The organism is Phenylobacterium sp. NIBR 498073 (genome assembly GCF_027286305.1).
Classification (GTDB): domain Bacteria; phylum Pseudomonadota; class Alphaproteobacteria; order Caulobacterales; family Caulobacteraceae; genus Phenylobacterium.
The window spans coordinates 54,598-108,517 of sequence record NZ_CP114599.1; the positions used below are offsets into that span (position 1 = coordinate 54,598).

Here is a 53,920-nt window from a genome sequence, read left to right on the forward strand (position 1 = left end):
AGGGCGGCAAGACCGTGATCGCCGGCGACGGCCAGGTTTCGATGGGCCAGACCGTGGTCAAGGGCAACGCCCGCAAGGTGCGCACCCTGGCCGGCGGCAAGGTGCTGGCCGGGTTCGCCGGCGCCACCGCCGACGCCTTCACCCTGATCGAGCGGCTCGAGGCCAAGCTCGAGCAATATCCGGACCAGCTGGCCCGCGCCTGCGTCGACCTTGCTAAGGACTGGCGCACAGACCGCTACCTGCGCCGGCTGGAGGCGATGCTGCTGGTCGCCGACAAGGACTCGATCTTCACCGTCACCGGGGTCGGCGACGTGCTGGAGCCGGAGACCGGCGTCGCCGCCATCGGCTCGGGCGGCAACTACGCCCTGGCCGCGGCGCTGGCCCTGGCCGACAGCGAGCTCTCGGCCGAAGAAGTCGCCCGCAAGGCGATGGGCATCGCCGCCAAGATCTGCGTCTACACCAACGGAGAGCTGACGGTTGAAAGCCTGTAGCCTGATCCTGGCTGCGCTTCTCCTCTCGTCCCCCGCCTTGGCGCAACCTGATCCCTCCGCGGTCGTCGCCGCGGAGCGGGCGTTCGCGGCCGACGGCCTGGCGCACGGGATCAAGCGCTCGTTCCTGACCCATTCGGCCCCGGACGCGATCCTGTTCGCCCCCGACCCGGTCAAGGCCCACGAGCTCTACGGCCCGCGGCCGGACACGCCGCACCCGCCGCTGGTCTGGTGGCCGCTGTGGGCCGGCATCGCCAGGTCCGGCGACCTCGGCTTCACCACCGGCCCGAGCACCTTCGACGGCAAGCCGAACGGCTGGTACTTCACCGTCTGGGCCCGGCAGGGCGACGGCGGCTGGAAGTGGATCTACGACGGCGGCTCGCCCAGCGCCCATGGGCAGGCGCCGCCCCAGGACTCGCCCCCGGCCTATCTGGCCCCCGCCACCGGCCCGTCCGCCGACGCCGCGACGGCGATGCGCTCCGTGCAGGCCGCCGAGGCGGTCCTCGCCCGCGACGCGGCCACGGATTCCGCCGCCGCCTACCTCGCCGTGCTGAGCCCCGACGCCCGCCTCGCGGGCTCCCCGCAGCCGCCGGCGACGACGCCTGCGGCCGTAAAGGCCGAGCTGGCCACGCGCCCGGCCGCCATCGCCTTCGCCCCGCTCGGCGGCCGCGCCTCCAGCGACGGCGATCTCGTCTGGACCTATGGCGAAGCGCGCTGGAAAGACGCCGCCCAGGACCGCCGCGGCCACTATGTCCGCATCTGGCAGAGCCGCGCCGAGGGTTGGCGTCTGGTCTTCGATCAGATTCTTCCTGTCGCAGAGCCGGCGTCGTGACTATCTAGCGGGCCATGACCGAGTTTTCCCCCCGCGAGATCGTCTCCGAGCTCGACCGCTACATCGTCGGCCATCCCGACGCCAAGAAGGCCGTCGCCGTCGCCCTGCGCAACCGTTGGCGCCGCCGCCGCGTGCCCGCCGACCTGCGCGACGAGGTGACGCCGAAGAATATCCTGATGATCGGCCCGACAGGGGTCGGCAAGACCGAGATCGCCCGCCGCCTGGCGCGGCTGGCCCAGGCCCCGTTCCTGAAGGTCGAGGCCACCAAGTTCACCGAGGTCGGCTATGTCGGCCGCGACGTCGACCAGATCGTCCGCGATTTGGTGGAAAGCGCCATGGCCATGGTCCGCGACAAGCGCCGGGCTGGCGTGCGCGCCAGGGCCGAAGCCGCCGCAGAGGAACGCATCCTCGACGCCCTGACCGGACCCGGCTCCACCGCCGCGCGCGAGAGCTTCCGCAAGAAGCTGCGGGCCGGCGAGCTGAACGACAAGGAGGTCGAGCTGACCCTCGCCGACAGCGGCGGCGGCCTGCCGATGTTCGACATTCCCGGCCAGCCCGGCGCCCAGATGGGCATGCTCAATCTCGGCGAAATGATGGGCAAGGCCTTCGGCGGCCGCACCAAGACCCACAAGACCACCGTCGCCGGCGCCCACGCCCCGCTGATCGCCGAGGAAAGCGACAAGCTGCTCGATCAGGAAGCCCTGACCCAGGAAGCCCTGGAGCTGGCCGAAAACAACGGCATCGTGTTCCTCGACGAGATCGACAAGGTCGCCTCCAACCGCGACCGGGCCGGCGCCGACGTCAGCCGCGAAGGGGTGCAACGCGACCTGCTGCCGCTGATCGAGGGCACCACCGTCTCGACCAAGTACGGCCCGGTGAAGACCGACCACATCCTGTTCATCGCCTCGGGCGCGTTCCACGTCGCCAAGCCCTCGGACCTGCTGCCCGAGCTGCAGGGCCGCTTGCCGATCCGCGTCGAGCTCAAGGCCCTGACCCGCGACGACTTCCGCCGCATCCTGACCGAGCCGGAAGCCAACCTGATCCGCCAGCACCAGGCGCTGCTGGCCACCGAAGGCGTGACGCTCAGCTTCACCGAGGACGCCATCGACGCCCTGGCCGACGCGGCGGTGACCGTCAACGGCAGCGTCGAGAACATCGGCGCCCGCCGGCTGCAGACCGTGCTGGAAAAGGTGCTGGAGGAGATCAGCTATTCGGCCTCCGACCGCGACGGCGAGACGATCAGCATCGATGCCGCCTACGTGAAGGAGCGGGTCGGCGGCCTGGCCCAGAACGCCGACCTCAGCCGCTTCATCCTCTAACTAGGGTTTTCCCTAGGCCGGCCAGGGACTTGACCCCCTTGCCGACCTGCTGCGCGGGGCTCTCAATCCCTGCGACGCCGCAGGGAGGCCCCGCATGCAGGTCGAACTCGCCGAGGAGCGCATCTTCCGGTTGGCCGATCGGTTCAGCCTGGAGCACGCCGAGGGCCGCGCCTGGGCCAAGCGGCTGGAGGCGTTCGGCGCCCTGGCGCGGGTCGCGGGCCTGTTCAACCACCCCAAGGAAGACGACTTCGCGGTCGTCTACCGCGAACGCCGGCTGCAGCCGTTCTGGCGCGTCGCGGTCTCGACGGCCACGGCCTACGAGCGGCGGCGCAGCTACGCCGTGCCGGTCGCGCCCGAGGTGCGGCAGGTCACGATCGATGGCCGCAGCCTGCCGGCCGTCGACGGCCGGATTTCGTTCGAGGGCCTGGAGTCCTGCCGCGAGGAGGCCCGCCGCGAGGTGTTTGTCGACGGGCTGAGCAAACAGCCGACTCCGACCCTGGCGGCCTATCTGCAGCACGACGCGGTCGAGACCGACGCGCAGGCCCTGGCCAAGGCCACCGCCGACGGCATGGTCGTGGTGCCGCCCCAGGCCAAGGCCTCCATGGTGGTGCGCGACGTGGTCGCCGCGGCGATCGGCAAGATCGACGCCGACACCGTGACCGAGGAGCTGGTGCGGGTCGAGGCGGTCGACCTCTACTACCGGCCGATCCACGCCTTCCGCTATCGCCGCGCCGACAAGGAGGCCGTGGTCGAGTTCGACGCCGTCACCGGCGAGGCGCGGGTCGGCGGCGACACCTTCGAGCAGTATCTGGGCAAGGCGCTGGAGCCGCGCTTCCTGCTCGACGTCGGGGCCGAGACCCTGAACTTCGTGGTGCCGGGCGCGAACCTCGCCAAGCTGATCATCGTCAAGGGCATGGAGATGAAGGGCCTGCGGTAGGGGGCCCATTCGCGCCAGCGCCGGCGGGCCCTGCGCCGCCTAGCCGCGCCGCGCGTCGTAGATCGCCCGCTCCAGGGCCCGGGCGAAGTCCGCGCGTTCGACCGGGCTCAGCGCCGCGGCCACCGAGGCGTGGCGACCGGACATCGCGACCCGCACTCCGTGGACGACGTCGTCCTCGTCGATCTCCAGGGCCACCCGGGTGAAGGCGGTCGGGCTTTCCCAGACCACTTCGCTGGACTTCGGCGTCTCGCGGACCACCCGCACCTCGCGCGCGGTGACCAGCACCCGCTCGATCTTCTTGGCGGCGGCATAGCTCGCGGCGAAGGCGGCGATCACCGCCAGCACGTCCAGGCCCAGGAACACCGGGACGAAGGTCGCGCCCATCGACAGAAACACCGCCGCGGCCACGCAATTGAAGAACGTGACGATGCTGATCAGCACCACGAACCCCCGCTGCGACAGCGAGCGGTTGGGCGTGATCACGGCGTCCATGTAGACGAGGCCATCCATCGGGCACGCAGTCTAGTGCGCGGCAGGCGGAAGTGGAAACCGGTTCCGCCGCCCGTCGCGCGCCCCAGAAGCCGAATACGGCCGCGAAAAGTCCGCGCCTCTTGGCGGAGCGGGCAAGCCGGGCGATGTTCTCCGCGCCATGGCCAAGCCCGTCACCAAGAAGCGCGTCTCGCCTGCGGAGAAAGCCCGCATCGAGGAACTGTTCCACCGGTTCGAGTCGCTCAGCGACGATCCACGCACCGAGCTCAACTACGACAGCCCCTACACCCTGGTCGTGGCGGTGGCGTTGTCGGCCCAGGCCACCGACGTCGGGGTCAACAAGGCGACCGCCAAGCTGTTCCCCGTGGCCCACACGCCCCAGGACATGCTGGACCTCGGCGAGGAGGCGCTGATCGGCTACATCAATTCGATCGGCCTGTTCCGCACCAAGGCCAAGAACGTCATCGCCGCGGCGAAGATCATCGTCGAGCAGCACGGCGGCGAGGTGCCGCTGAACCGCGACGATCTGATGGCCCTGCCCGGCGTCGGGCGAAAGACCGCCAGCGTGGTGCTGAACGAACTGGGCGTCGAGCCGGCCATCGCCGTCGACACCCACGTCTTCCGCGTCGCCCATCGCCTGAAGTTGTCGACCGGCAAGACCCCCGATCAGGTCGAAGCCGACCTGATGGCCCTGGTCCCGGCCCCCTACCTGACCCGCGCCCACCACTGGCTGATCCTGCACGGCCGCTACACCTGCGTCGCGCGTCGGCCCAAGTGCGAGGAGTGCCAGGTCGCCGATCTCTGCCCGTCGAAGATCCTGTTCAGCCGCGCGGCCTAGAGCATTTTCTGCCGCCATTGCACCCACGTGCGGCGCGGCCTTATCTCCTGCCCATGGCCAACCATCTGCCGCTAAACGCCCTGCGGGTCTTCGAGGCCTGCGCCCGCTGCGGCAGCTTCCTCAGCGCCGCCGAGGAGCTGGCGATCACGCCCGGAGCGGTCTCGCGGCACATCAAGGGCCTGGAGGCCGAGCTGGAGACCCGGCTGTTCGACCGCTTCAACCGCGCGGTGCGGCTGACCGCTGCCGGCGAGCAGCTGTCAGTCGGCGTGCGCCAGGGCCTTTCGACCATCCAGTCGGCGGTGGACGCGGTGCGCTCCAAGCGCGACGCGCCGCTGGTGGTCACGGTGCTGCACTCGCTGGCCGCCCGCTGGCTGGTGCCGCGGCTGCACGACTTCCAGCGCCGCTATCCCGAAGTGCAGATCCTGGTCGCCGCCTCCGATCATGCCGCCGACCTGGCGCGCGAGAATATCGACGTCGCCATTCGTCTCGGGCGCGGCCCCTATCCGGGCCACCACGTCACCCACCTGTTCGACACCCTGATGACGCCGGTGTGCAGCCCCGGCCTGGTCGAGAAGTACGGGCCGTTCAACCACCCCAACGACCTGCGCGGGGTGACCCTGCTGCACGACGTGCTGATGCTGCCCGAGGAGCCTGACTGGGCCGACTGGCTGGCGGCGGCCGGGGCCGACCGGGTCGATCCCAATCCGGGACCGCGCTTCTCCAACACCTACCTCGCGGTCGAGGCGGCCCTCGCCGACCGCGGGCTGGCCTTCGCGCACAAGGCGATGGTGATCGACGACCTGGCCAACGGACGGCTGGTGCAGCCCTTCGACCTGTCGCTGCCCAGCCCCTTCAGCCACTGGGTGCTGTCGCTGCCGGAAAAGGCCGACCAGCCCAACATCCGGCGGTTCCGTAGCTGGCTGCTGGACCAGGCCCTGGCTGACGGACTTGCCGATCCAATTGACTAAATCTCAATCGACAGGCGCTAAGCTCGTTTGTCGCAGTGCAACAAATCTGGGAAATTACGGGCGTCCGCTGTTGTAGGAGCCTCCCCGTGACCTGCACCTATCCTCAATCGATTGAATTTTCGCGCACCGACGTGCTGCGCGACATCATCCTCGTCTTCGCCGTCGCTGTGATCGCCTCCCCCGCGGTGATCGCGCTTATCGGCGCGGCCTGACGAGCGCGGGCCGGCCCCTTTCCTCCAGCCGGCCCGCCCCCTTCCCGTCGGCGCGGCGCAGCGTCCATGGGCGCGCACTTCAGGTGATGCGCTTGACGCTCACCGGGTCGCTGCTCGGAAAGCTCTCTTCCAGACCCTCGTCCAGCAGCGCCTCCTGACGGTCCTCGGCGCGCTTCTGCTTCTCGGCCAGCTGGTCGGGCTTTTCGTCTTCACTTAGCGGCGTGGCCGGACGCGCATACGGCGCCTCGCTCTTGTGGTCGGCCATGGTCGGACGGCCCTCGACGGCGGCGTCGGCCGCCGCCGCGCCCGAACCTATCGCCAGGCCGGTCTTGGTCTTGTCGCGCTTCAGTATCGCCATTTCGATCCTCCGTTGTGCCCAGGATCAACACATGGGACCGGCGGCGGTTGCGGCCGAGGCGCCGCCCGCGTTGCCCCGCAAGGGCTTTGCCTGTAGGACGCGAAGCCTGATTTCCGCGAAAGCCGACCTTTCCCGCATGACCGAGCTCTACGACGTCGCCGCCATCGGCAACGCCATCGTCGACGTGATCGCCCCGGCGACCGACGACTTCCTGACCCAGCAAGGCATGGACAAGGGCGCCATGATGCTGGTCGACGAGCAGCGCAGCGCGGCGCTCTACGCCGCCATGCAGGCCGGGCTCGAAGCCTCAGGCGGCTCGGCCGCCAACACCGTCGCGGGCCTCGCCTCGTTCGGCGGCCGCGGCGCCTTCCTGGGCAAGGTCGCCGACGACCAGCTCGGCAAGGTCTTCACCCACGACATGCGCGCCATCGGCGCCCACTTCGACACCCCGCCGCTGCTGAACGGCAAGGCCACCGCGGTGTCGATGATCAACGTCACGCCCGACGGCGAGCGGACCATGTCGACCTTCCTGGGCGCCTCGACCGAGTTCGCCTCCGAGGACATCGACGCCGCCATCGTCGAGGCCGCCAAGATCGTCTACTTGGAAGGCTACCTGTTCGACGCCGAGGCCGCCCGCCGGGCCTTCGCCAAGGCTGCGGCCCTGGCCCACGGCGCCGGCCGGATGATCGCCATCACCCTGTCGGACGGCTTCGTGGTCGAACGTCACCGCGAAGCCCTGCTCGGCTTCCTGGAGACCCAGGTCGACCTGGTGTTCGCCAACGCCACCGAAGTCGCCTCGCTGTTCCAGACCGACGACTTCGACGCCGCCGTCAACGCACTGCGCTCCAAGGTGAAGATCGCCGCGGTGACCCGCAGCGCCCAGGGCTCGGTGATCGTCGCCGGCGGCGAGACCTTTGAGGTTTCGGCGTTCCCTGTGGAGAAAGTCGTAGACACGACGGGCGCGGGCGACCAATACGCAGCCGGGTTCATGTACGGCCTCGCCAACGGCCGGCCGCTCAACGTGTGCGGCCAGCTCGGTTCGCTGGCGGCGGCCGAGGTGATCTCGCACTATGGCCCGCGGCCGCAGGTCAGCCTCAAGGACCTCGCGGCTTCGAAAGGACTCTAAGGGATGGCCCGCACCGCGGAAGTGGTCCGCAACACCAAGGAGACCCAGATCACCGTTCGCGTGGATCTGGACGGCTCCGGCGTTGCCGACGTCGAGACCGGCATCGGTTTCTTCGACCACATGCTGGACGGTCTCGCGCGTTTCAGCGGGATCGACCTCTATGTCCGCACCAAGGGCGACCTGCACATCGACTTCCACCACACCGTGGAAGACACCGGCATCGTCATCGGCCAGGCGATCCGCCAGGCGCTGGACGGCTTCAAGGGCATCTACCGCTTCGGCCACGCCTACGTCCCGATGGACGAGACGCTGACCCGCTGCGCCCTCGATCTCTGCAATCGGCCGTACCTGATCTGGAAGGTCGCGTTCAAGACCCCGAAGATCGGCGAGTTCGACACCGAGCTGTTCAAGGAATTCCACCAGGCCTTCGCCATGAACCTGGGCGCCTGCGTGCACCTGGAAACCCTCTACGGCGACAACAGCCACCACATCGCCGAGAGCGGCTTCAAGGCCCTTGGCCGCGCCCTGCGCGCAGCCGTCGAACTCGACCCCAAGACCCATGGTCGCGCTCCGTCGACCAAGGGCGTCCTCTAGGAAAGCATCCCCTATGCAGAGCGTCGCCCTGATCGACTACGGGTCGGGCAACCTGCGCTCGGCCGAAAAGGCCCTCGTCCGCGCCGCGGCGGGAACGAGCCAGATCGTCGTCACCAGCGATCCCGAAACCGTGGCCGCCGCCGACCGGGTGGTGCTGCCCGGCGTCGGCGCCTTCGCCGCGTGCATGAAGGCCCTGTCCGAGCGTCCCGGCCTGATCGAAGCCATGACGCAGGCGGTCCAGACCAAGGGCCGCCCGTTCCTGGGCGTCTGCGTCGGCATGCAGCTGCTGGCCACCCGCGGCCTGGAGTTCGGCGAGACCCCCGGCCTCGGCTGGATCCCCGGCGACGTCCGCCGCGTGGAGCCGACCGACCCGGCCGCCAAGATCCCGCATATGGGCTGGAACACCCTGATCGACCCGCACGGCCCCGCGCCGATCGCCGGCGTCGGCGAGGCGCCCATGTACTTCACCCATTCGTTCGCGTTCTTCCCGGACGATCCCGCCGACGTCGCCGCCTATGTCGACCATGGAGGCCGGTTCCCGGCCGCCGTCGCCAAGGGCCATGTCGCGGGCGTACAATTTCACCCTGAAAAGTCGCAAAGCGCCGGCCTCGCCCTGCTGGCGCGTTTCCTGGAGTGGCGACCGTGATCCTCTATCCGGCCATCGACCTTAAAGACGGCCAGTGCGTCCGTGTGCTGCACGGCGACCTCGACACCGCCACGGTGTTCAACACCTCGCCCGCGGCCCAGGCCGCCAGCTTCGTCGAATCCGGCTTCCACTGGGTCCACGTCGTCGACCTGAACGGCGCGGTGCAGGGCAAGGCGGTCAATGAAAAGGCCGTCGAGGCGATCCTCGAGGCGGTCTCGATCCCGGTCCAGCTGGGCGGCGGCATCCGCAGCCTGAAGGACGTCGAGCGCTGGATCGAAGCCGGCGTCAGCCGCGTCATCCTCGGCACCGTCGCGGTCACCGAACCCGAGATCGTCCGCGAGGCCGCCCGCCTGTGGCCCGAGCAGATCGCCGTCTCAGTCGACGTCCGCGCCGGCAAGGTCGCGACCCAGGGCTGGACCGAGAGCTCCGACCTCGACGCCGTCACCGTCGCCAAACGCTTCGAGGACGCCGGCGTCGGCGCCCTGATCATCACCGACATCGACCGCGACGGCACCGTCATGGGCTTCAACGTCGAGGCGTTCGGCGCCATCGCCGACGCCGTCGCCATCCCGGTGATCGCCGCCGGCGGCCTGGCCACCATCGACGACATCGTCAAGATCAAGGCCCGCAAGGGCGTGCCGATCGCCGGGGCCGTGCTCGGCCGCGCGCTCTACAACGGCGCGATCAATCCGGAAGAAGCCCTGAAGGTCGCCGCCTGATGCTCAAAGTCCGCGTCATTCCTTGCCTGGACGTCAAGGACGGCCGCGTGGTGAAGGGCGTGAACTTCGTCTCGCTGCGCGACGCCGGTGACCCGGTCGAACAGGCCACCGCCTATGACGCCGCCGGCGCCGACGAACTGATGTTCCTGGACATCACCGCCAGCCACGAGCGGCGCGGGGCGATCCTCGACGTCATCGCCCGCACCGCCGACGTCTGCTTCATGCCGCTCAGCGTCGGCGGCGGCATCCGCCAGGTCGAGGACGCCCGCCGGCTGCTGCTGGCCGGGGCCGACAAGATTTCCGTCAACACCGCCGCGGTCGAGAACCGCGACCTGATCAGCGCCTGCGCCGACGCCTTCGGCTCCCAGGCCGTGGTCGTGGCCATCGACGCCAAGCACGGCGCGAGCGTTTCCGGCGGGGGCGGGCGCAACGACGGCTGGCGGGTGTTCACCTATGGCGGGCGCACCGACACCGGGCTCGACGTGGTCGAATACGCGGTGGAGGCGGTGAAGCGCGGGGCAGGGGAGATCCTGCTCACCTCCATGGACCGCGACGGCGCCAAGACCGGCTACGACCTGGATCTGCTGAAGGCGGTGACCAGCGCGGTCAACGTGCCGGTCATCGCCTCGGGCGGGGCCGGCAACGCCCAGCACATGGTCGATGCGGTGACCAAGGGGGGCGCCGACGCAGTGCTCGCCGCCTCGATCTTCCACTTCGGCGAGGTCTCGGTCGCCGAGGTGAAGCGCGAAATGGCCAAGGCCCACATCCCGGTCCGCATCACGGAGGCCGCATGAGCCGCTTCTCGCAGACCCTCGAGCGCCTCGCCGCGACCATCGAGGCCCGCAAGGGCGCCGATCCGGCCAGCTCCTACACCGCCAAGCTGCTGAGCGAGGGCGTCGAGCGCGCCGCCAAGAAGTTCGGCGAGGAGGCGGTCGAAGCGGTGATCGCCGCAGCTCAAGGCGACAAGGACGGCCTGGCCGCCGAAAGCGCCGACCTGATCTACCACTGGCTGGTGTTGCTGGCCCGCGCCGGCGTCAGCCTCGACGACGTCGCCGCCAAGCTCGAAGCGCGCGAGGGAACCTCCGGCCTGGCCGAGAAAGCGTCGCGGACCGAATAATTCCTCCCCCGCTGGGGGAGGTGGATCGATGCGTAGCATCGAGACGGAGGGGGCCTGCGGACTCAGCAATCCCCCACAGTCAGCCGTTCGGCTGACAGCTCCCCAGAGGCGGAGCAACTAGAAAGCCCTCCCCCTTCACAGGCGTCGTCCAGAGCCCAGGATCTGCCTTGTCCGCGGGACGCCCATCGCGTCAGGGGGTCCAGCGCATCTTCATGTAGATGTCGCCGTCCTCCAGTTCGTCCAGCATCTGGGCCAGTCGCTTCTGCCGGGTCTCCGGCTTGCGAGCCCGGGCGATCCAGCCGAGGTAGTCGTTGCGCTGGAACGGCGGCCGCGCCTGGTAGGCGTCGACCAGCGCCCGCGCCTCCAGCGCCTGGCGCACCTCGGCCGGCATCGGGTTCAAGTCACGGCTCAGCGTCATCGACGTCCTCCCTCGCGCCGTTAACGAATAGCGGCGGCGAGGGCTATCGCAAACCTTGCATTGGCGTCAGTGCGGCAACACCAGGGTGTGGCTGACCCCGGGACCGCCGCCGCGGGTGAGGATTCCGCCGGTCTGGCGCGCAAAGCCCTCGACCAGCTTGCGGCCGAGTCCGCGGCTGCCGATCTGCGACTCGGGCGGCATGCCGACGCCGTTGTCGGCGACCGTCAGCTCGCAGCCGACCTCGATCTGCTTCAGCGACACCAGGATGCGCCCGCTGCGACCGCCCGGGAAGGCGTACTTGGCCGCGTTGGTGACCAGCTCGTTGACCACCAGCCCCACCGCCACCGCTCGGTCGCGATCGCAGCGACACGAGGTCAGCCAGCTGTCGAGCCGCACGTCGCCGGTCAGCAGCAGGCTGTCGGACAGGTTCTCGCACAGGTCGCCCAGATAGGCGCCGAGATCGATGGCCTCTCCGGCTTCCTCGGGCGAATAGAGGTTGGCGTGCGCCTGGGCCATCGAGTGGACCCGGCGCAGGGCGTCGGCCAGGGCCTGCTCGGTGCTGGCCGCCGCCGCCCGGCGGCGCTGCATGTCGAGCAGGCTTTCGACCATCTGGAAATTGTTCTTCACCCGATGGTTCAGTTCGCGCAGCAGCAGGTCGCGGACCTCCAGCTTGGCGGCGCGCTCGGCCTCGGCCACCCGATAGGAGGTCCGGAACGCCTGGGCCACGGCGATCACCGCCAGGCCGCTCAACGCGTTGAGCACCAGGGCCACGCCCTCTCCCGGGGTCAGCGGGCCGAACTGGGCCGGGTGCAACACCAAGTACCAGACCCCCAGCAGGATCATCGTCAAGCTGTAGGCGCCCGAACGCCACCCGGCGAGCAGCGTCGCCAGCAGCACCAGCGGGTAGAGGAAGACATAGGGCGGGGCGACGACGACCAGCGAGATCAGCGCCCGCAACAGGCCGGACAGCGCCGCGCATACGACCGCGCAGGCCCACTCGGTCACCCAAGTGGGGACGTCCGGCGCGAGCCTCTCGCGCAGATTTAGGTCACCCAGCCCAAGCATCGCTGACACAACGTCGGTCTCGCAAGGTTCCGGTCAAGGCAAAATTCACCCTATGGGCGAATTATCTCAACAAACAGCCTGGCGAGGATGGCCGCCGCGGCCTCGCGCCGATGGCGCAAAATCGCGGCGGAGGGCATAGTCCTTCGGTGCTCGCTCCGTTCCCATTCCTGCAGGCTGTCACCGAGCGCGACCGCCGCTGGCCGCGGGTCGCGGCCATGGCCGCCGCGACGCCGGCCGCCGTGCTGCTGCTGTCGCTGCTGTTCGCCATCGTGCTGGGGACGCTCACCGGCGGGGCGATGTTCGAGGGCGCGGGCGGCCCGCGGCTGCAGCGCTCGGCGGTCTACGTGCTGCAGCTCGGGCTCGGGCTCGGATCGATGGGCTTGGCGGTGCTGCTCGCCGCCCGCTACGTGTTCGGCCGCCCGGTCGTCACCTGGCTGACCGCCGCGCCGTGCTTCCGCTGGCGGCTGCTGCTGGCCGGGGCGGCGCTGACCGTGCTCGGCGTCGGGGTGCTGATGACCGGCGACCTGCTGCTCAATCCCGGCTCGTTCCAGATGCCGATCTTTGACCCGAGCTCCAGCCTGGCGTTGAAGGGGTTCTACGCCCTCGCCGTGGTCGCCGGCCTGCTGGTCGCCGCCACCGCGGAGGAGGCGGTGTTCCGCGGCTACCTGCTGCAGCAGACCGCCGCCTTCACCCGCAATGTCTGGGTGCTGATCGCGGTCAACGCCGCAGCCTTCGCTCTGGCGCACCTGGAATTCGATCCAGGCGCCCTGGCGGCGCGGGCCCTGGCCGGGGCGGCCTTCGCCTGGGCGGCCCTGCGGCTCGGCGGCCTGGAGTTCGCCATCGGCGCCCACGTCGCGACCAACCTGATGATCGCCTTCTTCCAGGCGCCGATGCTGCCCGACGATCCGGAGGTGACGGGCGGCCTGGACGAGACCCTCATCGAGGTGCTGCTGGCGCTCTACATGGTGCTGGTCGTCGAACTGGTGCGCCGCTCGCCGCGGCTGATGGCGCCGTTCGGGTCTACTTCTTCTCCAGCATAAGCTGGCCTTCCTTCTTAAGCCGGCCCTTCACCTTGTCGGCGATCATCGCGAAGAACGGCGGCAGGTCGACCTCCATGCGCACCGCATCCTCGGCCACGTCCAGCCGGCCGGCCACCGCCTGGCCGACGACCTTGGCGGCGAACGAGAGACGGTCGCCCTCCCAGGTGCGGGTCAGCTTCACGCCCTCGCCGAACTGGTGGATCAGCTTGCCGACGCCCTCCTCGATGCGCTTGCGCGCCTCGTCCTTGCCGAGCTCATGGGGGATGGTGACGACGACAGGCTTGGCCATGGGCTGGTCCTCCAGTCCCTAATAACGGCCTGGCCGCTCAAGCGCTCCCGCTCGCCGCCGGCCTTTGCGGCGCGGCCCGGTCGGCCTGGTCCGCGCTCGCCGCCACGACCAGGGCGCCGATCAACAGCACCAGCATGGCGACCGCGCCCAGCGCAGTGGCCAGATTTCCGCGGTCAGGCATCGCGCAACTCCAGGAACCGGCGCAGGGCAGGGCGCTCGTTCTCCGCCGCCCAGAACCCGCAGTAGGACAGCCACCCCGCCTCGCTCTCCAGCGGCCGGACGCAGACGCCGGGATAGAAGGCGCCCATCGCCGAACCGCCGGCCAGGGTCACGCCGAAGCCCAGCGACACCAGGTCCAGCAGGTTGTCGCGCTGCACGGCGTAGTGAAGGAAGTTCGGCGGCCCGCCCAGCGCTCGGATGATCGCACGCTGCAGGGCCCGGTCCCCGGAGCCGGCGCCGGCCATCAGCAGATGGGTCTCCCGCAATTGCTCAGGCTGGACGGCGTTCTGCGCGGCCAGCGGATGGCCCTCGGCCATGAACACCATCAGCGGCTCGGACCACAGCGGCGCTGAGCGCCAACCCCGGCTCCCGGCGTCGTGCAGCGCGACGGCCAGATCGACGCCGCGCCCCGGAACGCGTTCCGTCAGGTCCTGGTCGTCCAGGTCCTCGACGATCAGGTCGATGTGCGGCGCCTTGGCCCGGAACGTCCCGATCAGCCGCCGCAGCGGACCCCAGTTGAGCGAGCAGGCGACGCCCAGGGTCAGGCGCTCTCGCCGCATCGGCCGGGCGACCGGCGTGGCGTGCAGACCGCGATAGGAAAGATCCATGGCTCAGGCCGCCTCCCTGAGCTGGCGGCCGGATCGCCGCGCGACCAGCACGTCGCGGTGCGCGCCGGGCAGGCGGCGGACGAGGTCGAAGCCATGGCCGTGGAAGATGCGGGCGGCCGCGCCGCCGCCGACGCTGGGCGCGGTCTGGACGATGACCACGCCGCCGCGCCGCACATGCGGGCCGTTGTCCAGCAACGCGCCCAGCCAGTCGCCGCTGGCGGTGTGGGCGGCCAGCAGCGCGTCGGTCTCCTCGGCCGGGGCGCGGGCGCCGGCCTGCAGGCAGCCGACGTTCTCGTAGCCGCGCCGGCACAGCCAGATCAGCGCGGGCAGGGCGCCGGGTCCGGTCACCCGGATGGCGCTGGCGGCGTCGAGACCCGCCTCTGTAAGCAGTTGGGAAAGGCCGATGGTCGGCCGCGGAAACGCCTGGGACATGGTCGCCTCTTTGACGCGCTCGGCCAGCGGTGAGCCGGCCTTGCGTCAAATCTGGCGCCGAACCTCGTCAGGGTTCGATGGCGGAAGACGGCGCGCCGCATAAGCGCGCCGTCAAGATCCGCATTACGCTTCCTGGATCGCCGACAGCTTCCAGCCTTCGTTCGGGTGGCGCACGAAGGTCCACAGCTCGGTGGTCTCGGTCGGACGATCGGCGTCGCCCTCGACCACGGCGCCGCTCTGGCGGTCGACCATCACGTCGATGCTCGTATAGCGCAGGGCGGCGGTGGCGTAGTCGACCGGACCCTCGCGCCAGGCTTCGGCGACGTCGCCCTCCAGCATCTTTACGTCGCGGACCTCGTTGCGGCGGCCCGCCGTGGCGTTCTGGCCCAGCTCCTCGGCCAGGTAGCCCATGATCTCGGGCGTGGTGCGCTCGCGGATCGCCGCGTAATCCTCGCGGCCGAAGGCTTCCTGGATCTCACGCAGCAGCCGCTCGAAGGTCTCGCGGTCGGCGCCGGTCACGGCGAAGTCCTGGCCAAGTTCGGCCGGGGCGTAGCTCGGAGGGGCTGCGGCCGGCTGGGCCGGCTGCTGCATGTCGAACGGCGAGCGGAAGGCGGCGTTGTGGCTCGCCGCCGCGGCCTGGGCCGGCTTGCGGCGCGAGGCGAAGAAGCGGAAGGCCAGCATCGCCACCAGGGCGATCGCCGCGATCTGCAACAGGCCGCCCAGCATGCCGGCCATGCCGGCGCCGAACCCGTGGCCGAGCAGCAGCCCGATCAGGCCGCCGAGCATCAGCCCGCGAACCAGCGGATTGCCGAACAGGCCGGGCTTGGGCGCCGCGGCCGGGTTGGCGGCGTTCGGACGGGCGGGCGCCGTGGCCGGGGCGCCCGGCTGGCGTTCGGTCATCGAGCGCTGCACCGGCGCGGTCTGGGTCGGCGAGGTCTTGGTGGGCGGCGGCGCCTGGTAGGTGCGCGCTCCGCGGCTGCCGAAGCTGCCCCCACGGCGAGCGTCCGCCTCGGTCACGAGCGCCAGCCCCATGGCCAGCGACAGGCCGCTGACGGCGAAGATCTTCGGAAGTCGGGAAGTCAAAGCAGCGTTTCCTTTTACTTGTCCGGCGGTATGTCGTGCGCCGCCCCGCCGATTTCCAGGGGGACCTTGCCTCTCATACGCAGTTGTGACCGTTAGCCCCTCGGCTTGCGCTTGAGCGCCACATAGAGCGCCCCTTCGCCGCCGTGCCGCCGGTGGGCCTCGGAAATCCCCGCCACCACCCCGCGCAGGGCCATGCCGCCCAGCCATTCGGGCGCGCGCCGGCGCAGCACGCCGTCGCCCAGGGTTCCCTTGCCGGTGATCACCAGCACCGCGCGATAGCCCTCGTCCCAGGCCCGCAGCACGAAGGCCTCCAGCGCCGCCTTGGCGCGCTGCTGGTCCATGCCGTGCAGGTCGATGCGCGCGCCGATCGGGTCCCGCTCCTTGGCGATGCGGTGCTTGCGGCGCGGCTCGATGCCCTCCGGCTCGCCGCGCAACGGCGGTTGCAGCGGCGGCAGCAGCTCGGCGAGCGGCAGCCGCGCGGCCGGGTCGGTCACCCGTCCCTTGGCCTTCAGCGCCGGGATCGCCGGCTCGGCCGGCGGCGGGGGCGCGTCGGACTTGCGGCCCGGATGCGGGTGGACGGTGGCCGCCACCATCGCCCAGAGCTTCTGCTCATCAGGGCGGATGGGCCGTTTCATCGATAGGGGCCGACCTTCGGGACCAGGCGGTGCATGCGCAGGGTGTGACGCACCCGGCCGGCCTCGGTCCCGGCCTGGGCGCCGACGCCCAGATAGAGGTCGGCGCGCACCGGGCCCTTGATCGCCCCGCCGGCGTCCAACGCCATCACCGTGCGGCGATAGGCCGGGAAGGCCCCCGACAGGGTCGGGGCCACGCCCTCGATGAAATAGAGCCCGCCCAGGGCGTTCAGCCCGGTGTCGACGGCGATCGAGCGCCCGGGCGGCAGCGGGATGCCCGCCGCGCCCACCGGCTGGCGGCCGTCGTCGGGGGCCAGGGTGAAGAACACGTAGCGCGGGTTGAGCCGCATGATCTCGTCGGCGCGCGGGCCGCGGTTGTCGGCCAGCCAGCTGCGGATCGCCTCGCCCGAGGTGTTGCTGGCGGCCAGCAGCCCGCGGTCGCGCATCGGGTTGGCGATGCCCTGGAACGGCTTGCCGTTGGTGGCCGCGAACACCGCCTTGGCGCGCCGCCCGTCCTCGAAGGTCAGCACCCCTGACCCCTGGATCTGCAGGAAGAACAGGTCCTCGGGCCGCATCCAGGCCAGCGCGGGCCCGGCGCTGGCCTTCTCGATCTCGGCGCGGTCGGGATAGGGACCGCCGCCGCGCTGCTGAGCCGGCTTGCCGCCGACGCCGGTGCCGACCAGGTCCTCGGGCTTAGGCCGCACCGGGGCCGAAAACTCGGCGCTCTGGCGCTCGCGCGCCTCGTACTCCGGCGAGAAATAGGCGGTCAGCACCCCTTCGCCGACCAGCAGCTCGGGCCGGAAGTTCTCCTCCAGGAATGCGCGGGCCCGCGGACCGTCCAGCGCGCCGATCGCTCGCGCGCGGCGGCAGACCTCGCCCAGCGCCGGGTCGCGGGCCACGCCGCAGGTGGTGCGGAACGCCTCGTAGCCGGCGCCATGATCGTCCTGCGCCCAGCCGGGCACCTCGGCGAAGCTTTCCGGCTGCGCAGGCGGAGGCGTCGGCTGCGGCGGCTGGGTCGGGGTCGGGCGCGGCGGCTGCGGGCCGGGACCGGGGGCGGGGGCGGGGGGCTTCGGCGTGGCGCAGGCCGCGACCAGCAGGGTCAGCAGCAGGGCCGGAACCAGGCGGCTCGCAGATCGGATGTTCAAGGTGGCCCCCAGCGCTGTCGTCGAAATCGCGGCGATCGGTCCGCCGCCCCGCTCGAACTCAAAAGAAACGAACGCCCGGCGCGCGCCGCGCGCCGGCTCCCCTTCATAGTCCTGCGTTAGGGGCGGGAAAACGGCGTAAGGGTTAACAAACCCTTGCCGCCGTTCGGTTTTCGCCGCGCTTAGGCTTCGGCGGCGGCGACGTTGACCAGCAGCCAGTTGGGATCGCGGCTCTTCAGGCTGCGCTCGAAGGTCCACAGCTCGGCGGTGCGCTTGTCGTCCACCGCCTCGCCTTCCGGGCCCTTGGTGCGGCTGCGGAACTCGGCCAGGAAGCGGACGGTGATCCGCGCCATGTCGCCGTGCAGGTCGGCGCGCTCCATGTCGGCGCGCGGCGGATGCAGGAATTCGACGGACTCGCTGCGGCCCTGGGTCTCGCGTTCCTCGATCGCGCCTTCGAAACTGGTCAGCACGTTCGGGGCCAGCAGGTTGCGCAGGGTCTCGCGGTCGCCGGCGGCGAAGGCGCGCACGACCATCTCATAGGCGCCCTTGGCCCCGCCCAGGAAGCGCGAGAGGTCGAACGACGGGTCGCGATGCTTGATCGCCGGCAGGCCGGTCAGGTCGACGCCGTCGTCGATCTGGTCCATCGCCGGGGCCTGGCGCGCGCCGGCCGCCACGGAGTCCGCGGTGGGGGTGTCCTCAGGCTGACGGCCGACGCGCCGGCCCAGCACCGCATAGAGCTGGTACAGCACGACTCCGGCCAGGCCGGCGAAAATGATCAGTTCGAGGACTTGCAATTCTTCAGGCTCACGGAACGAACGTAATCTTCAATATAGGACAGCGTAACGCCTACGTCAGGGGCGACGTTGCCATGGCATAGGGCGCATGATAGCAGCCCAGGCCACAACAGGACGTGAATGCGCGTCCACCAACCGGATTTTCCCGACTATGACCGATACCGACGCCGCCGGCCCCGAGACCAATGGTGCGGGCGCCCCCGAGCCCGGCATCCGCATCCTCGCCCAGTTCATCCGTGACCTGTCGTTCGAGAACCCGCGCGCGCCCGAGACGCTGCGCGCCCAGAACGCGGTCCAGCCGCAGATCGAAATGGGCGTCGAAATGAACGCCCGCGGCCGCGAAGACGGCCTGTTCGAAGTCGACCTGAAGCTGTCGGCCCGCGCCGAGCGCGAAGACGGCCCGGTGTTCCACGTCGAGCTGCTCTATGGCGGCGTGTTCCAGATCGCCGGCGTCAGCCAGGAAGACCTCGAGCCGGTGCTGCTGGTCGAGTGCCCGCGCTTCATGTTCCCGTTCGCCCGCCAGATCATCGCCTCGGTGACCTCGGACGGCGGCTTCCCGCCCTTCATGCTCGACCCGATCGACTTCGCCGGCGTCTACGCCGCGCGCAAGGCCCAGGCCATGGGCGGCGAGACCATCGGCAACGCCTGACGACCTTGAGGGGGACGGCCCAGGTCATCCCCCTCGCTTCGGCTAGCCCGCCAGTCGCCTGACGGCCAGCGCTCCCAGCACCAGCAGAGCCATGCCGGCCGCGAAGCCGGCCAGCGGCCAGGCGCTGTCCCCGCCCAGCCAGACGACCGCCGCCGAGCCCAGCACGCCGACGATCACGCTCTCGACGCTGAAGTAAAGCGCCACCGCGGTCCCGGCCGCCCCGCCGAACGCCGCCAGCGCGCCGTTGGCGCAGACCGCGACCGCCAGCACCATCCCGACGGCCATCACCCACATCGGCGGCAGTAGCGTCCAGAACGACGGCGCGCCCCAGATCTGGCCCGCCGCCAGCAGCACCGCGCCGATCAGCAGCAGGCCCATGCCCCGCGCCAGGCTCCCCGCCGTCCCCCAGCGCGCCGCCGCCCGCCCGACGAGCCGCGAGGCCAGGATCATCACCAGCGCCGCGGTCGAGAAGGCCAGGCTGAAGGCGAGCTGCGACAGGCCCGCCTGACCGATCAGGATCCGCGGCGCGGTCGAGAAGAACACGAAGAACGTCCCCATCGCGGCGCTGAAGCCCAGCGTATAGGTCCAGAAATCGCCGCTGCGCAGGACGGCGACGAACGGGGATCGGACGCGCCCGGCGGCGACCGGCCGGGTCTCCGGCAGGCCGCGGGCGGCGCGAAGGCCCGCGACGACCATCAGCGCGGCCAGCACGACGAAGATCGCCCGCCACCCGAGCCCTTTGGCGATCAGCGCTCCGGCGATCGGCCCCAGCGCCGGCACGAAGGACAAGATCGCGCCGAGCAGGCCGTAGATGCTCGCGGCCTCAGCCCGCTCGGCATAGACGTCGCGCACGATGGCGAAGATCGCGACCAGGGCCGCCGAGGCGCCCGCCGCCTGCAGGACGCGCCAGCCGACGAAGGCGGGCCCGCTTCCGGTCAGCCCGAGCGCCAGGCTCGCCGCGGCGAACAGCGCCGCCCCGCCAAGCAGCACCGGGCGCCGGCCAATACGGTCGGACAGCGGCCCGAACGCCAGCTGCCCCAGGCCGAGCAAGGCCATGTAGAGACTGAGCGTCAGTTGGACGACGGCGGGGGTCGTCGAAAGCTCGCCGGGCATGTCGGGGACGACCGGCAGATAGATGTCCATGGCCAGCGAGGCCAGGATGTCGAACGGCGCCAGCAGGGCCAGCGCGGCGGGCAGGGAATAGTCCCAGGGTCTGGCTTTGGAACCAGGCATGACTTTGCATCCACTCAAATCGGAAGATCTGGCGGCGGCCTGCCTTGGGAGCTGGGGTGTCGACCGCCGCAACAACGAAGGGGTGTTGTTGCGGCCTACCTGCTTGCGGACTCGATCATGGGTCCCGTCCCGGTTCGAGGAAGCGCCCTAGCTAAGCGCCGATCAGGGCCGGCGCAAGCTCGACCGCCGGGGCCAGGGTTTCGCCGAATGTTCAGCCGGCGGCTTCTGCGCCTTGATCGGGGCTTCCTCGATGCGGGAGCGGGACGATGAACACCACATTTGCGGCGGTCAGCGACTGGTTGAACTCCGGGGTCTGGCTGCAGTTCGGCGGGCGGGCGTTGGCGGCCGTCGCCATCGTCGTCGCCGTCTACGGGCTCGTGCGGCTGATGCGCGCTTTTCTGGACCGGGTGCGCCGACGCTCCAAGGCCGCCTCGCCGCTGATCTACATCTTCGAACAGGTCGTCGGCTACGCCATGCTGGTGGTCGGGGTGCTGGCGGGCCTGGCCACGCTCGGCCTCGACCTCAGCTCATTCACGGTCTTCGCCGGAGCCACTGGCGTCGGCCTCGGCCTCGGCCTGCAGGGCGTGGTCAAGGAGTTCGTCGCCGGCCTGGTGCTGATCTTCGACCCGGCCCTCCAGATCGGCGACTTCATCGAACTGGAAAGCGGCCTGCGCGGCGAGGTGGTCGAGATCGGGGCGCGGGCCACCCGGCTGCGCACCAACGACGACGTCGATGTCGTGATCCCCAACTCCAAGCTGATGCAGAGCCAAGTGGTGAACTGGACCTACAACGAGGAATCCCGCCGCATCCACGTGCCTTTCTCCGTCGCTGAGGAGTCCGACAAGGCGCTGGTCCGCGACGTGGTGCTGGCCGCCGCCGAGGCGCTGCCCTTCACCCAGACCGACCTCGCCCACCGCCGGACCCAGGTCTGGCTGACCAGCTTCAGCGGCGACGGCCTCGATTTCGAGCTGATCGTCTGGCCGAGTGCGGAATCCTCGCGCCACCCGTCCTCGATGCACGCGGCCTATACCTGGGCGATCCACGAAGCGTTGTTGGCGGCCGGGATCAAGAACACCTCGCCGCAACTCGACCTGCGGGTCCGCAACCTGTTCGGGCGCGAGGGCGACCATGCGCTCGACGCTCTCAAGCTCAGGGCCGCCCCCCCGCCGCGCCAGGGGCCTCCCGGTTCGGCGCCCAACGACGCCGTCGCCGCCGTCTTCGACGACGCGGTCCGCAACACGCGGGCCCGGACGGCCGAGCCCCGCAAGCGCGAGACCCAGCCCTGAGCCTGGCTCAGCTCGGCCGCTCGGCGACGAAGCTGCCATAGACCCCCTCCTGCACGTGCTCGACGATCTCGAATCCGCAGTCGGTCAGCATCCGCGCGATCGCCCAGGCGAAGGTCGAATATTCCTCGCGGATATGACAGGCGCCCTCGGCGCGCGAATAGCCGGTGTTCTCGCTCAGCCAGACGATCCAGCCCTCGGCCGCCTGCGCCAGGTCGCCCGGCGCTTCAGTGAACATCACGTCGCGCAGATAGAGCCGGCCGCCAGGCTTCAGCGCCGCATAGATCCGCGCCAAGGCCATGGCCTTCCAGAAGTCGGGCAGGTGGTGCAGGGCGTTCTTGGCGGTGACCAGGTCGAAGCCCGGATCGGGCGCCTCGAACGACAGGAAGCCGGCCCGCTGGAAGTTGAGGTTGGGCAACCCCTCGGCCCGCGCCTGCGCCGCCGCCAGCATCGCGGCCGAAACGTCGATCGCCACCACCGAACGGCACATCCGCGCCGCTTCGCGGGCCAGGATGCCGGTGCCGCAGCCGATGTCGGCCATGGTCATGTGCGGTTTCAGGCCGAGGTCGCTCAGCAGCGCCCGGTCGCGGTCGGCCGAGCCGCCCTGGCGTGCGTCATAGGTGGCGACTTCCCGCTCGTCCTCGAAATCGAGGCCTATCTGGCGGGCGTCGTCGTACCACCAGTCATAGGTGTTCGGGGTTAGAGGGGTCAGCATGTCGGGTCTCCATCGGAATGCGGATGGAGAGCGCGCCGATCCATCCGCAGATTGCGGGGATCGGTGGCGCGAAAGGCTATGGCCGAGCGCGGTCCTGCATCCCCGGGGCGGGGATGGCTACGATCTGGACGGGGCGCGTCACGGCGGGCATGGCGTCAAGCTACGGCATGACAATGGTCGGCGACAAGCGCTTGGCCCTCGACGGACGGTCGCCGATGAGCTCTCCTGGCGGCGATTGAGCCAACAGGTGCGCCCGCCGCATGACGCCGCAATCGACCACGCCGCACCCGTCGGCCAGGGAGGAACGGCTGCTCGCGACCTCGATGGCGACGACCATCGTCTTCGCGGTGGCCAGCATCGGGTTCGGGCTCTGGCTCGGCTCCAAGTCGGTGACCTTCGACGGGTTTTACGACCTGATCGACGCGGCGATGACAGCCATCGCCCTGCTGACCGTGCGGCTGATCGCGCGCGGCGACGACCGCCGCTTTCAGTACGGCTACTGGCATCTTGAGCCGATGCTGGCCCTGCTCAACGGCCTGGTGCTCAGCTTCGCCTGCGCCTACGCCTTCCTCGACGGGCTGAACGGGCTGCTGGCCGGCGGCCGAAATGTGCAGTTCGGCCTCGGCGCGGTCTATGCGGGGGCCAGCAGCGTGCTCAGCTTCGGCATGTTCGCCTATGTGCGCAGCTCGGCCCGCCACCTGAATTCCCAGATGCTCGACGTCGACTCCCGCTCCTGGCTGATGGGCGGGGTGCTCAGCGCCGCCCTGTGCCTCAGCTTCCTGATCGGCCGCGCGCTGACCGGCAGCGGGGCCGAGTGGATGGCCCCCTATGTCGACCCGATGATCCTGGTGATCGTCGCGGTCTGCCTGGCCCCGTTCCCGGCCTTGACCCTCTGGCGTGCCAGTCAGGACATCCTGATGATCGCGCCGACTGCGCTCGACCAGCAGGTGCGCGAACTCGCCGCCGAGGTCGCCGCCCGCTATGGCTTTTCCGGCTACAGCTCCCACGTCGTGCGCTCGGGCCGCCAGCAATTCATCGAGATCGGCTTCGTCGCCCCGTCCGGCCAGACGACCATGAGCTTCGAGCAGCTCGACACCATCCGCCGCGAGATCGCCCTGGCGATGGGCGGGCTCAATCCCGGCTACTGGCTGACCGTCGACTTCACCGCCGACGAACGGTGGATCTGAGGCGCTGGCCTTAGAGCCCGAACTTGCCCCAGAGTTCCTCGTTCTTGACCACTTCGCGCATGAACTTGGCATGTAGCTCGCGCTCGGCGTCGGTCGAGCGGAAGGGCAGGGGGCGGGGCCGGGCGCCATAGACCGTAGCCTTGGCTACGGCGACGGCGTGGGCCGCCATTTCGCGGGTGGTCAGTTCCAGGGTCAGGGCGCGGCCGCCCTTCAGCTCAAGATAGACCGCCGCCAGCAGCCGGGCGTCGATGAGCGCCCCGTGCTTTTCCCGCTCCGAAAGCGAGATCTTGAAGCGCTTGCAGAGCGCGTCGAGCGAGTTGTGCATCCCCGGGAAACGCTTGCGCGCCAGGGCCAGGGTGTCGATCCAGCGCTCTTCGGGAAGGCCGGCGAGGCCGAGGCCCTCCAGCTCGTAGTTCACGAACGTCCGGTCGAAGGTGGCGTTGTGGGCGATGATCGGGGCGTCGCCGACGAAGTCGAGGAAGTCCTGGTGGATCTCCTTGTCGCGGAACTTCGGCTTGCCGCGGAGGAAGTTCGCCGACAGCCCGTGGACCTTCTCGGCCTCGGGAGGCATGTCGCGCTCGGGGTCGATATAGACGTGGAAGCTGCGCCCGGTCGGCAGGTAGTCCTCGATCTCGAGGCAGGCGAGTTCGACCAGCTTGTGGCCCAGATGCGGCTCGAAGCCGGTGGTTTCGGTGTCGAGAACGATCTCACGCGCCATGGAAACTACTTCGGCTGCTTCGAGCCGAGCTTCAACCCGGCGCCTTGTCGCGAGCAGGTCTGCGCTGTGGATCGCGCATGGTGGCGATGATCTTGGCGACCTGTTCGCGGGCCGGCTCCAGGCCGCGGCCGGTGTCGACCACGAAATGGGCGCGGGCCCGCTTCTCGGCGTCGTGCATCTGGCGCGAAAGGATGGCGTCGAGGCGTTCGACGGTCATGCCCGGCCGGGCCAGCACCCGTTCGCGCTGTTGCGCTTCGGGAGCGGACACCACCACCACCGCGTCCATGTTGGCGTGGCCGCCGGTCTCGTAGAGCAGCGGGATGTCCAGCACGACCATGTCGGCCTTGGCGTCTTCCGCCGCCTTGAAGAAGTGGATCCGGTCGGCGCCGACCAGCGGATGGACGATGGCGTTGAGCTTGGCCATCGCCTCGTCGTTCCCCAGCACCCGCTGGCGCAGGGCTTCACGGTCGACCGCGCCGTCCTTGGTCACGCCCGGAAACGCCGCCTCCAACGGCTGCACCGCAGCGCCGCCCGTCTCATAGAGATCGGCCACCGCCGCGTCGGCGTCATAGACCGGGATGCCCGCCTCGCGGAACATCTTGGCGGTCGTCGACTTGCCCATGCCGATGGAGCCGGTCAGGCCGATGATGAGCATGCAATCCTCGCACTCATAAGTGTCATCCCGGTTTCGGCCGAAGGTCGAAGACCGGGACCCATGAACACCAGATGTCGGCCGATGTCGCGCAGGCTGTCCCGAAGCGGCGACAATGGATCCCGACCCTCCGCTTCGCTGCGGCCGGGATGACACCCAATGGGTTTCACAGTCCCAACGCCTGGATCGCCAGGCTCCGCACGTCGACGGTCTTCGGCGGCGGCTCGCCGTAGAAATACTCGAAACTCGGGACCGCCTGGCCGATCAGCATGGCCAAGCCGTCGACCGTCCGTCGTCCCAGCGCTTCGGCCTGCAGCAGGAACGGGGTCTTCAGCGGCTTGTAGACCATGTCCATCACCACCGCGGTCGCCGGCGTCGCCTCCAGCGGAACCTCGAGCCCGGCCGAGCCAGACAGCCCGGCCGAGGTCGCGTTTACCACCGCGATCACGCCCTCGAACGCCGCGGCGGCCTCGGTCAGCGGATAGGCCTGCGCGCCCAGCGGCTGGGCGATCTCCTGCGCCTTCAGCAAGGTGCGGTTGACGATGCGGACCTGCGGGCAGCCGGCCTCGACGAACGCCGCGGCCGCGCCGCGCGCCGCGCCGCCGGCGCCGAGGATCGCCACCGGCCCGGCCTTGGGATCAAAGCCCGGCGCCTGCTCTGCGAACGCGCCCAGCATCCCCAGCCCGTCGGTGTTGTCGGCGAAGATCGTGCCGTCCTCGCGGAACACCAGGACGTTGGCGGCCTCCGCGCTCCTGGCCCGGAAGCTGGCCTCGTCGGCCAGGGCCAGCGCCTCGCCCTTGAACGGCAGGGTGACGTTCAGCCCCGCGACGCTGCCGCCGCGCAGGGCCTCGGCGAAGGCCGTGAACCGGCCCGGCTGGGTGGAGAACGGCACATAGACCCCGTCGATCCCCGCCGCCGCCAGCCAGGCGTTGTGCAGGATCGGGCTCATCGAATGGACGATCGGCCGCCCGACCACGCCGGCGACCCGGCTCGCCCCGGACAAGCTCATGCGCGCAGCACCCCATGTCGGCGGAAGAGGTCCAGGAGGCCCATCAGCGGCAGGCCGAGGATGGCGAAATAGTCGCCCTCGATCTTCGAGAATAGCTGCGCGCCAGGGCCTTCCAGCCGGTAGCAGCCGACCGAGCCCAGCATCTCCTCGCCCTCCAGCGCCAGATAGGCGTCGAGGAAGTTGTCGGAGAAATCGCGCATGGTCAGGGTCGCCGAAACGATCTCGCGCCAGATCGGCGCCCCGTCCTTGGCCACCACTACCGCCGAATGCAGCTTGTGGGGCTTGCCGCGCATCGTCTTCAGCCGTTCGGCGGCCGCCTCCAACGTCTCGGCCTTGTCGTAGAGCTGGCCCTCGAACTCCAGGGTCTGGTCCGAGCCGATCACGAAGCCGGGCCGGCCGGCGGAGATCTTCACCGCCTTGATCTCGGCCAGGGCGTCGGCGACGTCGCGCGGGGTCGCGCCTTGCGCCAGCATCGCGGTCTTGACCGCGTCTTCGTCGACGCCGGCCACCGCCACCTCGAACGGCACGCCGGCCCCGGTCAGCACCGCGCGCCGCGCCGCGCTCTTTGAGGCCAGGATGATCTGTTCGCCCATCAGCCCAGCACCTCGACCTGGCCATGGCCGCCGTGCAGCAGGTTCAGCACCGCCGCGGCCGTTTCCTCGACGCTGCGCCGGGTGACGTCGATCACCGGCCAGCCCTGGCGTTCGTAGAGCCGCCGCGCCTTCACCGTCTCCTCGCGCACCGCCTCGATGTCGATGTAGCTGCTCTCGCGATCTTCCTTCAGGCTCAGCAGCCGATTGCGGCGGATCTGGATCAGCCGGTCGGGCGAGATGGTCAGCCCCACCACCAGGGTGTTCTTCAGGTCGAACAGCTTTTCCGGCGGCGGCCGGGTCGGCACCAGCGGCACGTTCGCCGCCCGCACCCCGCGATGGGCCAGATAGATGCAGGTCGGGGTCTTGGAGGTCCGCGAGACGCCGACCAGCACCACGTCGGCCTGCTCCAGGTCCTGTCCGCCCTGGCCGTCGTCATGGCCGATCGCGTAGTTCAGCGCGTCCATGCGGTTGAAATAGTCGTTGTCCAGCGCGTGCTGCACGCCCACCCGCCGGCTGATCGAGGCGCCCAGATAGCGCTGCAGCGAGGAGACCAGCGGATCGAGCGCGGCGATGCACGGCATGTCCAGCCGCCGCACGCCTTCTTCCAGCGCCGTGCGCAGCTGGTCGTCGACGATGGTGTGGATCACCACCCCGGGCGCTTCCTCGATATCGGTCAACGCCCGCTCCAGCTGCCGGGGCGAGCGGACCAGCGCGTAGATGTGCTCGATCGGCAGCACGTTCTCGAACCGGGCGCACACCGCCCGCGCCATCGCGTTCAGCGTCTCGCCGGTGGAGTCCGAGACGAGGTGGACGTGGAAGTAGGTCGCAAAGCGGGTCATGGAGCCTTTGCCGGCGCGTAAAGGGGAATCTGCAGGGTGCGGATCGCAAAGCTGGGGATGAAAGAGTCGAAACCTTCTTAACGAAGCCGGACCGTTTTGGGGAAGAGTCGCCGCGCCGGCGCCCCGGTTGTGAACGGACGGGAAAACAGCCGCAGTTTGCGCCCGGCTCGTCCACGGCTCCGTTGGTTAAAAAATGATGAACAGGGCCTGCTTCCGAGAGCGGTCTAACGACTCCCGTTCGTCATCGTTAACTCCCTGTTAACCCTTTAACGAAAGGTAAACGGCAATTGGGGTTTAGCGGTTTTCCCCGCAACTCACAGGTATGGCTTAACCATGTTGGAAAACGCCCGATCGCCTTGTTGAAAAGGGGTTGGCGCGGTATGGCCGGGGGAAGTTGTCCCCACTTCTCCAAGGGCCAACCTCTAACTCCACTTCCTATTTCTAAAATTTAGAAAAGAAGAAGAAGGGCAGGCGGGCTTGAGCCTTTCGTCCGAAGCCGGTTTAACGAGCCGCATGTCGGGACATGAAACACCGCGCCTCCTGCGGGCGCTTGCAGGCGAAACCCTCGATCGGCCGCCGGTCTGGTTCATGCGCCAGGCTGGTCGCTCGCTGCCGGAGTACCGCGAGCTGCGGGCCCGGGCCGGCGATTTCATCGCCTTCTGCCACAATCCGGAGATGGCCGCCGAGGCGACGCTCCAGCCGATGCGCCGCTTCCCGCTGGATGCGGCCATCGTGTTCGCCGACATCCTGCTGATCCCGCGGGCGCTGGGCCAGGACGTCTGGTTCGAGGCCGGCGAGGGGCCGCGGCTCGGCGAGCTGCCGCCGATCGAGGCGCTGGCCGACCAGATCGAAGCCTCCACCGGCCGGCTGTCGGAGATCGGCGAGACCCTGAGCCGGGTCCGCGCCGAGCTCGAGCCCGAACGCGCCCTGATCGGTTTCGCCGGCGCGCCGTGGACCGTCGCCACCTACATGATCGAAGGCCGCGGTTCGCAACGCGAGGCCGCCCGCGCCTACGCCTATCGCAACCCCGAGAAGCTCGACGCCCTGCTGGACGTGCTGGTGGAGTCCACCGCCCGCTACCTGGTCATGCAGGCCAAGGCCGGCGCGCAGGTGCTGAAGCTGTTCGAGAGCTGGGCCGAGAGCCTGTCCGAGGACATGTTCGAGCGCATCGTCATTCGCCCGCACACGGCGATCATCGAGAAGGTCCGCGCCGCCGGGATCGAGGTTCCGTTCATCGGCTTCCCGCGCGGGGCCGGCGCCCAGGTCGCCAACTATGCGGCCAAGGTCCCGGTCCAGGCCGTCGCCCTCGACACCCAGGCCACCGCCGCGCTCGGCCGCCAGATCCAGGCCGGCGGCAAGACCATCCAGGGGGCGCTCGACAACCTGCTGCTGCGCGCCGGCGGCCCGGCGCTGGACGCCCGCGTCGACGCCCTGATCGAGCAGTGGAACGGCGGCCCCTATATCTTCAACCTCGGCCACGGGGTGATGCCCGACACGCCGATCGAGCATATCGAGCGCACGATCCGTAGGGTGACCGGCAAGTGAGCTGGCTGAGGGGCGAACGGAGATGGATGCGGTGACGAAGCTAGCCGTCGTCCTCTTCAACCTCGGAGGACCGGACGGGCCGGACGCGGTCAAGCCGTTCCTCACCAATCTGTTCAGCGATCCGGCGATCATCAGCCTGCCGGGGATCGTCCGCCTGCCGCTGGCCCGGATGATCGCTGCGGGCCGAGAGGACACCGCCAAGGCCAACTATGCGATCATGGGCGGGGCCTCGCCGCTGCTGCCGGAGACGAAGCGCCAGGCCGAGGCCCTGCAGGCCGCGCTTGCCGCCGCCCGGCCGGAGCTGGAGACCCGCGTCTTCATCTCGATGCGCTATTGGAAGCCGTTCGCCGACCAGACCGCGCGCGAGGTTGCCGCCTTCGCGCCCGACGAGGTGGTGCTGCTGCCGCTCTATCCGCAGTTCTCGACCACGACGTCGGCCTCGTCGCTGAAGGACTGGGCCCGCGCCTATCGCGGTCCGGGGACCAGCCACGCGGTGTGCTGCTATCCGACCGCCCAGGGGCTGGTGGAAGCGCACGCCAGCGCGATCAGCCAGACCTGGCTGAAGGCCGGCCGGCCGGAAGGCGTGCGGCTGCTGTTCTCTGCCCACGGCCTGCCGGAAAAGGTGATCAAGGCCGGCGACCCCTACCAGGCCCAGGTCGAGGCCACCGCCCGGGCCGTCGCCGAGCTGCTGCCCGAACTTCCCGACTGGAGCGTCTGCTACCAGAGCCGGGTCGGCCGCCTGAAATGGATCGGCCCCTCGACCGACGAGGCGATCCGCCAGGCCGCCGCCGACGGCAAGGGCGTGCTGGTCAGCCCGATTGCCTTCGTGTCCGAGCATGTCGAGACGCTGGTCGAACTCGACCACGAATACGCCGAACTGGCCCGCACCCTGGGCTGCGCGCCCTATCTGCGCGCCCCGACCCCGACGGTCGACGGCGCATTGATCGATGCCCTGGCGGCCGCGACGCTGGAGGCGCTGGGTCGCGGCGCCGCGCCGGCGCCGTTCGGGACATGGCGTTGTCCGGCGGCGCATGGCAAATGCGCCTGTAAGATGGGCTAGGGGGAGCCGATGAACCACTTCGACCTGCTGCGCGGCCTGCACATCATCGCGGTGATCGCCTGGATGTCCGGCATGATGTACCTGCCGCGGCTCTACGCCTACCATACCGAGACCGCGCCTCCGGGCAGCGAGTTCGACAAGCACTTCCTGGTCTGGGAGCGCAAGCTCCTGAAGATCATCATCAATCCGGCGATGATCATCGTCTGGGCGCTGGGCGTCGGCCTGATCCTCTATCACGTCTATGCGGTGGGCGAGGGCTGGGGCTTCCTGCTGCAGCCGTGGATGATCGTGAAGCTGGCCGCCGTGCTGTTCATCTCCGGCTGGCACGGCTTCCTGGCCGGCTCCTACAAGAAGTTCCTGGCCGGCCAGCGCCCGAAGTCGGCGAAGTTCTGGCGGGCCACCAACGAACTGCCGTTCCTGGCCGCGGTGATCGCCGTCCTGGCCGTGACCCTTCAATTCGGCCAACGCTGATCCTATCTAGGCCACAGGTGTCATCCCGGTTTCGCCGCAGGCGAAGACCGGGGCCCATGAACACCAGATGGCTCCGGGTGAGGCGCACGCCACGCCCAGAGCCGCTCGCCACGCGCGAATGGATCCCGGTCTTGCTCCGCAAACCGGGATGACACGGTAGGGCTGAGAGACGTTGCGATCCTCAGCCACGCTTGACCCGCCGCCCGGCATGTGGTTCCGCTGACCGCACGTGGAGTCGCGCCGCGAAGCCACGCCCCGCCTTTTCCCGTGCGCCGCGCGCTGAACATCAGCCGCTGCGGCCCGGTCCTAGAAAAATTCATCGGCGCGCACCCCGCGCCATGTTCGATTCCCCCGGCGCCCGAAGTCCGTTCGGCCCCCGCCTGGGACCATCAGAGTAATATCATGAGCCAAGACACCCCCGCCCCGACCGAGGAAACCCCGGTCGAAAACGTGGAAGCCCCGGTCATCGAGGACGCCCAGGTCGCAGCCGGCGCCGAGACCGAGTCTGAAGACGAAGAAGACGAAGGCCCCTCGGAGGTCGCAGCCGCGATCGCCGCCATGGGCCTCACCCGCATGTCGCTGCAGGAGCTGAAGGACAAGTCGCCCGCCGATCTGCTGTCCTTCGCTGAGACGCTGGAGATCGAGAACGCGAACTCCATGCGCAAGCAGGACATGATGTTCGCGATCCTCAAGGCCCTGGCCGAGGAAGGCGTGCAGATTTCCGGCTCCGGCACGCTGGAGGTCATGCAGGACGGCTTCGGCTATCTGCGCAGCCCGGAAGCCAACTACCTCTCCGGCCCCGACGACATCTATGTCAGCCCCTCGCAGATCCGGAAGTTCGGCCTGCGCACCGGCGACACCGTCGACGGCGGCATCCGCGCCCCGCGTGAGGGCGAGCGTTATTTCGCCCTGGTCAGCGTCGACCAGATCAACTTCGAAGCGCCGGAAAACGTCCGCCACAAGGTCCTGTTCGACAACCTGACGCCGCTCTATCCGGACCAGCGTCTGAAGATGGAGATCGAGGACCCGACCCTGAAGGACCGCACCGGCCGGGTCATCGACATCGTCGCCCCGCTCGGCAAGGGCCAGCGCTGCCTGATCACCGCCCCGCCGCGGGTCGGCAAGACGGTGATGCTGCAGAACATCGCCAAGTCGATCGAGACCAATCACCCCGAGTGCTACCTGATCGTCCTGCTGATCGACGAGCGCCCGGAAGAAGTCACCGACATGCGCCGCACCGTCCGCGGCGAGGTGGTCTCCTCGACCTTCGATGAACCCGCCACCCGCCACGTGCAGGTCGCCGAAATGGTCATCGAAAAGGCCAAGCGCCTGGTCGAGCACAAGCGCGACGTGGTCATCCTGCTGGACTCGGTCACCCGCCTCGGCCGCGCCTACAACACCGTCGTCCCGTCCTCGGGCAAGGTGCTGACCGGCGGTGTCGACGCCAACGCCCTGCAGCGCCCCAAGCGCTTCTTCGGCGCGGCGCGGAACATCGAGGAAGGCGGTTCGCTGACGATCATCGCCACCGCCCTGATCGACACCGGCAGCCGGATGGACGAAGTCATCTTCGAAGAGTTCAAGGGCACCGGTAACTCGGAAATCATCCTGGACCGCAAGGTCGCCGACAAGCGGATCTACCCCGCCGTCGACGTCATCAAGTCGGGCACCCGGAAGGAAGACCTCATCACCCCGAAGGAGCACCTGCAGAAGTCCTTCATCCTGCGCCGGATCATCACTCCGATGGGCGCCCAGGACGCGATCGAGTTCCTGCTCGACAAGCTCCGCCAGTCGAAGAACAACGAAGACTTCTTCCAGTCGATGAACACCTAGGGCCTCTAGCCTTAGCGGACATGAAAAAGGGGCTCGCGGCGGCGCGGGCCCCTTTGTTTTGATCTAAGGCGCTGATTCAAAACGTGTTTCACGTGGAACAAATGTCCATCTAGATGTCATCCCGGTTTCGGCGCAGCCGAAGACCGGGACCCATGAACACCTGATTGCGCAAGGTCCGCGCGAACACGGCCGACATGGCGCGGATGGATCCCGGTCTTGTTCTGCAAACCGGGATGACACTTGGAAAAGATGCTCCCCAAGAGGGGACGACCCATCGGCCTACGGGATCAGCAAGCTCGCGCCGACCGTCTCGCGGCCCTCCAGGGCCTCGTGCGCCCGGCGGGCGTCGCCCAGCGCGAAGGTCTGGCCGATGTCGATCTTGACCGCGCCGGACTTGATCACCTCGAACAATGCGCCGGCGCTCTCGTCCAACTCCTGTGTCGTCGACGTGTAGTCGAACATCGTCGGGCGGGTGAAGAACAGCGAGCCGGCCTGCGACAGCCGCAGCGGCGCGAACGGCGGCACGGGCCCCGAGGCGTTGCCGAACGAGACGAACATCCCGCGCCGCGCCAGGCTTCCCAGGGTGCCCTCGAAGGTCGCGGCCCCGACCGAGTCATAGGCCACCGGCACGCCCCGGCCGTCGGTCAGCCGCCGCACCTCGGCGGCGACGTCCTGGTCGCGATAGAGGATGACGTGGTCGGCGCCGTGGCCGCGGGCCAGCTCGGCCTTGGCTTCGGATCCGGCGGTGCCGATCACCCGGGCGCCCAGGTGCTTGGCCCACTGGACCAGGATCGAGCCGACGCCGCCGGCCGCCGCGTGCACCAGGATGGTGTCGCCGGGCTTCACCGGGAACGTGCGCCGAACCAGGAACTCGGCGGTCATGCCCTTCAGCAGCGCGGCGGCCGCCACCTTGACGTCGACGCCTTCGGGGACCTTCACCGCGCGAGCGGCGCTGGTGACGTGCAGCTCCGAATAGGCGCCGATGGGACCGGAGGCGTAGGCCACCCGGTCGCCGGCCTTGAAGCGTTCGACGCCGTCGCCGACCGCCTCCACCACCCCGGCCGCTTCCAGGCCGAGGCCCGAGGGCAGCTTCACCGGATAGAGGCCGGTGCGGTGGTAGGTGTCGATGAAGTTCACCCCCACCGCCTCATGCCGCACCAGGATCTCCCCGGACTTGGGGGAAGGGACCTCCACCTGCACCAGCTCCAGCACCTCCGGCCCGCCGGTGCGCTCGATACGGATCGCTTTCATCGCTGCCTCTCAGGCCAGGTGTTGATTGAAGAACGCCAGCGTGCGGCCGCCCGCCAGCTTGGCGTCGGCGGCGTCATAGTGCTCGCCGCCCTCGCGGGCGAAGGCGTGGTCGCGGCCGGGATAGGTGAAGATCTCGACCTGCGGATGGTTCTTAAGCTGGGCGAGGATGAGGGCCTGGGCTTCCTTCGGCACGAACTGGTCTTCCTCGGCGATGTGCATCAGCAGCGGATGAGCCTGCTTCTCGCTCTCGACGAGGTGCTTCTCGATACCGACGCCGTAGTAGGCGACCGAGGCGTCGGCGTCCGTGCGGGTCGCCGTCAGATAGGCCAGCAGGCCGCCCAGGCAAAAGCCGACCGCGCCGACCTTGCCGTTGACCTCGGGCTGGGCGCGGACATGATCGATGGTCGCGGCGATGTCCTTGACCCCGGCCTCGACGTCAAAGGCGTTGTAGAGTTCAAAGGCTTTCTTCCATTCGGCCTCGGACTGGTCGGTGATGTCGATGCCCGGTTCGATCCGCCAGAACAGGTCGGGGCAGACCGCCAGGAAGCCGGCTGCGGCCAGCTCGTCGCAGACGCCGCGCATGACCGCATTGACCCCGAAGATCTCCTGGATGACCACTATGGCCGGCGCCTTCGGATTGCTCGGTCGCGCCACGTAAGCGGCGAACTGGCCGTCGTCGGTCTTGATGGTGGTGGTCTCACCCATCGGTAACTCCCGTCTCAGAAAACTTTAGGCCCTGGGGGCTACTAGCGCGCGGCCCCCGGCTGCGCTCATAACAATGTGGTCAAGCATCACGTCGGCTGTAGGGTTATCCGAATGAAGATGACGATTGAAATCGACTGCTCGCCGCAGGAAGCCCGCGCCTTCCTCGGCCTGCCGGACGTCACGGGTCTCAACGACAAACTCGTCGAAGAGATGCAGAAGCGCATGACGTCCAACATGGCGATGCTGTCGCCGGACGAGCTGATCAAGAACTGGACGGCGTTCGGGGTCGGGGCGCAGGAGCAGTTCCGCAACCTGATGAACGCCGCGGTCGACGCCGGCATGGGCGCCGCCCGACCCAAATGACCGACACCATCTTCGCGCCCGCGACCGCCGCCGGGCGATCGGCGGTCGCGGTCGTGCGTTTGTCCGGCCCGCGGACGGGCAGGGCGCTGAAGGCCCTGGCCGGCAAACTGCCCAGGCCGCGCGAGGCGGCGCTGCGGATCCTCAAGGACGCCGAGGGCCGGTCCATCGATCAGGCCCTGGTGCTGTGGTTCGAGGGGCCCTCCAGCTACACTGGCGAGGACGCCGCCGAGTTTCACGTGCACGGCGGCCCGGCCGTGGTCGCCGGCCTCTTGGAGGCGATCGCCGCCCAGGGGCTGCGGCTGGCCGAGCCGGGTGAGTTCACCCGCCGCGCCTTCGAGAACGGCAAGCTCGACCTGGCCCAGGCCGAGGGCGTCGCCGACTTGATCGAAGCCGAGACCGAGGCGCAACGCCGCCAGGCGCTGGACCAGCTGGGCGGGGCGCTCGGCCAGGCCCAGACCCGCTGGCGCGACGGGCTGATCGAAGCGCTGGCCATGTTCGAGGCCGCCGTCGATTTCCCCGACGAAGAGGTGCCGGCCGATGTCGCCGCCCGCGCCCGGCCGGTGCTGCGCGGCCTGATCGCCGAGCTGGAGCACGCGGTCGCCGACGTGAAACGCGGCGAGCGGGTCCGTGAGGGGTTCCGGGTCGCCCTGGTCGGCGCTCCGAACGCCGGCAAGAGCACCATCCTCAACGCCCTGGCTGGTCGTGAGGCGGCGATTGTCACCGCCACCCCGGGCACGACCCGCGACGTGATCGAAGTCCCGATGCGGCTGGCCGGCTACAAGGCGCTGCTCGCCGACACGGCGGGCCTCCGCGAGACCCACGACGAGATCGAGGCCGAGGGGGTGCGCCGCGCGCGGGCCTGGGCCGACGACGCCGATCTGCGGATCTGGGTGGTCGACGGCGCCAGCGACGCGGCCGCCACCGTCCCGGCCCTGCACCCGCATGACCTCTGCCTGATCAACAAGGCCGACCTCGGGCAGGGGGCCGAGACCGGTCACGCCCTGGTCGAGGCCCGAGCGCTGAATGTGGAAGTTCTTAGACTCTCGGCCTGGAAACCTGACGACATATCGGCGCTGGAAAAGGCGCTGGAGCATCGCGTGGTCGACGCCTTGGCGGGGGCCGAGCTGCCCACCGCCACGCGCCTGCGTCACCGGGAGCTGTTGTCCGAGGCGCTTGAGCGGTTGAACCGGGCCCTGGGGCTGGACGACGACCTGGAGCTGGCGGCTGAGGACGTCCGCCTGGCTGGGCGGGCGCTGGACCGGATCACAGGCCGGATCGACCCAGAAGACGTGCTGGACCGGGTGTTCTCCAGCTTCTGCATCGGCAAGTAGCCGCTGTTTCACGTGAAACAGCGATCGGTTCCTCCCCCGCAGGGGGAGGCGGATCGGCGCGCAGCGACGAGACGGAGGGGGCCTGCGGAGTCAGCAACGCCCCACCCTGGCGGCTGCTCTGCCTGTCCCTCCCATGAAGGGGAGGGAAGAGGTGCTGTTTCACGTGAAACACCCCACCGCGCGTCGACGGAATCCCACGTGAAAAACCGGCCCTTGTTCGCTATATAGCTGCCCATAGCGCCCCCGGCCGTCCCGGGGGCGTCTTCCGTGGAGACGAGCTTGAGCGCCTGGGACGTCATCATCATCGGGGGAGGGCACGCCGGCTGCGAGGCCGCCGCGGCCTCCGCGCGCGTCGGCGCCAAGACCCTGCTGCTGACCCATAAGCTCGAGACCATCGGCGAGATGAGCTGCAACCCCGCCATCGGCGGGCTCGGCAAGGGCCATCTGGTCCGCGAGATCGACGCCCTCGATGGGCTGATGGGCCGCCTCGCCGACCAGGCCGGCATCCAGTTCCGGATGCTGAACCGCTCCAAGGGCGCGGCCGTGCGCGGCCCGCGCAGCCAGATCGACCGCAAGCTCTATCGCCAGGCGATGCAGGCCGAGCTCGCCGCCACCCCGAACCTCACCGTGACGGCCGAGGCGGTGGAGGACCTGATCGTCGTGGACGGCGTCGTCCAGGGCGTGGTCGGGGCCGCCGGGACCGAGTACCGGGCGGGCCGCGTGGTGCTGACCACCGGCACCTTCCTCAAGGGCCTGATCCATCAGGGCGAAACCCGCATCCCGGCTGGCCGGGTCGGCGACGCCCCGGCCATCGGCCTCTCGGACCGGCTCTACGCTTCGGGCCTGACCATGGGCCGGCTGAAGACCGGCACGCCGGCGCGGCTCGACGGCTCGACCATCGCCTGGGACGGCCTGGAAATGCAGGCCGCCGATGACGAGCCCGTGCCGTTCTCGTTCCTGACCGACAAGATCACCGTGCCGCAGATCTCCTGCGGCGTGACCTACACCAACGCCCAGACCCACCAGATCATCGCCGACCGGCTGACCGAGTCGGCGGTCTATGGCGGCCGCATCAACGGCCGGGGGCCGCGCTACTGCCCGTCGATCGAGGACAAGGTGGTCCGCTTCGGCGACAAGGACAGCCACCAGATCTTCCTGGAGCCCGAGGGCCTGGACGACGACACCGTCTATCCGAACGGCATCTCGACCTCGGTCTCTACCGAGACCCAGGACCTGTTTCTGCGCACCATCCCCGGCCTCGAGAACGTCCGGGTGAAGCGCTACGGCTACGCGATCGAGTACGACTACGTCGATCCGCGCGAGCTTTATCCGACCCTGGAAGTGAAGAAGCTGCCGGGCCTCTATCTGGCCGGCCAGATCAACGGGACCACGGGCTATGAGGAGGCGGGGGCCCAGGGGCTAGTCGCCGGCCTCAACGCCGCCCGCGCCGCCTCGGGTCAGGACGCCGCCGCCTTCGGCCGGGACGAGGCCTATATCGGCGTGCTGATCGACGACCTGACCACGCGCGGCGTCACCGAGCCCTATCGGATGTTCACCAGCCGGGCCGAGTTCCGCCTGACCCTGCGTGCCGACAACGCCGACCAGCGGCTGACCGCGCGCGGTATGGCCTTGGGCGTCGTCGGTGTTTCACGTGAAACGTCGTACCTCGCCAAGGCGGCCGAGCTGGCCCACGCGCGCCAGCGGGCAGGGGAGTTGATCCTGTCTCCGAACATGGCCCAGAAGGCCGGCCTGCCGGTCAAGGCCGACGGGGTGATGCGCGACTTCGTGCAGCTGCTCGCCTACCCGACCATCGGCTTCGACGACCTGGCCCGCGTGTTCCCGGAGGCCGCCGAATGGTCGCCGGTGGTGCGCGAGCAGCTGGAGATCGACGCGGCCTATGCCGGCTACCTCGATCGCCAAGCCGCCGACGCCGCCGCGTTCCGCCGCGACGAGAACCTGCGCCTGCCGGCCGATCTCGACTATGCCGGCGTCGGCGGGCTCTCCAACGAGGTGCGCGAGAAGCTGATCGCCGTCCGCCCGCTGACCCTTGGCCAGGCCGCGCGGATCGAGGGCGTCACGCCCGGCGCGCTCACGGCCCTGCTGGCTCACGTCCGTCGTCGCGCCGCCTGACCGAATGAGCCAAGACGTGAATGACGCCGCCGCCTTCGCGGCCGCCACGGGCGCCGGCCCGCAGGCCATCGCCGATCTCGAGCGCTACCGGTCATACCTGACCGAGTGGAACGAGAAGATGAACCTCGTCGGGCCCGCGACGCTCGACGTCTTCTGGTCGCGACACGCCTGGGATTCGGCGCAGATCCTGCCGCTGGCCCCCGACGCCCTGACCTGGGCCGATCTTGGAACCGGCGCAGGACTTCCCGGCATCGTGTTGGCGATCATGGGAAAAGACCGTCCCGGCTTTCACGTGCACCTGGTCGACAGCCTGACGAAACGCTGCCGGTTCCTGAACGAGGTGGTCAGCGGCTTGCAGCTGCCGGCGACGGTTCACAATTCACGTGCGGAAGACTTGTCGCTGACTGTGGATATCGTCACGGCCCGGGCTTGCGCGCCCCTGTCGCGGCTGCTGGGGTATGCCCAGCCCTACTTCAAGCGAGGCGCGCAGGCGCTGTTCCTGAAGGGGCAGGAGGTTGCGTCCGAACTCGAAGACGCGGCGAGGACCTGGGATTTCGAGGCGGACGTGTCGCCCAGCTTGAGCGACGCCAGAGGCCGGATCGTGCGTGTGAGGAGGCTCGGCCGTGGCCGGAAAAGCTAAGCGAGGTCTGCGCGTCCTGGTGGTCGCCAACCAGAAGGGCGGGGTGGGCAAGACCACCACGGCCATCAACCTCGGCACCGCGCTGGCGGCCGTCGGCGAGAAGGTGCTGTTGATCGACTCCGACCCGCAGGGCAACGCCTCGACCGGCCTCGGTGTCGGTCGCGCCCAACGCAAGGTCACGCTCTACGACGTATTGATGGGCGAGCAGCCGATCGTCTCGGCGGTGGTCCACACCGCCCTGCCGGGTCTCGACCTGGTCGCCGCCGACCCCGACCTGTCCGGCGTCGAGCTGGAACTGGGCCAGCAGGCCCGCCGCTCGTTCAAGCTGCGCGACGCGCTGGAGCCGATCCGGGCGTCGGGCGAGTACACCTACGTCCTGATCGACTGCCCGCCGTCGCTGAACCTGCTGACCGTCAACGCCATGGCGGCCTCAGACGCGGTGCTGGTGCCGCTGCAGTGCGAGTTCTTTGCCCTGGAAGGCCTGACCCAGCTGCTGCGCACGGTCGACCTGGTGCGCGGCAGCCTGAACCCGAACCTAGAGATCCAGGGCGTGGTGCTGACCATGTACGACCGCCGCAACAGCCTGTCGGAACAGGTGGCGCGCGACGTCCGCGGCCACTTCGGCGAGACGGTCTACAACACGGTCATCCCGCGCAACGTGCGGGTTTCCGAGGCGCCGAGCTACGGCAAGCCGGTGCTGGTCTACGATCTGAAGTGCACGGGCTCGCAGGCCTATCTGAAGCTGGCGCGCGAGGTCGTGCTGCGGGAACGCGATCGCCGCAAGAAGGCCGCGTAAGGGGACATGATGGTCGAGAAGCGTGGACTGGGCCGCGGCCTGTCGGCCCTGCTGGGCGATGTTGACGAGGCCAAGGTGGTGGCGGGGGCCCCGGCGGCCGAGATCTCCGGCGTCCGCGAGATCCCTATCGAGCTGATCCATCGCAACGAGCATCAGCCGCGCTGGGTTTTCACCGAGGCCGAGGTCGAGGAACTGGCCGGCTCGATCCGCGAGAAGGGCGTGCTGCAGCCGATCCTGGTCCGCCCGGCGCCGGGCCTGCCCGGCGAGTGGGAGATCGTCGCCGGCGAACGCCGCTGGCGCGCCAGCCAGAAGGCTGGCCTGCGGGTCATGCCGGTGCTGGTCCGCGAGCTGGACGACGTCCAGGTGCTCGAGATCGGCGTCATCGAAAACGTCCAGCGGGCAAACCTCAACCCGATCGAAGAGGGCGCGGCTTACCAGACCCTGATCGAGAAGTTCGGCCGCACCCAGGAAGAGGTCGCCGAGAGCATCGGCAAGAGCCGCAGCCACGTGGCCAACACCCTGCGACTGATGAACCTGCCCGAGGCGGTGCGGAACTACGTGTTGGAAGGCAAGCTCTCGGCCGGTCACGCCCGTGCCATCCTGACCGCCGACGATCCCGTGGCGCTGGCCGAGCGCATCATCGCCGGCGGCCTGTCGGTGCGCGAGGCCGAGGCGCTGGCGCGTGGCGGCGCGCCGGCTGCCAGCCGTCCGAAGTCGGGCGCCAAGAAGGCGGCCAAGGACACCGACACGCAGGCGCTCGAGGTCGACCTCTCCGACGCGCTCGGCCTTGACGTCGAAGTGCTCGACAAGGGCGGGGTCGGCGAGCTGCGGATCAGGTACGCGACCCTCGAACAGCTCGACGAGCTGTGCCGTAAACTGACCGCCCGGGCCTGATCTCTAAGTCATTGATTTAAAAGGGCCCGAACTCGGAATTCGCATTCTCGCGAAGCGGGCGTCCTGGGATACGGCGAGGCGTCGCTTCGCGCGCCACAGCGGCGATTTCGAAACTGGCCTGTTGGCGCCTCGCTAGAGCCCGAGGCGGCGCGCGCGGCCGGCGATGGTCAGAGCCAGCCGCTCGGCGATCAGGCCGTCGGGCGAGCCGGCGGTCTTGCAGGCCTTGTCGGCGGCGAGCACGTCGGGCTGAAGCCGGTCGAGCTCGGCCAGCGACCAGCTGCGGGCCTGACGCAGGAACTCGCGCTCCTGCTTCCAGAACACGCCGGAGGCCTTGGCGGCCTCCTGTAGGCCAGCGCCGTTCTTGGCCAGGGTCAGGGTGCGGCGCATCCGGCCGAGATACATGCTGATCGCCCGGATCGCGGCGGCCCCGGCCTCGCCCTCGGCGGCGGCGCGGCGCAGGCCGGCCTGGGCTTCGGCCAGCTTGCCGCCGAAGGCGTCGGCGGCGGCGTCGGAGAGCGAGGCCTCCGGCTCCACCCCGAGGAAGTCGTCCAGGTCGCGCGGCGCAGCTGTCCGGCCGCTGCCGGGCTCCAGGTAGAGGGCCAGGCGTTCGATCTCCTGGCGCGCGACGCCGCGCTCCTTGGGCAGGCGTCCGACGAACAGCTGTAGGGCCTGGGCGTCGAGGCCGACGCCGTCCTGGGCCAGCACCTCGCGCACCAGCCGCGCGACGTCGCCCGGCTCGTCCTCGTAGCAGGGGATGGCGACCGCTTCGGCGGCCTTCTCGGCGGCCTTGCGCAGGGCGGAGTCGCGGCCGAGGTTGCCGGCCTCGATGATGAAGAAGGCGTCCGGGTTCAGCTTGCCCTCGGCGTGGGCGAGCAGCGTCTCGGCGACCTGCTTGTCGAGGGCGGTCTTTTCGGTGGCGAAGCGCAGTCGGACCAGCCGCCGACCGCCCATCAGCGACTGCGCGGCCAGTTCGCCTTCTAGCAGGGCGCCGTCGGAATCGAGGTCGCCGTCGGTCAGCAGCGCGACGTCGAACGGGTCGTCGAGGTTGGGAACGAGCTTGCGCGCCAGCTGCAGGCCGCGGTCGCGGACGACGCCGGTGTCGCGACCATAGATCACGGCCGCCCGGATCGGCGGTTCCGGCCGGGCCAGAAAGCGCTCGATGTCGGGCCGCTTGGAAAGGATCACGGCCTTGAAATCCTTACGATTTTTCCTGCGCCGCCAGCCAGGCGGCCAGCTCCAGCTGGATCAGGCGCGCGCACTCGGCCGCGGCGCGGTCCTGGGCGTCCTGCTGGGCGGTGATCGAGGCGTAGGGCTGGTCGGCGCTGTCATAGGTCACCTGGGCGCGGGTCGAGCCCTTCTTGACCGGCGCGCCGGAGGTGACGGAGACCACCGTATAGCTCGCGGTCAGCACGTACTCGTAGCGCGTGGCGACATTGTCGACCCGCAGGCCGCGCGGGTAGCGGGTCTCCGACAGGGCCAGGTCCATGCGGTACTTCGGCGGCTGGCCCTTGGCGTTGGCCAGGGCGTCGTCGAGATGTTCGCGGATCAGCTGCCCGGTGCGGCCGGGCGGGGTGGTCACCTGCACCGAGTGCAGCTGCGCCGTCACCGCCGGATCGCCGTAGAGCGGCGTAAACCCGCAGCCGGCCAGGGTCAGGGCCCCGGCGGCGATGAGGGCGGAAGCAACGACGCGGTTCATGCAGGTCACCCGGCCACGATGTTGATGATGCGGTCCTTCACGACGATCACCTTCTTGATCGCCAGGCCCTCAAGGCGCCGCGCGATCTCCGGATCGTCAAGCACGATCTTCTCAACATCGGCCGGTTCGAGACCGGCGGCGACCGAAATCTCGCCGCGGCGCTTGCCGTTCACCTGGACGGGCAGGACCTTGACCGCATCCTGGGTCAGGGCGGCGTCGAACTCGGGCCAGGGGGCGGACACCACCATGCCGTCGCCGCCGATCCGCGCCCAGGCTTCCTCGGCCAGGTGCGGGGTGAACGGCGAGATCAGCCGCGCGAACGCCGACAGCGCCTCGTGGCGGGCGGCCAGCACCGGTTCGGAGGCCTTCTCGGCCGGGAATTCCTTGAGTTTGTTCAAGAATTCGTACATCCGGGCGATGCCAGAATTGAACCGGAAGGTCTCCACCGCCTCGGTCACCGCCTTGATGGTGCGATGGGTGAAGGCGCGCAGCTCGTCGGCCTTCGGGTCCGGGGAGGGGGCCGGCGCCGGACCGGCCGGCTGACTGTCGAACTCGTTCCAGACGCGGTTGACGAAACGCCAGGCGCCGTCGACGCCAGCGGCCGACCACTGGGTGTCGCGCTCGGGCGGACTGTCGGACAGCACGAACAGGCGCGCGGCGTCGACGCCGTAGACCTCGAAGATCTCCTCGGGCGCGACGGTGTTGCGCTTGGACTTCGACATCTTCTCGACGTCGCCGATCACCAGCGGCTCGCCGGTTTCGACCATTACGGCGCGGCGGGTCCCGCCTTCCGCCAGCAGTTCGATTTCCCTCGGCTCGACCCATTCGCCGCTCTGCCGGCGATAGGTCTCGTGGGTGACCATGCCCTGGGTGAACAGGCCCGCGAACGGCTCGCGCACCGACAGCATGCCCTCGTCGGCCAGGGCGCGGGTGACGAAGCGGGCGTACAGCAGGTGCAGCACGGCGTGCTCGATGCCGCCGACATACTGGTCGACCGGCAGCCAGTAATCGGCCGCGGCCTTGTCGATCGGTTCGCCGGCCTCGGTGTCGGCGAACCGCGCGAAGTACCAGGAGCTGTCGACGAAGGTGTCGAGGGTGTCGGTCTCGCGGGCCGCCTCGCCGCCGCATTGCGGGCAGCTGGCGTTCTTCCAGGTCGGGTGCCGCGCCAGGGCGTTGCCGGGCTTGGAGAAGTCCATGTCGTCAGGCAGGACGACCGGCAGCTGGTCCTTGGGCAGCGGGACCACGCCGCACTTGGCGCAGTGGACGACCGGGATAGGGCAGCCCCAGCCGCGCTGGCGGGCGACGCCCCAGTCGCGCAGGCGGAACACCGTCGCGCCCTTGCCCTGGTTCTGGGCTTGGATGCGGGCGATCGCCGCGGCCTTGGCCGGTTCGATCTCCAGGCCGTCCAGGAAGTCCGAGTGGAAGATCGTGCCGGGGCCGGTATAGGCCTCGTCGCCGACTTCGAAGGTGGCCGCATCTTCGCCTGGCGGCAGCACCACGGCCTTGACCGGCAGGCCGTACTTGCGGGCGAAATCCAGGTCGCGCTGATCATGGGCCGGGCAGGCGAAGATCGCGCCGGTGCCGTAGTCCATCAGGATGAAGTTGGCGATCCAGACCGGCAGCCGCCAGTTCGGGTCGAACGGGTGGGCGACGGTCAGGCCGGTGTCGAAGCCGATCTTCTCGGCGGTCTCGATCTCGGCCTCCGAGGCCCCGCCCTTGCGGCATTCGGCGATGAAGGCGGCGACCTTCGGGTCGGCGGCCAGTTGCTCGGCCAGCGGATGGTCGGGGGCGATGCCGACGAAGCTCGCACCGTACAGGGTGTCGGGACGGGTGGTGTAGACCTCCAGCCCGTTCTCGAAGCCCTTCGGGGCCTCGCCGGTCCAGCCGAAGTTGAACTTCAGCCCCTTGGAGCGGCCGATCCAGTTCTCTTGCATCAGCCGGACCTTGTCCGGCCAGCGATCCAGGGTCTTCAGGCCTTCGATCAGCTCCTCGGCGTAGTCGGTGATGCGCAGGAACCACTGGTTCAGCTTGCGCTTCTCGACCACGGCGCCGGACCGCCAGCCGCGGCCGTCGACGACTTGCTCGTTGGCCAGCACGGTCTGGTCGACCGGATCCCAGTTGACGATGCTTTCCTTGCGGTAGACCAGGCCGCGCTTCCACAGGTCCAGGAACCAGTCCTGTTGCTTGCCGTAATAGGCCGCGTCGCAGGTCGCGAACTCGCGCGACCAGTCGATCGACAGGCCCAGCTCCTTCAGCTCGGCCCGCATCTTGGCGATGTTGTCGTAGGTCCAGCCGCGCGGATCGACGCCGCGCTCCATGGCCGCGTTCTCGGCCGGCAGGCCGAAGGCGTCCCAACCCATAGGGTGCAGCACGTTGAAGCCGCGGGCGCGCTTGTAGCGGGCCACCACGTCGCCCAGCGAATAGTTGCGCACATGGCCCATGTGCAGACGCCCCGACGGATAGGGGAACATCTCCAGGGCGTAGTACTTCGGCACGCCCGGCGTCGGGGGACCGGCCCGGAACACGTCGGCGTCGGCCCAGGCCTTACGCCACTTGGGCTCGGTCTCTTTCGGGTTGTAGCGGGCCATGGGGAGGGCTCTCGAATTCAGTAGTAGGATGTTAGCCAGCGGCGGATGGCGCTGGCCCTGGGGAGGGAGCGCATCCGAACCGGTTTCCACCCTTGCTGAATGCGCCCCGAAAGGGCCTTAGCCGATGTTCGACAGCCGAAGCTGCCGCGCCTTGGTAAGGATCGCGTTTTCCAGGTCGGTTTCGGTCTGGCCGGCCGACGGCGCGTCGGTCCAGTTCCCGGCAGCATCCTTGACCTGCTTGAAGACCGCCACGTTCAGGCCGTCGGCGCGCAGGCGCGAATCCAGGATGTAGACGGTGCACTTGAAGCGCTCGTCCGGCTTTTCCGGGTTCACGTACCAGTCGGTGATCACCACGCCGCCGTACGGGTCGGCCGAGGCCAGCGGCATGAAGGACAGGGTGTCCAACGTCGCCCGCCACAAGTAACCGTTCACCCCGATCGCGGGCTGGTTCGCATTGGCCGGAGCAGACTTCTTGTCGCCGCCCAGTCCAAACACGTTGAAGCCGCCTGGCTCCTGGGTCTGGAAGGTCCGGGGACCGCCGCTCGAGCACGCTGCCAGCGCCGTGAGGCTCAGCACCAAGGCTCCGGTCGTCACGCCACGCATCAACTCACCGCGCACAAACGGCATATATCGGCTCCTAGTCGTTCTTCCGCGTCGGTTCGCGCCGCGGCGCCGCCCCCTCGCAGCCGCGCCCTCTATAACAATGCCCGTGGAACCGCCAAACAGGAATCGCGTGTCTCAACCGCCACAGGCGCCGACGATCTGCCTGCGGAGCGTGCAAAGGGCTGCTGGAGTCGGTTGACCTGACGTCGCTGCGGACTTTAATCGCGACAACGGTCACGTCTCAAAGTGGCGTGGTTGGGGCTAAGGGGCCATATAGGTGGGTATGTCCAAGCGGTTGGTCATTTCGTTGATCGGCGCGGCGCTCCTCGCGAGCGGCGCTTCGGCGGCGCATGCCCAGTCGGCCGCGAAGGGAAAACCTGCCGACTTCACCGTGCGCAGCGAAACCACGACGACCCCGCAAGGCAACAAGTCGCTGAAGTGGGATACCCGCAAGGGGCGCTTTGGGGTCACGCTCAATCTCGAACAACGGGGCGAGCGCGACACCCAGTGGAACGACGTCGAGGCTGGCGCCTACTTCCGTGTGACGCCGAGCCTGCGGGTCGGCGGCGCAGTCGCCCTGGGCGAGAAGGAAGCGCCGGCCTACAAGAAGACCGAGCCGCAGGAATCCGCGCCGCGCGTCCGGCTCGAGACCGCCTTCAAGTTCTAAGGGCTTCCACGGCCGACAGACCGACCAGGCCCGCAGGCAGCAGCCGGCGGGCTGTTTTGTCGTTGACGCCGCCCAGCGCATATACCGGCCCGCCTGCCGCCCGGACCAGCCGCGCCAGCCGCAGCGGCCCGATCGGCGGACCGGCCGACGGGCTGTTCGACGCAAAGACCGCCGAGACCACCACCGCATCTGCGCCGGCCGCCAGCCCGCGCCGCGCCGCCGGCAGGCTGTGCGCCGCCGAAGTGACGATCCAGCCTTTGCGCTTCAGGCGCCGGGCCCGCGTCGCCATGCGCTCAGGAAGGTGGACGCCGTGCGCGCCGACGCGGGCGGCCAGCCCAGCGTCGGCGCCGATGAGCAGGACAAGGCCGCGCGCGGCCGCGATCTGCGCCAGCCGCCTGGCCCGCGCCTCCGCGTCCGGGGCGCCGAACGCCCGGAAGACGATCGCCGATCCCCGCGGCAGCCGCCGGGCGGCGGCCTCGATGTCAGGCGTGCGGGCCGGATCGGTGAAGAACAGCAGCGGCGGCAACGGGGGGTTTCGCCCGGCCGCGCGGCGACCTATGGCTTGGGCCGTTCTCGTCACTGTCCAGAAGTTCGCCGCGATGACCGTTCCTCCCGCCCTCACCGACGTCCTAGACCGGATCGCGCGCGCGGCGAAGGCGTCCGGTCGGCCTGCGGGCGACGTGACCCTGGTGGCGGTCTCCAAGCAACAACCCTGGGAGAAGGTGGCGCCGATCCTGGCGGCCGGCCAGTCGGTGTTCGGCGAGAACCGGGTTCAGGAGGCGATGGAGCGCTGGTCGGGGCGCCCGGAGGCGTTGGAGCTGCGGCTGATCGGGCCGCTGCAGTCGAACAAGACCAAGGAGGCGGTGGCGTTCTTCGAGGTGATCGAGAGCCTCGACCGCGACAAGCTGGCCCGCGCCCTGGCCGAGGAGATTCAGAAGCAGGGCCGCACGCCGCGACTCTACGTCCAGGTCAATACCGGCGAGGAGCCGCAGAAGGCCGGGGTCGTCCCGGCCGAGGCGGACGCCTTCATCGCCGCTTGCCGCACGACCTACGGCCTGCAGATCGAGGGGTTGATGTGCATTCCGCCGGCCGCCGAGCCGCCTGGCCCGCACTTCGCCCTGCTGGCCAAGATCGCCGCCCGCAACGGCGTTGCGAAGCTCTCCATGGGCATGAGCGACGACTTCGAGGCCGCGATCGCCTTCGGGGCCACCAGCGTGCGGGTCGGCTCGGCCCTGTTCGGCGCCCGCGGCTAGACCTGTTCGATGGCGACGGCGTCGCCCAGCTTGGCCAGCGACAGCAGTTCCAGCATGTCCTCGCGCGACAGCGCCACGCAGCCTTCGGTCGGCGCGTAGCCGGGGCGGGCCAGGTGCAGGAAGATCGCCGAGCCCAGCCCTCGGACCGGCGGGTCGTCGTTGTGGGCCAGGATGCAGACCAGGTCGTAGACGTCGTCCTCGCGCCACATCTGCTCGGCGCTGGCCGGATGCGGCAGCTTCACCGCCCGGTTGTAGGCCGGATCGCCCGGCGCATCGCACCAGCCGTCGTCGCGCTCCAGCGCCTTGGTCGGCAGCCGCGTCTGCGGGGGGCCGCCCTTGTCGGGCCGGAACAACACCCGGCGGATGCCCCAGGTCCCGAGCGGCGACTTGCCGTCGCCCTCGCGCTTGTCGGCGGCCGCGATCACCCCGCCCTTTCCCAGCGCGCAACGGGTGATGCGCCCGTCCAGGCGGAAGCTTCCATCTGACATCGCCGTGAAGATCATGACTTAAGGGAACTCCCGCGGTTGGCTCTTTAGGGCGATACGGTGCATGTTCGGGTCCATGGCTCAACGCAAGACCTTGCTCGTCGTCGACGACAACGAAGAACTCCGCGGCGCGATCGCCGAACAACTCCAACTCTCCGAGGACTTCTCGGCCATCGAGGCGGCGACCGCCGGCGATGGGGTGAAGGCGGCGGTCGAGAACCGCCCCGATCTCATCCTGCTCGATGTCGACCTGCCCGACATGAACGGCCGCGAGGCCTGCCGCCAGATGCGCGCCAAGGGCGTCGTCGCCCCGATCATCATGCTTACGGCGGCCGCCGCCGACGACGACCAGATCTCCGGGCTGGAGGCCGGCGCCAACGACTATGTGACCAAGCCCTTCAAGTTCCAGGTGCTGCTGGCGCGCATCCGCGCCCAGCTGCGCAGCGCCGAACAGTCGGAGGGCGCGGTGTTCCACCTCGGCGCCTATGAGTTCCGCCCTTCGGCCAAGATGCTGGTCGACGCCAACCAGAAGAAGATCCGGCTCACCGAAAAAGAGACCAACATCCTGAAGTACCTCTACCGCGCCGGCGAAAAGCCGGTCTCGCGCGAGGAACTGCTGGCCGAGGTCTGGGGCTACAACGCCGGGGTCACCACCCACACGCTGGAAACTCACGTCTATCGCCTGCGCCAGAAGATCGAGCCCGATCCCGGCAACGCCCGCTTGCTGCTGACCGAGGCCGGCGGCTACCGTCTTGCGCCGTAAGGCGGGGGCGGCGACGCGTGGCGAAGAAAAAGTGGACGGTCGCGCGCGCCTTTCCGCTGATGCTGATCGGCGCAGTGGTGGTGGGGGTGATCGTCGTAGCGGTCGGCTCCCACCTGCGCCGGGCCACGGTCATCGCCGACTCTACCGCCAGCCTGCCGGCCGGCGCGCTTGAGGGCGAGCCCTGCGCGGTGCTGACCAAGGACGAGTACGCCGCCCGCGGCGCCAAGGCCCAGCACGGCTTCATCACCAACGACATCCGCTATGACCGCCGCTATGGCCATGCCGACTGCAGCATCGTCAAGGCCGGCGGGGCGGGGAACGACTTTGTCCCGGTCTGCCAGTTCAGCGGCCCGGCCCAGCTGGTGGTGACCACCGGCAAGGGCGCCTTCTATTTCGCGCCGGGCGTCGGCCGGCCGGCGACGGTGGCCACGCGCGACGGCGTGCCGACCTGCGTGATCCCCAAGGTTCCGGCGAAGTTCTAGACCGCGAAGTCGGCGCTGACCGGTGCGTGGTCGCTGGGACGTTCCCACTCGCGCACGTCGTCGTGCACCCGCGAGGCGGCCTTGCCGGTGTGGAAGGCCGCGTCCCTCAGGCCCGGCGTCACCAGGATGTGGTCGAGCCGCAGCCCGCGGTTGGACTTGCGGAAGTCGGCCGCCCGATAGCTCCACCACGAGAACAGCTTTTCCGGCTCGGGGATCGCCGCGCGCGGCAGGTCGATGAAGTCGAGGCTGGCCTTCAGCTTGGCGAACGCTTCCAGTTCGATCGGCGTGTGGCTGACGATTTTCGACATCTGCTTATGGCTCCAGACGTCGAATTCGCCCGGCGCGACGTTCAGGTCGCCGACGATGGCCAGCGGCGCCTTCGGGTCCCGGCGCGCCATCTCGGCGGTGAGCTTCTCAAAGAAGTCGAGCTTGTGGTCGAACTTCGGATTCAGCTCGCGGTCGGGGATGTCGCCGCCGGCCGGGATGTAGAAGTTCTGGATCTCGACCCCGGCGACCTTGCCGCCGACGCAGCGGGCGTGCTTCTCGCGGCAGACGTCCAGCGGCGCGGCGTCCTCGATCGGCAGCCGAGAGGCGATGGCCACCCCATGCCAGCCTTTCTGGCCGGCGATCTTGATGTGCGGCAGGCCGGCGGCCTCGAAGGCGGCGCGCGGGAACTCGCCCTCCTGGCACTTGATCTCCTGCATGCAGAGCACGTCGGGGGCCTGCTCGTCGACGAAGCGGGCCACTTGCTCGGCCCGCAGGCGCACGGAGTTGACGTTCCAGGTGGAGAGGCGAAGGCGCATGGACGGGTTTCTAAGGGGCTTCGGGCAAAAAGAAACGCCCGGGCACTGGAGAAGCCCGGGCGTAAAGTGTGTCTCTCATGCCGCCGCCGGGAGGGGATAGGGTCCGGCACGGAAAGGGGTCGCGATCGCGCGATCCCAATAGTGTCATTAATGCCACTTGCGGCGAGAAAAAGTCAATCAAAAATCACGCGGCATCTTGCCTGTTGTGAATGTGTCACATTTTGCCGCGGCCGACGTTCTTCGGGCGCGGGTCCTTGAGCACGAACAGCGACGAGGCCAGGCCGCTGGTCTTGGTCAGGCTGGTCAGGCGGATGCGCGTGGACGAGCCTTGCGCGTCGGTGACCGTCCAGCCGACCAGCGCCAGCGGGCTGTCCGAGAAGGTGAGGGTGATCTGCCCCTCGGCCTGCTTCTTGGCGTCGCGGGCGGTGATCGAAAAGCCGTCCGTCAGCCGTGCGACGCGGGTGACGTTGATCCCGCGGTCGAGCCGGATCTGGCGGGCCAGGAAGATCGACAGCGGCGTGGCCATCAGCGGGTAGGCGTCGAAGGTCTTCAGCCGCGAGTCCGCGATCGAGACGTTGCCGCCGTCGGAGACCACCAGCAGGCCCGAGGGCTTGTCGTACTCGAAGCGCGCCTTGCCCGGGCGCTTCAGATAGAGCGAGCCCTGGGTCATCGCCCCGCGCGCGTCGGTCTGCACGAACCGGCCCTTGGCCTCGGTCAGGCCCTCCAGATAGGCCGCGGCGCGATCGAGCAGCGCCTTGTCCGCCTCCGACAGCGGCGCGGCGGGCGCGCGCTGGGCCAGGGCGGGGAGGGGCAGGGCGGCCAGGCCCAGCGCCAGGGCGCGGCGGGTCAGTCGGGTCATGCGACGGCGAACTCCAGTTTCGGCGAGCCTTCTATATGGCGCCGTGGGCCTCAATAGGGCGCAAGAACGGCGAAGCTCGCCCTTAGTTGCGCGGCGCCCTTCGCCAGCCGATCACGCAGAGCCCGAGCATGATCACATTGCCGACCGCGTCGAGGAGGCCGAAGAGCGTCAGGACCGGCGTCACCACATAGAACCAGTAGTTGAAGACGAAGAACGGCAGCAGCATCGCCGCTTCCCTTCGTCGCTCCGCCTGGGCGGGGCGCCGTCCACCTGATTGTGAACAAAAACTTACCCCAGGCAGGCGGCGTTTCACCCCCTTCGGGGCGATTCCGCATTGCAGCAAGCTTGTGCGCGTCAAAAATCGTACATATCACCGGGCCGTCGGCCGCCTGAGCGACCCCGCCAGAGGGTCTCCGTGGCCGGCGATGACGCGTGGGTAACATAAGGGGCGCAGCCTGATGGGCTTGGCCATTCCGGGTCTCAATGAGGCCCCGACCAAACATGCCGGACTCCTGGCCTGGGTACGTGAAGTCGCCGAACTCACCCAGCCCGACCGGGTCCACTGGTGCGACGGCTCCGACGCGGAGTGGAACGCCCTGACCGCCGAGCTGGTGAAGTCGGGGACGCTCAAGCCGCTCAATCCGCAGAAGCGGCCTAACAGCTTCTACGCCGCCTCCGACCCGCGCGACGTGGCCCGGGTCGAGAGCCGCACCTTCATCTGCTCGCAGGATCCGGCCGACGCCGGCCCGACCAACAATTGGCTCGACCCGCAGGAAATGCGGACCAAGCTGCAGGGTCTGTTCAAGGGCGCCATGCGTGGCCGCACCATGTACGTCGTGCCCTTCTGCATGGGCCCGCTCGGCTCGAAGATCTCCGCCCTGGGCGTCGAGATCACCGACAGCGCCTATGTCGCCATCTCGATGCGGGTGATGACCCGGATGGGCAAGGGCGCCCTCGACATGCTCGGCGACGACGGCTTCTTCGTCCCGGCCCTGCACACCGTCGGCGCGCCGCTGGCGGCTGGCCAGGCCGACGTGCCGTGGCCCTGCAACGAAGAGAAGTACATCGTCCACTTCCCGGAGAGCCGCGAGATCTGGTCCTACGGCTCGGGCTACGGCGGCAACGCCCTGCTCGGCAAGAAGTGCTACGCCCTGCGCATCGCCTCGGTGATGGCTCGGGACGAGGGCTGGCTGGCCGAGCACATGCTGATCCTCAAGCTGACCTCGCCGCAAGGGCAGGTCCGCTACGTCGCCGCCGCCTTCCCCAGCGCCTGCGGCAAGACCAACATGGCGATGCTGCAGCCGACCATCCCGGGCTGGAAGGCCGAGACCGTCGGCGACGACATCTGCTGGATGCGCTTCGGTGACGACGGCCGCCTCTATGCGATCAATCCGGAGGCGGGCTTCTTTGGCGTCGCGCCGGGCACCGGCATCGCGACCAACAAGAACGCGGTCGACGCCCTGCACGCCAACACCGTCTTCACCAACGTGGCCCTGACCGCCGACGGCGACGTCTGGTGGGAAGGCCTGACCGATGCGCCGCCGGCAGGCCTGACCGACTGGAAGGGCCGCGCCTGGTCCCCCGAACTCGGCGAGCCCGCCGCCCACCCGAACGCCCGCTTCGCGGTGCCAGCCGATCAGTGCCCGGTGATCGCCGGCGAGTGGGACGATCCGGCCGGCGTGCCGATCTCGGCCATCCTGTTCGGCGGTCGCCGCGCCAGCGCTGTGCCGCTGGTGACCGAGGCCTTCGACTGGGAGCACGGGGTGTTCCTGGCGGCCAACGTCGCCTCGGAAGGCACCGCCGCAGCCGAGAACAAGGTCGGCGAGCTGCGCCGCGATCCGTTCGCGATGCTGCCGTTCTGCGGCTACAACATGGGCGACTATTTCGGCCACTGGCTGAAGGTCGGCGCCGGCGCCGACGCCGCCAAGCTGCCCCGCATTTACTTCGTCAACTGGTTCCGTAAGGGCGCGGACGGCAAGTTCCTGTGGCCGGGCTACGGCGAGAATGCTCGCGTCCTGAAGTGGATCGTCGGCCGTCTCGAGGGCGAGGCCCAGGCCGTGGACACTCCGATCGGCCGCGTGCCGAGCAAGGACTCGCTCGACCTGTCCGGCATCTCGATCGATCCGGCCGCGCTCGACACCCTGCTGTCGGTCGACGTCGAGATCTGGACCGAGGAAGCCGCCCTGATCCCCGAATTCTATGAGAAGTTCGGCGATCGCCTGCCCAAGGCCCTCTGGGACCAGCACGCCGCCCTCGGCCGTCGCCTCGGCGTCCAGGCCCAGGCCGCCGAGTAGCGTCGGGCCTTTCAGACAAGTTGGCCGGGACGGTTCGCCGCCCCGGCCTTTTCTTTGCGCGTCGACCGGGAGCTGACGCCACGGCAGGCTTGCGCTGGAAGCTGCGCCGTCCATCTGATCTGGAAACCGGATGGAGCGCGCCATGACCCTCACCCTCGACGCCAGCCTCGACGACGTCATCGACCGGGCTCTGTCCGACCAGCGGATCGTCGGGACGGTGGTGCTCGTCGCCCGCGGCGGCGACCTCGTCTACGCCCGCGCCGCCGGCGACGCCGATCGCGAACGCGGCCTGCCGATGGCGCTGGAGACGGTCTTCCGCCTCGCTTCGGTGACCAAGCCGATCGTCGCCGCCGCGGCCCTGGCGATGGTCGAGCGCGGCGACCTGGCGCTTGACGCGCCGGTCAGCCGATGGCTGCCGGACTTCCGGCCCGCGGGCCCAGGCGGCGCGCCAGCTGAGATCACCGTCGGTCAGCTGCTGAGCCACACCAGCGGGCTCAGCTACGGATTCCTGCAGCCTGACGGCGGCCCCTATCTGGCGGCGGGGGTCTCCGACGGCCTCGACCTGCCCGACCGTGCAATGGCCGACAACCTGGCGCGGCTCGGAAAGATCGAGCTGTTCTTCCCGCCGGGCGCGGCCTGGAACTATTCGGTCGGCCTCGATGTCCTGGGCGCGGCCATGGAGCAGGCGGCCGGCAAACCTTTGCCGCAGCTGGTCGACGAGCTGATCCTGCGCCCGCTCGGCATGAGCGCCAGCGGCTTCTATGTCGATAGCGCGGACCAACTCGCCGCCCCCTATATCGACGGCCGGCCGCCGCGCCCGATGCAGGAACCGGACGTCTCGCCGTTCTTCGAGCTGTCCGGCATCCGCTACTCGCCGGCCCGCGCCACGCGGCCGGCCTCGTTCCCGTCCGGCGGCGCCGGCATGGTCGGCACGGCGGGCGACGTGCTGAAGCTGCTCGAAGCGGTCCGCACCGGCGGCGGGCCGGTCCTGTCGCAGGCCTCGGCCGCATCCATGCTCAGCAACCAGATCGGCGAGTTGACGGTCACCACCCACGGGCCCGGCTGGGGCTTCGGCTACGCCGGGGCGGTGCTGAAGGATCCCGCTGCCGCCGGTTCTCCCCTGCGCCAGGGCACGGTCAGCTGGGGCGGGGTCTACGGCCACTCCTGG

At 69.4% G+C, this 53,920-nt stretch carries 63 protein-coding genes (2 of these 63 running past the window's edge); 33 read left to right on the plus strand and 30 right to left on the minus strand.

Features of this window, described 5'->3' with window-relative positions; translation table 11 throughout:
* From hslV to O4N75_RS00290, 4 genes are all read left to right on the plus strand, one after another.
* A protein-coding gene (hslV, locus tag O4N75_RS00275) for an ATP-dependent protease subunit HslV (protein ID WP_267230944.1) crosses the window boundary here: on the plus strand, positions 1-491 show its 3' portion. Its footprint begins 58 nt before the window's first position; the window shows 491 of its 549 coding nt (coding positions 59-549); the start codon falls outside the window, past its left edge; its stop codon occupies positions 489-491.
* Complete coding sequence (locus O4N75_RS00280; protein ID WP_269627423.1) at positions 478-1,320, plus strand: DUF4440 domain-containing protein; 843 nt, start codon at positions 478-480, stop codon at positions 1,318-1,320. Before hslV ends, O4N75_RS00280 begins: the two co-directional genes overlap by 14 nt.
* Positions 1,321-1,334: 14 nt before the next feature.
* Positions 1,335-2,639 (plus strand): ATP-dependent protease ATPase subunit HslU, encoded by a 1,305-nt coding sequence (hslU, locus tag O4N75_RS00285; RefSeq protein ID WP_269627425.1) that lies wholly within the window; start codon positions 1,335-1,337, stop codon positions 2,637-2,639.
* Between the two features lie 94 nt (positions 2,640-2,733).
* Complete coding sequence (locus tag O4N75_RS00290; protein ID WP_269627426.1) at positions 2,734-3,576, plus strand: hypothetical protein; 843 nt, start codon at positions 2,734-2,736, stop codon at positions 3,574-3,576.
* A gap of 39 nt (positions 3,577-3,615) precedes the next feature.
* Here O4N75_RS00290 and O4N75_RS00295 read toward each other — a convergent pair whose 3' ends face one another.
* Entirely contained in the window at positions 3,616-4,086 is a 471-nt protein-coding gene (locus tag O4N75_RS00295) for a DUF2244 domain-containing protein (RefSeq protein ID WP_269627427.1), read from the minus strand.
* A gap of 139 nt (positions 4,087-4,225) precedes the next feature.
* Between O4N75_RS00295 and nth the strand changes: the two genes are divergently transcribed.
* The 3 genes from nth to O4N75_RS00310 all read left to right on the plus strand — a co-directional run bounded on the left by nth (position 4,226) and on the right by O4N75_RS00310 (position 6,083).
* Positions 4,226-4,903: an endonuclease III gene (gene nth / locus O4N75_RS00300; protein ID WP_267230949.1), complete on the plus strand. Its 678-nt coding sequence runs from the start codon at positions 4,226-4,228 to the stop codon at positions 4,901-4,903.
* Positions 4,904-4,956: 53 nt separating this feature from the next.
* Positions 4,957-5,871 (plus strand): transcriptional regulator GcvA, encoded by a 915-nt coding sequence (gene gcvA / locus O4N75_RS00305; protein WP_269627428.1) that lies wholly within the window; start codon positions 4,957-4,959, stop codon positions 5,869-5,871.
* A gap of 86 nt (positions 5,872-5,957) precedes the next feature.
* Positions 5,958-6,083 carry a hypothetical protein gene (locus O4N75_RS00310; protein ID WP_267230951.1) on the plus strand — a complete coding sequence of 42 codons (126 nt, stop codon included), beginning with the start codon at positions 5,958-5,960 and terminating at the stop codon, positions 6,081-6,083.
* Positions 6,084-6,162: 79 nt separating this feature from the next.
* Here O4N75_RS00310 and O4N75_RS00315 read toward each other — a convergent pair whose 3' ends face one another.
* Positions 6,163-6,441 carry a hypothetical protein gene (locus O4N75_RS00315; protein ID WP_269627429.1) on the minus strand — a complete coding sequence of 93 codons (279 nt, stop codon included), beginning with the start codon at positions 6,439-6,441 and terminating at the stop codon, positions 6,163-6,165.
* A 136-nt stretch (positions 6,442-6,577) separates the two neighbouring features.
* On the opposite strand from O4N75_RS00315, the gene O4N75_RS00320 reads away from it, so the two are divergent.
* Genes O4N75_RS00320 through O4N75_RS00345 form a run of 6 tightly spaced genes read left to right on the plus strand, consistent with a single transcriptional unit; the run spans position 6,578 to position 10,643 of the window.
* Positions 6,578-7,567 carry an adenosine kinase gene (locus O4N75_RS00320; RefSeq protein WP_269627430.1) on the plus strand — a complete coding sequence of 330 codons (990 nt, stop codon included), beginning with the start codon at positions 6,578-6,580 and terminating at the stop codon, positions 7,565-7,567.
* Between the two features lie 3 nt (positions 7,568-7,570).
* Positions 7,571-8,161 (plus strand): imidazoleglycerol-phosphate dehydratase HisB, encoded by a 591-nt coding sequence (gene hisB / locus O4N75_RS00325; protein ID WP_269627431.1) that lies wholly within the window; start codon positions 7,571-7,573, stop codon positions 8,159-8,161.
* Positions 8,162-8,174: 13 nt separating this feature from the next.
* Positions 8,175-8,807 carry an imidazole glycerol phosphate synthase subunit HisH gene (gene hisH / locus O4N75_RS00330; protein ID WP_269627432.1) on the plus strand — a complete coding sequence of 211 codons (633 nt, stop codon included), beginning with the start codon at positions 8,175-8,177 and terminating at the stop codon, positions 8,805-8,807.
* Entirely contained in the window at positions 8,804-9,526 is a 723-nt protein-coding gene (gene hisA / locus O4N75_RS00335) for a 1-(5-phosphoribosyl)-5-[(5-phosphoribosylamino)methylideneamino]imidazole-4-carboxamide isomerase (protein WP_269629409.1), read from the plus strand. The genes hisH and hisA overlap by 4 nt, the downstream gene beginning before the upstream one ends.
* The gene (gene hisF, locus O4N75_RS00340) at positions 9,526-10,320 is read left to right on the plus strand and encodes an imidazole glycerol phosphate synthase subunit HisF (protein ID WP_269627433.1); all 795 of its coding nucleotides are present in this window, start codon (positions 9,526-9,528) and stop codon (positions 10,318-10,320) included. The genes hisA and hisF overlap by 1 nt, the downstream gene beginning before the upstream one ends.
* The gene (locus O4N75_RS00345) at positions 10,317-10,643 is read left to right on the plus strand and encodes a phosphoribosyl-ATP diphosphatase (RefSeq protein ID WP_269627434.1); all 327 of its coding nucleotides are present in this window, start codon (positions 10,317-10,319) and stop codon (positions 10,641-10,643) included. The genes hisF and O4N75_RS00345 overlap by 4 nt, the downstream gene beginning before the upstream one ends.
* A gap of 190 nt (positions 10,644-10,833) precedes the next feature.
* Here the strand turns inward: O4N75_RS00345 and O4N75_RS00350 are convergent, their stop codons facing one another.
* Together O4N75_RS00350 and O4N75_RS00355 are read right to left on the minus strand one after the other, a co-directional pair.
* Complete coding sequence (locus O4N75_RS00350) at positions 10,834-11,061, minus strand: YdeI/OmpD-associated family protein (protein WP_269627435.1); 228 nt, start codon at positions 11,059-11,061, stop codon at positions 10,834-10,836.
* 66 nt (positions 11,062-11,127) lie between these two features.
* The gene (locus O4N75_RS00355; protein ID WP_269627436.1) at positions 11,128-12,066 is read right to left on the minus strand and encodes a sensor histidine kinase; all 939 of its coding nucleotides are present in this window, start codon (positions 12,064-12,066) and stop codon (positions 11,128-11,130) included.
* Between the two features lie 206 nt (positions 12,067-12,272).
* Between O4N75_RS00355 and O4N75_RS00360 the strand changes: the two genes are divergently transcribed.
* A complete protein-coding gene (locus O4N75_RS00360; RefSeq protein WP_269627437.1) occupies positions 12,273-13,166 on the plus strand; it encodes a CPBP family glutamic-type intramembrane protease in 894 nt (297 codons plus the stop codon).
* Here the strand turns inward: O4N75_RS00360 and O4N75_RS00365 are convergent.
* From O4N75_RS00365 to timA, 8 genes are all read right to left on the minus strand, one after another.
* Entirely contained in the window at positions 13,147-13,455 is a 309-nt protein-coding gene (locus O4N75_RS00365; protein ID WP_269627438.1) for a polyhydroxyalkanoic acid system family protein, read from the minus strand. The genes O4N75_RS00360 and O4N75_RS00365 overlap by 20 nt on opposite strands.
* A gap of 37 nt (positions 13,456-13,492) precedes the next feature.
* Positions 13,493-13,636 carry a hypothetical protein gene (locus O4N75_RS00370; RefSeq protein ID WP_269627439.1) on the minus strand — a complete coding sequence of 48 codons (144 nt, stop codon included), beginning with the start codon at positions 13,634-13,636 and terminating at the stop codon, positions 13,493-13,495.
* The gene (locus tag O4N75_RS00375) at positions 13,629-14,282 is read right to left on the minus strand and encodes a LysR family substrate-binding domain-containing protein (RefSeq protein WP_269627440.1); all 654 of its coding nucleotides are present in this window, start codon (positions 14,280-14,282) and stop codon (positions 13,629-13,631) included. The genes O4N75_RS00370 and O4N75_RS00375 overlap by 8 nt, the downstream gene beginning before the upstream one ends.
* Positions 14,283-14,285: 3 nt before the next feature.
* The gene (locus O4N75_RS00380; protein ID WP_269627441.1) at positions 14,286-14,714 is read right to left on the minus strand and encodes a hypothetical protein; all 429 of its coding nucleotides are present in this window, start codon (positions 14,712-14,714) and stop codon (positions 14,286-14,288) included.
* Between the two features lie 123 nt (positions 14,715-14,837).
* Positions 14,838-15,797 carry a TIM44-like domain-containing protein gene (locus O4N75_RS00385; RefSeq protein WP_269627442.1) on the minus strand — a complete coding sequence of 320 codons (960 nt, stop codon included), beginning with the start codon at positions 15,795-15,797 and terminating at the stop codon, positions 14,838-14,840.
* 92 nt (positions 15,798-15,889) lie between these two features.
* Positions 15,890-16,432 (minus strand): Smr/MutS family protein, encoded by a 543-nt coding sequence (locus tag O4N75_RS00390; RefSeq protein WP_269627443.1) that lies wholly within the window; start codon positions 16,430-16,432, stop codon positions 15,890-15,892.
* Positions 16,429-17,574, minus strand: a complete 1,146-nt coding sequence (locus tag O4N75_RS00395; RefSeq protein ID WP_269627444.1) for an MltA domain-containing protein — start codon at positions 17,572-17,574, stop codon at positions 16,429-16,431. The genes O4N75_RS00390 and O4N75_RS00395 overlap by 4 nt, the downstream gene beginning before the upstream one ends.
* A gap of 179 nt (positions 17,575-17,753) precedes the next feature.
* Positions 17,754-18,365, minus strand: a complete 612-nt coding sequence (gene timA / locus O4N75_RS00400) for a TIM44-related membrane protein TimA (RefSeq protein ID WP_269627445.1) — start codon at positions 18,363-18,365, stop codon at positions 17,754-17,756.
* 151 nt (positions 18,366-18,516) lie between these two features.
* Here timA and secB point away from each other — a divergent pair, with 151 nt between their 5' ends.
* Entirely contained in the window at positions 18,517-19,014 is a 498-nt protein-coding gene (gene secB, locus O4N75_RS00405; RefSeq protein ID WP_269627446.1) for a protein-export chaperone SecB, read from the plus strand.
* Between the two features lie 42 nt (positions 19,015-19,056).
* Here the strand turns inward: secB and cml are convergent, their stop codons facing one another.
* Positions 19,057-20,247 carry a CmlA/FloR family chloramphenicol efflux MFS transporter gene (cml, locus tag O4N75_RS00410; RefSeq protein ID WP_269627447.1) on the minus strand — a complete coding sequence of 397 codons (1,191 nt, stop codon included), beginning with the start codon at positions 20,245-20,247 and terminating at the stop codon, positions 19,057-19,059.
* A 266-nt stretch (positions 20,248-20,513) separates the two neighbouring features.
* On the opposite strand from cml, the gene O4N75_RS00415 reads away from it, so the two are divergent.
* Entirely contained in the window at positions 20,514-21,533 is a 1,020-nt protein-coding gene (locus tag O4N75_RS00415) for a mechanosensitive ion channel domain-containing protein (protein WP_269627448.1), read from the plus strand.
* Between the two features lie 7 nt (positions 21,534-21,540).
* On the opposite strand, the gene O4N75_RS00420 is transcribed toward O4N75_RS00415, so the two are convergent.
* On the minus strand, positions 21,541-22,245 hold the full coding sequence (locus tag O4N75_RS00420) for a methyltransferase domain-containing protein (RefSeq protein ID WP_269627449.1): 705 nt from the start codon (positions 22,243-22,245) through the stop codon (positions 21,541-21,543).
* 260 nt (positions 22,246-22,505) lie between these two features.
* Between O4N75_RS00420 and O4N75_RS00425 the strand changes: the two genes are divergently transcribed.
* A complete protein-coding gene (locus tag O4N75_RS00425) occupies positions 22,506-23,432 on the plus strand; it encodes a cation transporter (protein ID WP_269627450.1) in 927 nt (308 codons plus the stop codon).
* 10 nt (positions 23,433-23,442) lie between these two features.
* Here the strand turns inward: O4N75_RS00425 and dnaQ are convergent, their stop codons facing one another.
* From dnaQ to O4N75_RS00450, 5 genes are all read right to left on the minus strand, one after another.
* On the minus strand, positions 23,443-24,150 hold the full coding sequence (dnaQ, locus tag O4N75_RS00430) for a DNA polymerase III subunit epsilon (RefSeq protein WP_269627451.1): 708 nt from the start codon (positions 24,148-24,150) through the stop codon (positions 23,443-23,445).
* Positions 24,151-24,181: 31 nt separating this feature from the next.
* Positions 24,182-24,805: a dephospho-CoA kinase gene (coaE, locus tag O4N75_RS00435; protein WP_269627452.1), complete on the minus strand. Its 624-nt coding sequence runs from the start codon at positions 24,803-24,805 to the stop codon at positions 24,182-24,184.
* A 163-nt stretch (positions 24,806-24,968) separates the two neighbouring features.
* Entirely contained in the window at positions 24,969-25,811 is an 843-nt protein-coding gene (aroE, locus tag O4N75_RS00440) for a shikimate dehydrogenase (RefSeq protein ID WP_269627453.1), read from the minus strand.
* Positions 25,808-26,404, minus strand: a complete 597-nt coding sequence (locus tag O4N75_RS00445) for a nucleoside triphosphate pyrophosphatase (protein ID WP_269627454.1) — start codon at positions 26,402-26,404, stop codon at positions 25,808-25,810. The genes aroE and O4N75_RS00445 overlap by 4 nt, the downstream gene beginning before the upstream one ends.
* Entirely contained in the window at positions 26,404-27,243 is an 840-nt protein-coding gene (locus tag O4N75_RS00450) for a pyruvate, water dikinase regulatory protein (RefSeq protein ID WP_267230979.1), read from the minus strand. The genes O4N75_RS00445 and O4N75_RS00450 overlap by 1 nt, the downstream gene beginning before the upstream one ends.
* A 513-nt stretch (positions 27,244-27,756) precedes the next feature.
* Between O4N75_RS00450 and hemE the strand changes: the two genes are divergently transcribed.
* The 4 genes from hemE (at position 27,757) to rho (ending at position 32,149) form a co-directional block, all read left to right on the plus strand.
* Positions 27,757-28,788: a uroporphyrinogen decarboxylase gene (gene hemE, locus O4N75_RS00455; RefSeq protein ID WP_267230980.1), complete on the plus strand. Its 1,032-nt coding sequence runs from the start codon at positions 27,757-27,759 to the stop codon at positions 28,786-28,788.
* Between the two features lie 31 nt (positions 28,789-28,819).
* Positions 28,820-29,848, plus strand: a complete 1,029-nt coding sequence (hemH, locus tag O4N75_RS00460) for a ferrochelatase (protein ID WP_269627455.1) — start codon at positions 28,820-28,822, stop codon at positions 29,846-29,848.
* A 9-nt stretch (positions 29,849-29,857) separates the two neighbouring features.
* Positions 29,858-30,319: a CopD family protein gene (locus O4N75_RS00465; protein ID WP_269627456.1), complete on the plus strand. Its 462-nt coding sequence runs from the start codon at positions 29,858-29,860 to the stop codon at positions 30,317-30,319.
* Positions 30,320-30,721: 402 nt separating this feature from the next.
* Positions 30,722-32,149 carry a transcription termination factor Rho gene (gene rho, locus O4N75_RS00470; protein ID WP_269627457.1) on the plus strand — a complete coding sequence of 476 codons (1,428 nt, stop codon included), beginning with the start codon at positions 30,722-30,724 and terminating at the stop codon, positions 32,147-32,149.
* Between the two features lie 279 nt (positions 32,150-32,428).
* Here rho and O4N75_RS00475 read toward each other — a convergent pair whose 3' ends face one another.
* Positions 32,429-33,400 (minus strand): quinone oxidoreductase, encoded by a 972-nt coding sequence (locus O4N75_RS00475; RefSeq protein ID WP_269627458.1) that lies wholly within the window; start codon positions 33,398-33,400, stop codon positions 32,429-32,431.
* Positions 33,401-33,409: 9 nt separating this feature from the next.
* Positions 33,410-34,105 carry a dienelactone hydrolase family protein gene (locus O4N75_RS00480; protein WP_269627459.1) on the minus strand — a complete coding sequence of 232 codons (696 nt, stop codon included), beginning with the start codon at positions 34,103-34,105 and terminating at the stop codon, positions 33,410-33,412.
* Between the two features lie 111 nt (positions 34,106-34,216).
* Here O4N75_RS00480 and O4N75_RS00485 point away from each other — a divergent pair, with 111 nt between their 5' ends.
* The 6 genes from O4N75_RS00485 (at position 34,217) to O4N75_RS00510 (ending at position 40,259) form a co-directional block, all read left to right on the plus strand.
* Complete coding sequence (locus tag O4N75_RS00485; protein WP_269627460.1) at positions 34,217-34,468, plus strand: DUF6489 family protein; 252 nt, start codon at positions 34,217-34,219, stop codon at positions 34,466-34,468.
* Positions 34,465-35,799, plus strand: coding sequence for a tRNA uridine-5-carboxymethylaminomethyl(34) synthesis GTPase MnmE (mnmE, locus tag O4N75_RS00490; RefSeq protein ID WP_269627461.1), 1,335 nt, complete (start codon positions 34,465-34,467; stop codon positions 35,797-35,799). The genes O4N75_RS00485 and mnmE overlap by 4 nt, the downstream gene beginning before the upstream one ends.
* 279 nt (positions 35,800-36,078) lie before the next feature.
* On the plus strand, positions 36,079-37,929 hold the full coding sequence (mnmG, locus tag O4N75_RS00495) for a tRNA uridine-5-carboxymethylaminomethyl(34) synthesis enzyme MnmG (protein WP_269627462.1): 1,851 nt from the start codon (positions 36,079-36,081) through the stop codon (positions 37,927-37,929).
* Positions 37,930-37,945: 16 nt separating this feature from the next.
* Positions 37,946-38,569 (plus strand): 16S rRNA (guanine(527)-N(7))-methyltransferase RsmG, encoded by a 624-nt coding sequence (rsmG, locus tag O4N75_RS00500; protein ID WP_269627463.1) that lies wholly within the window; start codon positions 37,946-37,948, stop codon positions 38,567-38,569.
* 7 nt (positions 38,570-38,576) lie between these two features.
* Positions 38,577-39,365: an AAA family ATPase gene (locus tag O4N75_RS00505; protein WP_267231009.1), complete on the plus strand. Its 789-nt coding sequence runs from the start codon at positions 38,577-38,579 to the stop codon at positions 39,363-39,365.
* A 6-nt stretch (positions 39,366-39,371) separates the two neighbouring features.
* Positions 39,372-40,259 (plus strand): ParB/RepB/Spo0J family partition protein, encoded by an 888-nt coding sequence (locus O4N75_RS00510; RefSeq protein WP_269627464.1) that lies wholly within the window; start codon positions 39,372-39,374, stop codon positions 40,257-40,259.
* A 132-nt stretch (positions 40,260-40,391) separates the two neighbouring features.
* On the opposite strand, the gene holA is transcribed toward O4N75_RS00510, so the two are convergent.
* From holA to O4N75_RS00530, 4 genes are all read right to left on the minus strand, one after another.
* Positions 40,392-41,444: a DNA polymerase III subunit delta gene (gene holA, locus O4N75_RS00515; RefSeq protein ID WP_269627465.1), complete on the minus strand. Its 1,053-nt coding sequence runs from the start codon at positions 41,442-41,444 to the stop codon at positions 40,392-40,394.
* Between the two features lie 13 nt (positions 41,445-41,457).
* Complete coding sequence (lptE, locus tag O4N75_RS00520; RefSeq protein ID WP_269627466.1) at positions 41,458-41,955, minus strand: LPS assembly lipoprotein LptE; 498 nt, start codon at positions 41,953-41,955, stop codon at positions 41,458-41,460.
* Between the two features lie 5 nt (positions 41,956-41,960).
* Positions 41,961-44,543, minus strand: a complete 2,583-nt coding sequence (leuS, locus tag O4N75_RS00525; protein ID WP_269627467.1) for a leucine--tRNA ligase — start codon at positions 44,541-44,543, stop codon at positions 41,961-41,963.
* A gap of 117 nt (positions 44,544-44,660) precedes the next feature.
* Positions 44,661-45,170, minus strand: coding sequence for a DUF3576 domain-containing protein (locus O4N75_RS00530; RefSeq protein WP_269627468.1), 510 nt, complete (start codon positions 45,168-45,170; stop codon positions 44,661-44,663).
* A gap of 259 nt (positions 45,171-45,429) precedes the next feature.
* On the opposite strand from O4N75_RS00530, the gene O4N75_RS00535 reads away from it, so the two are divergent.
* The gene (locus O4N75_RS00535; RefSeq protein ID WP_269627469.1) at positions 45,430-45,813 is read left to right on the plus strand and encodes an NtrZ family periplasmic regulatory protein; all 384 of its coding nucleotides are present in this window, start codon (positions 45,430-45,432) and stop codon (positions 45,811-45,813) included.
* Here O4N75_RS00535 and O4N75_RS00540 read toward each other — a convergent pair.
* Positions 45,803-46,339 (minus strand): thiamine phosphate synthase, encoded by a 537-nt coding sequence (locus O4N75_RS00540; protein ID WP_269627470.1) that lies wholly within the window; start codon positions 46,337-46,339, stop codon positions 45,803-45,805. The genes O4N75_RS00535 and O4N75_RS00540 overlap by 11 nt on opposite strands.
* 73 nt (positions 46,340-46,412) lie before the next feature.
* Here O4N75_RS00540 and O4N75_RS00545 point away from each other — a divergent pair, with 73 nt between their 5' ends.
* Positions 46,413-47,066 (plus strand): YggS family pyridoxal phosphate-dependent enzyme, encoded by a 654-nt coding sequence (locus O4N75_RS00545; protein ID WP_269627471.1) that lies wholly within the window; start codon positions 46,413-46,415, stop codon positions 47,064-47,066.
* On the opposite strand, the gene O4N75_RS00550 is transcribed toward O4N75_RS00545, so the two are convergent.
* On the minus strand, positions 47,063-47,569 hold the full coding sequence (locus tag O4N75_RS00550) for a L,D-transpeptidase family protein (protein WP_269627472.1): 507 nt from the start codon (positions 47,567-47,569) through the stop codon (positions 47,063-47,065). The genes O4N75_RS00545 and O4N75_RS00550 overlap by 4 nt on opposite strands.
* A gap of 58 nt (positions 47,570-47,627) precedes the next feature.
* Here O4N75_RS00550 and O4N75_RS00555 point away from each other — a divergent pair, with 58 nt between their 5' ends.
* A complete protein-coding gene (locus O4N75_RS00555; RefSeq protein ID WP_267230998.1) occupies positions 47,628-48,314 on the plus strand; it encodes a response regulator transcription factor in 687 nt (228 codons plus the stop codon).
* Positions 48,315-48,331: 17 nt separating this feature from the next.
* Complete coding sequence (locus O4N75_RS00560; RefSeq protein ID WP_269627473.1) at positions 48,332-48,796, plus strand: hypothetical protein; 465 nt, start codon at positions 48,332-48,334, stop codon at positions 48,794-48,796.
* On the opposite strand, the gene O4N75_RS00565 is transcribed toward O4N75_RS00560, so the two are convergent.
* From O4N75_RS00565 to O4N75_RS00575, 3 genes are all read right to left on the minus strand, one after another.
* Entirely contained in the window at positions 48,793-49,599 is an 807-nt protein-coding gene (locus tag O4N75_RS00565) for an exodeoxyribonuclease III (RefSeq protein ID WP_269627474.1), read from the minus strand. The genes O4N75_RS00560 and O4N75_RS00565 overlap by 4 nt on opposite strands.
* 214 nt (positions 49,600-49,813) lie before the next feature.
* Complete coding sequence (locus O4N75_RS00570) at positions 49,814-50,458, minus strand: outer-membrane lipoprotein carrier protein LolA (protein WP_269627475.1); 645 nt, start codon at positions 50,456-50,458, stop codon at positions 49,814-49,816.
* An 82-nt stretch (positions 50,459-50,540) separates the two neighbouring features.
* On the minus strand, positions 50,541-50,684 hold the full coding sequence (locus O4N75_RS00575; protein WP_269627476.1) for a hypothetical protein: 144 nt from the start codon (positions 50,682-50,684) through the stop codon (positions 50,541-50,543).
* 232 nt (positions 50,685-50,916) lie between these two features.
* Between O4N75_RS00575 and O4N75_RS00580 the strand changes: the two genes are divergently transcribed.
* The gene (locus tag O4N75_RS00580) at positions 50,917-52,752 is read left to right on the plus strand and encodes a phosphoenolpyruvate carboxykinase (GTP) (RefSeq protein ID WP_269627477.1); all 1,836 of its coding nucleotides are present in this window, start codon (positions 50,917-50,919) and stop codon (positions 52,750-52,752) included.
* Between the two features lie 142 nt (positions 52,753-52,894).
* Positions 52,895-53,920, plus strand: partial view of a serine hydrolase domain-containing protein gene (locus tag O4N75_RS00585; RefSeq protein ID WP_269627478.1) — the 5' portion only. 117 nt of this gene lie beyond the right edge of the window; 1,026 of the gene's 1,143 nt are visible here — the first part of the coding sequence; its start codon is at positions 52,895-52,897; its stop codon lies off the right edge, out of view.

Coding starts and splice junctions, on each gene's coding strand:
- lptE (WP_269627466.1), bottom strand. CDS start 41,955: ATGAACCGCGTCGTTGCTTCCGCCCTCATCGCCGCCGGGGCCCTGACC.
- O4N75_RS00425 (WP_269627450.1), top strand. CDS start 22,506: ATGACGCCGCAATCGACCACGCCGCACCCGTCGGCCAGGGAGGAACGG.
- O4N75_RS00475 (WP_269627458.1), bottom strand. CDS start 33,400: ATGAAAGCGATCCGTATCGAGCGCACCGGCGGGCCGGAGGTGCTGGAG.
- cml (WP_269627447.1), bottom strand. CDS start 20,247: ATGCCTGGTTCCAAAGCCAGACCCTGGGACTATTCCCTGCCCGCCGCG.
- O4N75_RS00535 (WP_269627469.1), top strand. CDS start 45,430: ATGTCCAAGCGGTTGGTCATTTCGTTGATCGGCGCGGCGCTCCTCGCG.
- O4N75_RS00420 (WP_269627449.1), bottom strand. CDS start 22,245: ATGCTGACCCCTCTAACCCCGAACACCTATGACTGGTGGTACGACGAC.
- nth (WP_267230949.1), top strand. CDS start 4,226: ATGGCCAAGCCCGTCACCAAGAAGCGCGTCTCGCCTGCGGAGAAAGCC.
- hisF (WP_269627433.1), top strand. CDS start 9,526: ATGCTCAAAGTCCGCGTCATTCCTTGCCTGGACGTCAAGGACGGCCGC.
- O4N75_RS00555 (WP_267230998.1), top strand. CDS start 47,628: ATGGCTCAACGCAAGACCTTGCTCGTCGTCGACGACAACGAAGAACTC.
- leuS (WP_269627467.1), bottom strand. CDS start 44,543: ATGGCCCGCTACAACCCGAAAGAGACCGAGCCCAAGTGGCGTAAGGCC.
- O4N75_RS00370 (WP_269627439.1), bottom strand. CDS start 13,636: ATGCCTGACCGCGGAAATCTGGCCACTGCGCTGGGCGCGGTCGCCATG.
- O4N75_RS00450 (WP_267230979.1), bottom strand. CDS start 27,243: ATGACCCGCTTTGCGACCTACTTCCACGTCCACCTCGTCTCGGACTCC.
- rho (WP_269627457.1), top strand. CDS start 30,722: ATGAGCCAAGACACCCCCGCCCCGACCGAGGAAACCCCGGTCGAAAAC.
- O4N75_RS00485 (WP_269627460.1), top strand. CDS start 34,217: ATGAAGATGACGATTGAAATCGACTGCTCGCCGCAGGAAGCCCGCGCC.
- coaE (WP_269627452.1), bottom strand. CDS start 24,805: ATGCTCATCATCGGCCTGACCGGCTCCATCGGCATGGGCAAGTCGACG.
- O4N75_RS00290 (WP_269627426.1), top strand. CDS start 2,734: ATGCAGGTCGAACTCGCCGAGGAGCGCATCTTCCGGTTGGCCGATCGG.
- O4N75_RS00510 (WP_269627464.1), top strand. CDS start 39,372: ATGATGGTCGAGAAGCGTGGACTGGGCCGCGGCCTGTCGGCCCTGCTG.
- O4N75_RS00350 (WP_269627435.1), bottom strand. CDS start 11,061: ATGACGCTGAGCCGTGACTTGAACCCGATGCCGGCCGAGGTGCGCCAG.
- dnaQ (WP_269627451.1), bottom strand. CDS start 24,150: ATGGCGCGTGAGATCGTTCTCGACACCGAAACCACCGGCTTCGAGCCG.
- O4N75_RS00345 (WP_269627434.1), top strand. CDS start 10,317: ATGAGCCGCTTCTCGCAGACCCTCGAGCGCCTCGCCGCGACCATCGAG.
- aroE (WP_269627453.1), bottom strand. CDS start 25,811: ATGAGCTTGTCCGGGGCGAGCCGGGTCGCCGGCGTGGTCGGGCGGCCG.
- O4N75_RS00545 (WP_269627471.1), top strand. CDS start 46,413: ATGACCGTTCCTCCCGCCCTCACCGACGTCCTAGACCGGATCGCGCGC.
- O4N75_RS00565 (WP_269627474.1), bottom strand. CDS start 49,599: ATGCGCCTTCGCCTCTCCACCTGGAACGTCAACTCCGTGCGCCTGCGG.
- secB (WP_269627446.1), top strand. CDS start 18,517: ATGACCGATACCGACGCCGCCGGCCCCGAGACCAATGGTGCGGGCGCC.
- hemE (WP_267230980.1), top strand. CDS start 27,757: ATGTCGGGACATGAAACACCGCGCCTCCTGCGGGCGCTTGCAGGCGAA.
- O4N75_RS00480 (WP_269627459.1), bottom strand. CDS start 34,105: ATGGGTGAGACCACCACCATCAAGACCGACGACGGCCAGTTCGCCGCT.
- gcvA (WP_269627428.1), top strand. CDS start 4,957: ATGGCCAACCATCTGCCGCTAAACGCCCTGCGGGTCTTCGAGGCCTGC.
- O4N75_RS00445 (WP_269627454.1), bottom strand. CDS start 26,404: ATGGGCGAACAGATCATCCTGGCCTCAAAGAGCGCGGCGCGGCGCGCG.
- O4N75_RS00390 (WP_269627443.1), bottom strand. CDS start 16,432: ATGAAACGGCCCATCCGCCCTGATGAGCAGAAGCTCTGGGCGATGGTG.
- O4N75_RS00575 (WP_269627476.1), bottom strand. CDS start 50,684: ATGCTGCTGCCGTTCTTCGTCTTCAACTACTGGTTCTATGTGGTGACG.
- O4N75_RS00415 (WP_269627448.1), top strand. CDS start 20,514: ATGAACACCACATTTGCGGCGGTCAGCGACTGGTTGAACTCCGGGGTC.
- O4N75_RS00465 (WP_269627456.1), top strand. CDS start 29,858: ATGAACCACTTCGACCTGCTGCGCGGCCTGCACATCATCGCGGTGATC.
- hisH (WP_269627432.1), top strand. CDS start 8,175: ATGCAGAGCGTCGCCCTGATCGACTACGGGTCGGGCAACCTGCGCTCG.
- O4N75_RS00380 (WP_269627441.1), bottom strand. CDS start 14,714: ATGTCCCAGGCGTTTCCGCGGCCGACCATCGGCCTTTCCCAACTGCTT.
- O4N75_RS00320 (WP_269627430.1), top strand. CDS start 6,578: ATGACCGAGCTCTACGACGTCGCCGCCATCGGCAACGCCATCGTCGAC.
- O4N75_RS00570 (WP_269627475.1), bottom strand. CDS start 50,458: ATGACCCGACTGACCCGCCGCGCCCTGGCGCTGGGCCTGGCCGCCCTG.
- mnmE (WP_269627461.1), top strand. CDS start 34,465: ATGACCGACACCATCTTCGCGCCCGCGACCGCCGCCGGGCGATCGGCG.
- O4N75_RS00530 (WP_269627468.1), bottom strand. CDS start 45,170: ATGCCGTTTGTGCGCGGTGAGTTGATGCGTGGCGTGACGACCGGAGCC.
- O4N75_RS00315 (WP_269627429.1), bottom strand. CDS start 6,441: ATGGCGATACTGAAGCGCGACAAGACCAAGACCGGCCTGGCGATAGGT.
- O4N75_RS00365 (WP_269627438.1), bottom strand. CDS start 13,455: ATGGCCAAGCCTGTCGTCGTCACCATCCCCCATGAGCTCGGCAAGGAC.
- hisB (WP_269627431.1), top strand. CDS start 7,571: ATGGCCCGCACCGCGGAAGTGGTCCGCAACACCAAGGAGACCCAGATC.
- hslU (WP_269627425.1), top strand. CDS start 1,335: ATGACCGAGTTTTCCCCCCGCGAGATCGTCTCCGAGCTCGACCGCTAC.
- O4N75_RS00580 (WP_269627477.1), top strand. CDS start 50,917: ATGGGCTTGGCCATTCCGGGTCTCAATGAGGCCCCGACCAAACATGCC.
- O4N75_RS00295 (WP_269627427.1), bottom strand. CDS start 4,086: ATGGATGGCCTCGTCTACATGGACGCCGTGATCACGCCCAACCGCTCG.
- O4N75_RS00375 (WP_269627440.1), bottom strand. CDS start 14,282: ATGGATCTTTCCTATCGCGGTCTGCACGCCACGCCGGTCGCCCGGCCG.
- O4N75_RS00550 (WP_269627472.1), bottom strand. CDS start 47,569: ATGATCTTCACGGCGATGTCAGATGGAAGCTTCCGCCTGGACGGGCGC.